Below are 55,916 nucleotides of genomic sequence, written 5' to 3' on the forward strand. Positions count from 1 at the left end.
CACGTCTTCCGGGGTGCCGTCCGTCGCGCACTGGGCCAGTATTTTCTCCGCGTCGTCGCGGGTGGTTCGGGGTAGTGCCGCGGGAACATCGTGCATCACGGCGGCGATCTTGCGGGCATGCTCCGGGCTGATGTCACCGCCCTGTTGGGCGGTGGAGGTGGCGGGCAGACCGACCGGAATCGGATGTCCGCCGACGTCGTGCCAGGTACCCAGCTTCTTCGCCGCGGTGACGCGACCGGTGGCATCGGAGCGGGACAGCCGCAACACGTCTTGGAGGTACGACGCGGTCGAGGTGCAGCCGGCATGTCGTGGCATCGACCGTTCGGTGGCGTGCACGATCAGTCGCGTGGAGACCGCCGCCAACTTGCGGTTCACGCGTTCGACGATCCGCATGGCTTCGGCGATGTCGTCGTCGCAGAGTGGTGTGAAGTCGTCGTCGAGCACCGCGGACGTCGCAGCAGCGAGTGCTGCGACAGGTCCTTCGGTGATCGAATGCATGTGCGAAGTCTAGCGGCACCCACCGACACGAAACTCCTGAAACTGTTGGGGCTCAATGGGTTAGCGCGAGCACTCGACCTCCGTGATCACGAGCAAATGGTGGCAATTTTCGCGATTTCCGCCACCCGATGCTCGTGATCAGCGGACCGGGCGCCCAGACGACAACACCCGCTGCCGGCGGCACCGCATACCCTTTCCTTGTGAAGAAGCATTTCCCCGCAATCGCCGCCGATGTGGTTCTCGTCCTGATCTTCTGCGCGATCGGGCGACGCAGCCATGACGAGGGCGGAGCGATCACCGGCCTGCTCCACACCGCATGGCCCTTCCTCGGCGGGCTTGCAGTCGGGTGGGCGTCGGCACTGGCGCTCTACAAGGACAAGTTCACTGCCGATTCGATCTTCCCGACGGGTGTGGTCGTCTGGTTGTCGACGCTGGTGATCGGCATGGTGCTACGCGTGATCTCGGGTCAGGGCACGGCGTTCAGCTTCATCATCGTTGCGGGTGTGGTTCTCGCGGCTTTCCTCGTCGGCTGGCGCGCGATCTACCGCCAAGTCGAGGAGCGACGCGCGCTGCGTTAGCCACTCGCGCTGGCATTGCGGGGCCCAAGAGAGCACAGTGCACTACATGAGCGATCTGTCGGAAACCACAAAATCGCCAGGCCACGAAGATCGTGGATTCTTCGGTCAGCCGTTCGCGCTGGCCAACCTGTTCGGCGTCGAGATGTGGGAGCGCTTCTCCTTCTACGGCATGCAGGGAATCCTGCTCTACTACCTGTACTACTCGGTGAGCGACGGCGGCCTCGACATCGCGCAGTCGTCGGCCACCAGCATCGTCGGCGCCTACGGCGGAACTGTCTACCTGTCGACCATCATCGGCGCGTGGATCGCGGACCGAGTGCTCGGTTCCGAACGCACGCTCTTCTACAGCGCCTTCCTCATCATGTTGGGCCATATAGCTCTTGCCGTCCTGCCCGGCGTCTGGGGTGTCGGCGTAGGCCTGGTCTGCGTCGCCGTCGGTAGCGGTGGTTTGAAGGCCAACGCGACGTCGTTGGTCGGTGAGTTGTACTCCGAACACGACGATCGACGCGATGCCGGCTTCTCCATCTTCTACATGGGGATCAATATCGGCGGCTTCGTCGGCCCACTGCTCACCGGCTTCGCACAGGATCACGCCGGCTTCCATGCCGGATTCGGTTTGGCCGCAATCGGTATGGCATTGGGGTTGATTCAGTACACCCTCGGCCGTCGGCATCTCCACGGCGTTGGCGCAACGCCACCCAATCCGCTGCCGACGGCGGAACGCGGGCGGTGGATCGGAATTGCGGTGACCGCCCTGATCGTGATCGGCGCCCTCGCTGCACTCAACATCATCACTGCGGACAACCTCTCCGACGTGGTCACCGGGATCGCCATCGCGGCGACCCTCATCTACTTCACGGTGATCCTGACGAGCAAGCACATCACGTCGGTCGAACGCAGCCGAGTCATCTCGTTCATCCCGATGTTCATTGCCAGCGCGGCCTTTTGGTCGTTGTTTCAGCAGCAGTTCACAACGATCGCCGTGATCGCCGACAAGCGGCTGGATCGCAGCCTTTTCGGCTGGAACTTCCCCGCGTCGTGGGTGCAGTCGATCAACCCGGTGTTCATCATCATCTTCGCGGGCGTGTTCGCCGCGGTCTGGACCAAGCTCGGATCCCGCCAGCCGACGTCGCCGATCAAGTTTGCCATCAGTACCGCGATCATGGGCCTCGCCTTCCTGGCATTCATCCCGTTCACCGGCGGCGGGCCCAACAGTGTTCCGCTGCTGGCGATCTGCGGCATCCTGCTGTTGTTCACCTTCGCCGAACTGTTCCTCTCACCCGTCGGACTCTCGCTGGCAACCAAGCTGGCTCCCAAGATGTTCCGGACGCAAATGGTGGCGCTGTTCTTCCTGTCCGTCGCACTCGGCACCTCGATGGCAGGCACGTTGGCGGGCTACTACGACGAGAACGACGAGGCGCCGTACTTCACCTTCATCGGGATTGCGTCGATTGCGGTCGCAGTGGTGATCGGTGCGCTCTCGCCGTGGATCAAGAAGAAGATGGCAGGCGTGCACTGACCAACTGCGTGGCGGCCCAACGCGGATCGCGACCGAGCAAACGAAGCAACGCTTCCATCGGCGCCTGCTCCTGTTCGTCCGGCAGCGGCGGGTTGTACACTCCCCCAGGCCCGTTCAGCGGGCTGCCCGGCAGCGTGATCACCCGCGCGATGGGCAACGCCACCTCGAGCAGTGACTCCGGCACGACGAGTGTTCGGCCTGTCGCCGCCGCAAGGTCCCATCGATGCACGATCATGTCGACCAGATGAATACCGACGACGCGCTCGAGCGACATGCGCTGTCCTGCTTTCGGAACCATGACGGAATCACCCGCGAGATCGAGCGCCGTGCGATCACGGACGCGCAACAGCTGGGAGAGCTACCGTCGAATCCGGACGCCGCTCGCCTCGCCTTCGAACTGGATGCGTTGGCGTGCGCCGCGAACGCCGAGGCACTGCTGTTCGACGACGACTCCGCCTACGACCGCGCCGCAGCAGCGATCCACGACCGCCTGCACGCGCTGGTGTAGCTACTCGCTGGGATGACTCATCGCACGGAAGAGCCGCGCGCTCATCTTGGCCGCCGCATCGGAGCCTTCCGCGCCTTGGATGTAGACCGAGAACGCCAGATCGCCCTTGCTACCGCTGAACCACTGATCGTCGCCTGCCGAACCGGGAAGACCGGTCACGTCCGGATATGCTCGCACACTTGCCATCTCCGGGCGACCGACACCGTCCTTCGCCAGCGCCCGTAGCTTGTCCGCGACGTCGCCGCGCAGCGGTCCCAACTGAGCTTCGGTAGTCGCGGGTTGTCCGAACGCGATCATCGGAATCGCTGCGCCACCGCGCGCGATCGACGCGGCAACGAGCGCCATGCCGAACGGACTGACCATCACCCCGTCGTTGGCCGGAGTCTCGTTGCGCACCGGCTCCATGCCCTTGCCCGGCTGCGGGAAGCGTCCGGTGGTCTCGGTGAGACCGGGCACCTTGTAGTCGACGCCGAGGCCGAGCTGACTCGCGACTTGCATGACGTCCTCGGGCTTCACATCCTGTGGCGCAACGCCCTTTTCGATGGCGGTTGCCGCCTTGATCGCGTCGAGGTTGGAACCCGCGGGATACAACCCGGTGAACGCGATGGGCCCCTTGTCGTTCGCTTGACTGTTCTGCGCAACCGCAAGAACCGCGCCGGTGGACGGCTGAATCGCGACGATGGTCGCAGGCTCCGCCACACTGACCACCGCATCCTCGGCGGCGAGTTGCAGCTTGGTGTCCAGCGTCGACGGCACGTCGGGTCCGGGCGGGCCTTGGTATCCGACCAGTTGGGTCGGCGGCGCATTGTCCGGCTGGAACATCTGCACGGCCCAACCCGCGGTCGCGTCCCGATTCGCCTGCCATACGTTGCGCAACGCACCGACGAGCGGCGAATCGATACGACGATCGGCCGTGATCAGCTGCGGCTGCTTCTCGACCACCACGCCTGGGATCGGGCGGATGTCAGGCTCCAGAATCGCGAAGTCGTCGTCACGTAGCGACACCGCAGTGATCGGCTTGCCCTGCGCGACAACCAAGTCCTGCATCAGCGACTGCGAGGTGATCAGCGGCGCGACGGGCGCGATCGCCTTCGACAGTTCGGTGGTCGACTTGACCGGATCCGGCATGGCGGACGGGTCGAGCTTGATCGCGTTGATCGTCTGTTCCGCCAGGGTGACGGCGCCCGTGTTGTCGAGCACGCGCGGCGGCGGCGCGTCGGTGCGCACCATATGAACGGAACGTCCGTGGTCCAACTCCGGCATCACGACCGTGGGGTCCCAGGAGATCCGCCAGCCCGTCGTCAGCTTCCGGACACTGCCCTGCGCGCTGTAGGACCAGGACCTGTTCTGCCCGAAGTCCCACGCGGCGTCGAGGGTGAAGAATCCCGACGAGTCGTCGAGGCCGATGAACTGGCTCACCTTGTAGTCGACAGATTTCGCCTTGAGTCCATCGAACATTTGCCCAATGGTTGCCGAAGCGGCATTCGGATACGACGTGAGGGACGAAGCACCGCCCACATCCTGCTTGTCGAGCGCTTCGGCGAAGTGGTCTACCAAGGCTTCTGCGGGATTGGTTTCGTCGCCGAGAGAGCAGGCGCCGAGGGCAAGGGTCATCGACGCAACGGCTGCAAGCGCAGTTGCGCACTTGATTCCGACTCGGCGGGATGTCCGTAGACCCATTACGACAATCTCCAGTCTTGTCACGGTCGCAACAAGCACGTTCAACCTACGATGCAAACACGACGACGGCAGGATTTCAGCGAACACGCCGACTGTCGACCGTAAGGTTACCTGGGAATCTGTGCCTGAATTGGCCGGAGGAACCGTCCGGCCGCGTCGACGGCGGGTGTGGAGCTGTCTCCACCTGCGACGAATACCGCGAACGCGACGTCGCCGTCGATCCCCACGAACCAACCGTGAGCTTGGCCACCCCCGGGCTGTACCGGTGCGCCCGGCGCGGTTGCGTCGAATTCGGCGGTGCCGGTCTTGCCGCGAAGGTCCGGTATGTCTTTCAGCGAAGTCGCTGTACCGGCGGTGACGGTCTCGCGCATCATCGCCGCGATCTCGTCAGGAATGTTTGCTGGCAGTGGTGCGGGCGTCTGATTGCCGACGCCGGGCTGACCGTTGACCATCATCGGCGCCGGCACCGACCCCCGTGCGATGGACGCCGCGACCAAAGCCATGCCGAAGGGTGACGCCGTCACCTGCCCCTGACCGATCCCGGATTCGACGCGCTGCGCGGGCGTGTCGGCGACCGGGACGCTGCCCGTCACGGTGGTGAGACCGGGCGTCACGTAGTCGATGCCGAGGCCCAATTGCTGGGCGGCCTTCTGCAGCCCGTTGGGCGGCAGTCCCACTGCCAGTCGTCCCATCGTCGTGTTGCAGGACCGCGCAAACGCCGTGTGCAGCGGGACCTGGCCCAGATCGAAGTTGTCGTCGTTCGGGATCTGCCTGCCCTCGATGTTTTCCGTCCCCGGGCAGGGCAGCACCGTGTCGGGCGTGACCTGGCCCGCTTGCAACGCCGCGGACACGGTCACGGTCTTGAACGTGGAACCGGGCGGGTACAGACCGGTGAGCGCAATCGGTCCCTGCGCATCGGCAGGCGCATTCTGCGCGACCGCGAGAACCGCACCGGTCGACGGCTGCAATGCGACGATCGCCGCTTGCTGCGGAATCGGGGCGAGTGCGGCCTCTGCGGCCTGCTGGATTCCGATGTCGAGCGTCGTCGAGATGTCTGCGGTGGTTCCGGGCGGCTGACCTGCCAATTGCTTAGCTGTGCCGTTCGCGTCGACGGCTTGCACTGCCCACCCCGCGGCCGCTGTCTGCGCCTGCTGCCACAGATCGGCGACGCCGGTCAGCGTCGGCGACGCGAGCGCCTTGTCGTCGGTGAGCAGGCGCGTCTGCGGCGCGAGGGTCACGCCCGGTGCCGCCTTCAGGGCGTCCGCGATCGGTGCGATGTCTTGGTCCCGCAGCGAGATCGCGGTGAACGGCTTGCCTTTGGCGCCGTCCCGTTCCGTCTGTAGCGAGGCAGCTGTGATGTCGGGCGAGATCGGTGTCAACAGTGCGGCCAGCGCGACGAGGTTCGCGGTCGGATCGACATTCACCAAGGTCACGGTTTGTTGGGACATCAAGACACGATTGGTCTTGTCGAGAATCTTCGCCGGCGTTCCGAAGGTCGGCGTGAACTGCAGTTTCTGGCCGTCGGTCAGACCGGGGGCCAGCACCGCAGGGTCCCAGTCGATCCGCCAGCCGTTGTCGGTATCCGTTGCTTTGGCTTTGGTGGAGTACTTCCACTCCTTCGGCGCTTGCCCTTTGGCTGCGTCCGAGTCCCCCAGCTTCCAGTCGGCGTCGAAGGTGACGTCGCCATCGCCTGCCGCCTGTACCTGGTACTTGCCGTTCTTGCCCAGGCCGTCGAACAGCTGCGATATCGCCGTTGCAGCCTTCGCGGGATCGCTGGTGAGCGCCGCAGCCGCATTCGCATCTTGCTTGTCGAGTGCGTCGACGAACTGTTGTGCAACCGTCTGCGGCTGGTCGGGACCGTTGGAGCAGCCTGCCGCGATCAACCCCACGACCGCGATGGGCGCCAGCAAGTACATGGACCGGGTGTGAGTGCGCACACCATCGATGATGCACGACTCGCGATTTCGCCTGCAGCGGAAGCACGTGACCTCTGGTCATTACGGAGTAACACTGTAATCATCATTACAACGAAGGGAAATGTCATGAGACACGGATCAAGGGGTAGAGGTTTCGCTCGACCGGGCGGCTGGCAGCAAGCCGACGTTCCGGACGCCACGGACGCACCCGACTGGTTTGCCGGGCGACTGCCCGACGGCTGGTTCGTCGGGTCGGCGACCGTCGAGGTCGATCGTGAGGAGATCATCGTCGTCGGCGAATTGCCCAAACCTGCCGAGGGCGATTCGGAGGCGACGGCCGATGGTCGCGTCGCGCGCTTCCGCGAGACCACCCGCGGCGAACGCATGCAGATCGCCGACGAGGCCGAAGCTCGATACGGCCGCAAGGTCGCCTGGGGCGTGACACTCGACGGCAACCGCACGCTGTTCACCCATCTGGCGGTTCCGGTGATGACGCGACTGCGTCAGCCCGAGCGCAAGGTGCTCGACACCCTCGTCGACGCCGGCGTCGCTCGCTCACGAGCCGACGCGCTGGCGTGGACGGTCAAACTCGCAGGTGAGCACGCGGACGAATGGCTCGCCGAGCTGCGCGATGCGATGCGCAAGGTCGACGATCTGCGCTCGGAGGGTCCGAACCTGTAGTCGGACCTCGCCGTTAATTCGTTGCGTCGGAATCGCCGAGCGGTTTACGGTGTTGGAAGTCCTGTCGTCGACGATCGGAGAAGGGCCCTTGCTCGTTCAGAGGTGATCACGCATCACATGCGTGGTCGACGCTGCAGCCTGCATTCACGCACGCTGCGTTTCGGCGAACTCTGGAGGACCACATGGCCCAGACGTATCTCTCCATTTCCGACCTGACTTTCACCTGGCCTGACGGCGATCCCGTGTTCGACGGGCTCGATGCCATGTTCGGAGCGGGCCGCACCGGGCTCGTCGGGCTCAACGGATCGGGAAAGTCGACGCTGCTGCGACTGACCGCGGGGCTGCTGCAACCCGATCGTGGTTCCATCACCGTGGCAGGCAGTCTCGGCTATCTTCCGCAGAGCATCACCGTCGACACCGAGCGGCGGGTCGATGAGCTGCTCGGTATCGACGAAGTGCGAAAGGCGCTGCACCGCATCGAATCCGGCACAGCCGATGCCGCCGACTTCGACGTTGTCAACGGCCGCTGGGACATCGAGGAACGCGCCGTTGCGCTGCTCGCGCGGTTGCGTCTCGACCACATCGTGGCGTCACCGGAGCAGTTGGACCGCGCCGTCGGAACGTTGTCCGGTGGCGAGACCGTGCTGCTGGGTCTCACTGCGCAACTGCTGTGCGAGCCGACGGTGCTGCTGCTCGACGAGCCGACCAACAACCTGGATCTCGATGCACGGCTGCGGTTGTACGCGGCGGTCGAACAGTTCCCGGGGACGCTGCTCGTCGTCAGTCACGACCGTGACCTGCTGGAGCGGATGGACACCACCGCCGAATTGCGCAACGGCGATCTGCGGATGTTCGGTGGCAACGTCGTCGAATACCAACGAATCATCGACGCGGAGCAAGACACAGCGCGGGCGGCCGTACGCGATGCGCGCAGCGATGTGCGAAAGCAGGGGCGCGAGCTGGTCGAGGCCCGCATCAAGCTGGATCGGCGAAAGCGTTACGGCAAGAAGATGTTCGAGCAGAAGCGCGAACCGAAGATCGTGATGGGATTGCGCAAGATGCAGGCCGAGGAATCGGCGGGCAAGCTGCGCAACAACCACATCGAGAAGCTCGACGACGCCAAATCCTCGCTTACGGAAGCCGAGGAGCAATTGCGCGACGATCGAGAGATTCGGGTGGATCTTCCTGATACACAGCTGTATTCGGGTCAACATGTGATCTCGCTGAAGGGTGTACAGCTGGCCTGCGGGCCGACGATTACGCTGACGGTATCCGGGCCGGAACGTATCGCCCTGATCGGTCGCAACGGCGTCGGGAAGACCACGCTGCTCGGGGCAGTGGCGGCTGCGGGACCTCAGGTGCCGTGGCGATTTCTGCCGCAGCGGCTCGACATCTTCCACGACGATCTGTCGGTGGCGGAGAACGTCGCAAGGGAGGCGCCGCATGCGACGGCGGAGCAGGTCCGAGCTCAGCTGGCGCGCTTCCTCTTTCGCGGATCGGACTCCGATGTTGCGGCATCCGGACTGTCGGGTGGCGAACAACTGCGTGCGGCGTTGGCGATGATCCTGCTGGCCGAACCCGCACCGAAGTTGCTGATGCTCGACGAGCCGACCAACAACCTCGACCTGCCCAGCCTCGCCCACCTCACTCAGGCGTTGGCGAGTTACCGAGGTGCGCTGTTGGTCGCCGGACACGATCTGCCGTTCCTGAGGCAGATCGGCATCACTCGGTGGCTCGAACTGACCGATGACGGTGTGGCGGAGGTGGATCCGCGTTAGTTCGCTCGCGCACTCGAGCTCAGGTCCACGCGCCCGGAATTCAGGGTGCGTGGGCGGGAACGGGAGTGTGTGACCTTGCGAGATCCGGCATGGTCAGCGAGCCAATGTCTCGTTACCTGCTCGCACACGCCCGAAGAACCGCTTACCCACGACCGCACCGTCATGGTTGTAGCTGTTCATGATCGCGGCCAACTCGTCGGCGAGCGCCTGCAATGCAGGACTCACCACACCGTCCGACCAGCCCCAATCCTCGGGAACGCCGTCGATCGCAACCACGATCTCGGCATCGAACGGCGTTTCGACTCGGTAGACGATCTGCGTAGGCGCATCGCCGATCGGATCGGTCACGGCAATCGCACCCGCAGCACCGGAAAACACTACTCGCGCAAGGGCGATGTCGTCGCGAATCATGTCGGCGATTCTGGACAGACTCGCATGCCTGCCGACACGAGAATGTCGCGACCCATAGTTGCGATCGTCGGATGGAACGGGCCGTGAACCGAGAATCCGATCGAGCATCCGTTGCGCCACCTGGCGCTCGCTGTCACCAGTGCGCGGATGATCGATCAGTGCACGCAGGCGAACGATCCGCAGACTGGCCACCACCCGAGCGTACCGGCAGACTGGCGCAATGCAGAGCGCAACAAACCCCATCGACGGCGTCCGCATCGCGTACGAAACCTACGGCGACGGACCGCCGCTGCTGTTGGTACACGGAAGCGCTCTCACACACAGCATTTGGCGCGCTTTCGGTTACGTCAAAGCGCTCCGCGACAGCTATCGCCTGATTCTGGTCGACATGCGCGGCCACGGGCGCAGCGACAAGCCGCACGATCAGGCGGCATATTCCCGCGACCTGATCGTCACAGATTTGATCGCGGTACTCGACGCCGAAGCCATCGACAGCGCTCACTACTTCGGCTACTCGTTCGGCGCTCGCACAGGATTGGCATTCGCTGTGCAGGCACCGGAACGGTTGCGCTCCATCATCATCGGGGCAGGCACCCACCGACGACAGGACGGGATCTTCGATCGGCTGTTCTTTCCCGGCTGCGTCGACACCCTCGAACGCGACGGCATGGACGCCTTCCTCGACCGGTGGGGGCAGACGCGCGACTTTCCGATCGACAGCGGTACCCGAGCAGTGTTCCGCGCCAACGATTCCGAAGCGTTGGTCGCATACTTTCGACAATCCGAACGCGAAGAAGGGCTGCCCGACAACGCATTACGCGCGATCGCGCTGCCGACGCTGGTGTTCGTCGGATCGCTCGACACCGACCGTATCGAGGACTCCCGCGCGGCCGCCGCATTGATTCCCGATGCGGAATTGCACGTGATCGACGGCTTCGATCACGGCACAGCGTTGGCGGCCACGCCGGAGGTCCTCGAGTTCGTCACTCCGTTTCTGGCGTCATCCACTGCACCAACTGAATGACGATCCCGTTCGGGTCCGCCACCTGGAAGTAGCGCTCACCCCACGGCTCGGTCTCGATCGGCGTCACGATGTCCACGCCCTCGTCCTGCAGCCGTCGGTACTCGTCGTCGATGGTGTCGACGACGAACACCACGAGGGTGCCGTTACCCGCGTCCCCGGCAATGCGCTCCGGCTTGAACGTGCCGAGACCGGTCCGCAGGTAGATCAGGTTGAAACCGGCGTCGGGCCGCGACAGCGACACGAACCCGTCGGCGGCCATGTCCTGTGTGAAACCGAGGTGCTCGATTATGAAGGCCGCGGAGGCGTTCGGATCGGCGACGTTGAGCGAAATTGCGGTCGATGTGATCTGCATGAACTCTACAACGTACGTCGTACGTAGTTAGTTCCCGCAGATGCGACCCACACCTTGATACCGTCTTGAACACCACCGATGGAGGGAACTACATTGCCGGCCGACGGACCGATCCTGGTGCTCAACGGGCCCAACCTGAACATGCTCGGGACCCGGCAGCCAGACGTGTACGGGAACGAGACCCTCGACGACATCGTCACCCTCTGCAAACGCACAGCAGCCCGGCTCAATCGCGGCATCGTGGCATTCCAGTCGAACTCCGAGGGCGAGCTGATCGATCGCATCCATCGGGCGCGCGGCGTCGAATCGGGAATCGTCATCAACCCCGGCGGATTGACCCACACCTCGGTCGCGCTCCGCGACGCGTTGCTGATCCCGGAGATCCCCATCGTCGAGGTGCACATCAGCAACGTGCACGCTCGCGAGGAGTTCCGGCACCACTCCTACGTGTCACCGATCGCGTCGGGTGTCATCGCGGGACTCGGCAGCTACGGCTACGTCGCCGCCATCGAGTACCTGGTCTCGATTACGTAGCGAGCAGGCCCTTCGCGATATGCGTCACCTGCACCTCGTTGCTGCCGGCATAGATCATCAACGACTTGGCATCGCGCGCCAGTTGCTCGACGCGATACTCGGCCATGTAGCCGTTGCCACCGAACAATTGCACTGCTTCCATCGCGACCTCGGTCGCTGCACGCGACGAGTACAGCTTCATCGCCGACGCCTCCGCCAACCCCACTGCAACGCCGGCTTGCTGACGTTCGAGCGCCGAGAAGATCATGTTCTGCACGTTGATTCGGGCGATCTCCATCTCGGCGAGCTTGAGCTGAATCAGCTGGAACCGCCCGATCTCCTGACCCCACAGCGTGCGACTCTTCGCGTACTCGATCGACAGCCGATGACATTCGTTGATGATGCCGAGCGACAGGTACGCGATGCCGATGCGTTCTGCGCTGAACGCTTCGCGCGCACTGGATTTGCCGTCACCCTTGGTCGGGTTCTCGGTCTCGCCCAGTAGCCGGTCGGGGGTGATGCGGACGTTGTCGAAGAACAGTTCGCCGGTCGGCGAGCTGTTCATGCCCATCTTCTTGAACGGCTTGCCTTGCGTAAATCCCGCCATGCCCGTGTCGAGGACGAACGGGAGCACCTTGCGGTCCCGCTTCGACACTGCACCGTCGCCCTCGTCCAACTTGGCGTAGACGACGATGGTGTCGGCGTACGGACCGTTGGTGATGAACGTCTTCTGCCCGTTGAGGATGTAGTCCGCACCGTCGCGCTTCACGTAGGTCTTCATGCCGCCGAAAGCATCGGAACCGGAATCGGGCTCGGTGATCGCCCATGCACCGACCTTCTCCAGCGTCACCAACTCAGGCAGCCAGCGCTGCTTCTGCGCGAGCGTGCCGCGACTACGAATGGTGCCGACGGTCAACCCGACGCTCACACCCAGCGACGCGATCATGCCCAGGCTCACACCGGCCAGCTCGGTGTTGAGGATGACGGCCATGCTGCCGCCCATGCCGCCCCCGCTGTCGTCACCGTCGTCGGCAACGGTGTCACCGGCTTCTTCGGCCAGCGCCTTCTCCAGGCCCTCGCGTGAAATCGCGTCGATCCCGAAGGTCTTGTACAGCTTGCGCAAAATGTCGTACGGCGCCAGCGCGGCGCTCTCGAGTTCGTCGACGTGCGGGCGGATCTCCTTCTCGATGAAACCTCGCAGCGCGTCGCGGAACATCTCGTCGGTATCCGACCATGTGTACATACAAGAAATATAGAACACGTTCTCGTTTTATGGCGCGACGGTATTGTCGACGCATGGAAACCAGGGTCGAGAACAACTCCGAATACAAGCGGTTCGAGCTCTACGCGAACAACAACCTGGCCGGCTTCGCAGCCTACGAAAACGCGGATGCCAACCGCGCGTTCGTCCACACCGAGATCTATCCCCAATACGAGGGCCAGGGCTTCGCCAAGGTGCTCATCAAAGAAGCGCTGGATCAGACGAAGGACGCCGGACTCGGCGTGCTGCCGTTCTGCCCGTTCGTGCACCGCTTCGTCTCGAAAGATCCGGAATACCTTGCGCTGGTACCGGAATGGGCGCGTGAACGCCTCGGGCTGGCCGCTCAGTAGTTCTCGACGGCCCGATCCAGCGCGTCCTGCATGCGGGCGCGCACCAGTCGCGTGATCTCACCCGGACGGTCGGGGATGTCGACGACGGGACTGTCGAAGAACATGCTGGCGCCGGTCGTCGTTTCGCCAGGTCCGTAACTCAGGCCGAGGAAGATCAGCGCGGGCCGCACCCCTAACTTCATCGAGCGACTTGTGACATGCCCGATTCCGCTGCCGACGGCCTGCACGCGCGTCGGATCCTCGAGGTTGCACGTGCCTTCCGGGAAGATCGCCAGGTTGTCGCCGCGACGCATACGCTCGGCGCACAGATCCATCATCGTCTGCCCGGCGGCGTTCACAGCGCGGATGCCGTGGTTCTTGCCGCGGAACACCGGGATACCGCCCATCATGTCGACCTTCTTGCGCTGTTTCTCTTCGAGGAACAGCTCGTCTTTGGCCAGCACGCGGGTTCGCCCGATCGTCGGCCGCAGCGGGCTACGCCACGCGGTCGCGGCGACCGTGTACGGGTCGTCCTGCGAAAGGTGATCGATCGAGATGATCAACCGCGTGTTCGACGCGATCAGATCGCGCAACTGCTCCTTGGCGCCGGGCGCGTAGGTGACGCGCGGAGCGTACTTGCGCGCAAGGTAGGCGTACGACGCCTTCGACTGCAGCCGGTTCTGCTGATGCGCAAGGTAGTACGCGTAAACCTCGTCGGCATTTTCGAGAATTACCTCCGGACGCTGCATGCAACTTACGGTACCGTAGGTTGGCCGTTCAGGACACGGCGGACAAGCTCGCGAACCACAGTCGCGGGTTCCAGCCCGGTGTCCATCGGCACGGTCAGCAGCTCGAACAGCAGTCCGTCCACGGCGTAGCGCAGCAACGCGATCTCCATCGGCCCACCGGCCAAGCCCGCCTGCCGATTGAATTCGACATCGAGTCGAAAGTTGCGCGCGAGAGTCTCGTGCAGGATCGACGCCAAACCCGGACGTCTGCTCGCCTCCAGGCGCAGCTCGAAGAGTGCGCGCATGACGTCGGGCTCACTTGTCGTCCGTTCGACGATGTACTCGATGTAGGCGATCGACAGATCGATGCCGGGCGGACGGTCCTCGAGCTGAGCAAGTCGGGCCACATCCGGAGCAAGCCGCTCGAATACTCGTTCACCCAACGCTCCGAGTAGCTCGTCGCGCGTCTTGAAGTAGTTGGCAGTCGTGCCCTGCGGCACGTCGGCAGCACCGTCGATCGCGCGATGAGTCAGACCGCGCGCACCCGCACTCGCAAGCACCTGCAATCCGGCGTCGGCCAACGACGCACGTCGTTCCGGGTTGGCCACCATGCGCCCAACGCTAGCACCAACCACAACAGTCGTGGTACTTTAACTACCACAGTTGTAGTAGTCGATCTGGAGGCCCACATGCGAGAGCTCACCTATTACGTCGCGTCCACGCTCGACGGATTCATCGCGGCGCCGGATGGATCGTTCGACGCCTTTGCACCCGATCCGCAGTTTCTGCAGTACATGGCGGCCGAGTTTCCCGAGACGCTGCCCGTGCACGCCCGCGGCCCACTCGGCATCGCCGAGGTACCGAACAAGCATTTCGACACCGTCGTGATGGGCCGCAAGACCTACGATCCCGCCGTCGAAGCCGGCTTGACCAGCGCATATCCGCACCTTCGCCAGTACGTCTTCTCGCGGACTCTCGGCCATGTCGACGATGCGTCGGTCACCGTCGTCGCAGGCAATCCCGTCGATACGGTCCGGGAACTCAAGAAGGAGAACGGCCTGGGCATCTGGCTGTGCGGCGGCGGCGAGTTGGCGGGGCAGCTCGCACCGGAGATCGATCGGCTGATCGTCAAGGTGAATCCAGTCGTGATCGGCTCGGGTACACCCCTGTTCACCCACGACTACCAGCCCCGATCATGGTCGCTCGTCGATGCCACCCCGCAGGCGGGCGGCGTCGCGGTGCTGCAGTACGAACGCTGATTCGCGCTCTAGAATCGAGGGTGACCTCGACCTCGGAATACCTGCCGACGGCTCGGGGTTGAGACAGGTACACTAGTTGAATCCTCAACTACTTCACCGAGGAGGAGCGACATGCCTGCCGTGACCGTAGAGAACATCTTGACCCTGCCGCGGATCGCCGAACCGGCACTGACTGCCCGGGCGCGTTCGGTCGCATCGGTCACGTCGGCACCGTCCGGTCACGAGGGCGAGGGATTCCCCGTCCGCCGTGCATTCGCAGGCGTGGATCTGCGCGCCCTGGATCCGTTCATCCACATGGATCAGATGGGCGAGGTGGAGTACGCACCCGGCGAGCCCAAGGGCACACCGTGGCATCCGCACCGCGGTTTCGAGACCGTGACCTACATGATCGACGGGATCATGGAGCACCAGGATTCCAACGGTGGCGGCGGCAGCATCGGCGGCGGCGACACTCAGTGGATGACTGCCGGTGCGGGCATTTTGCACATCGAGACCCCACCCGAACATCTGGTGCAGTCCGGCGGACTCTTTCACGGCGTGCAGCTGTGGGTGAACCTGCCCCGCGAAAACAAGCTCGCCGCTCCGCGCTACCAGGACATCACCGGCAGCAAGGTGGCACTGCTGTCCTCGCCCGACGGTGGCGCCTTGGTTCGGGTCATCGCGGGTGAGATAGCCGGACATTCCGGACCGGGTTCGACGCACACGCCGATCGCACTGTCCCACAGCACTATTGCACCCGGCGCTCGCGTGACTCTGCCGTGGAATCCGGACTTCAACGCGCTGGTCTACGTGTTGGCGGGCGCGGGCGCCGTCGGCGACGAGCGGCGACCGGTTCGCAAGGGTCAGCTTGCGGTGTTCGGCCACTCCGGCGACACCATCACCATCGCCGCGAACGACACACAGGACGCGAACACCGAGTCGCTCGAGGTGTTCGTTCTGGGCGGCAAGCCGATTCGTGAACCCGTTGCCATGGCTGGACCGTTCGTGATGAACACACGCGCCGAGGTGCTGCAGGCGTTCGAGGATTTCCAGGCCGGCAGGCTCGGTTCGATCCCGGCAGCACACGAGGCGATCAACTGACGTCGAATCCGTTTCCTTGCAACATGATTGGCTGACGACGCAACACCGCATCGTCAGCCCATCAGATATCGGCTTCGACACCGGCGCATCACAAAGTGGATCTTTGGCAGGAAATTTTGTGCTCGAAACGTCGAGACCTCGTAGTCTGTAAGTGGACGGGGATGGCGCGAAGGAGGACGGGAGTGGCTGCACCCGCTCGACCACACATCGACGTTCACCGTGGCGGCGATCGCCTGAAAACCCGCGTCTCCTGGTTGAATTCGAAACACTCGTTCTCGTTCGGCCAGCACTACGATCCGGACAACACGCACCACGGGATCCTGCTCGTGAACAACGACGACGTGGTGCTCCCCGGTGAAGGATTCGACACCCACCCGCATCGCGACATGGAGATCGTCACGTGGGTGTTGAGTGGCAGCCTGGTGCACCAGGACTCGATCGGTAATTCCGGCGTCATCTACCCGGGGCTTGCGCAACGGATGAGCGCGGGCTCCGGAATTCTGCATTCCGAGCGCAACGACTCGTGGCGGATCAGCAACGCCGATACCCATTCCGAACCCGTGCACTTCATCCAGATGTGGGTGCCCCCGGATGAGCCGGGTATAGCTCCCGGATACCAACAACTCGAAGTTGCAGACCAGCTGGACAACGGCGATCTGCTGCCGATCGCATCCGGAATGCAGCGACACAGCGGCGAGACCGCCATCGCGATCCACAACAAGCATGCGGCGCTGCACGTGACGCGATTGCACCCCGGCAGATCGGTCGTGTTGCCGGACGCACCGTTCCTGCATGTTTTCGTCGCACGCGGCGAGGCGAGCTTGGAGGGCACCGGCACGCTCTACGAAGGCGACGCGGTTCGGCTCAGCAATTCCGGTGGTCAGCGGCTGGAATCCGCGGTGGGCGCCGAGGTCCTCGTGTGGGAGATGCACGCACGAATCGGTGGAGCCGCATAGCAACCGAGCCCGAGCCCATGTGGGCGATTTCTCCGATACGATCAGCTTCCGACCGAGGAGATCCCCATGTCAGATCAGCCTCCGTATTCGCCGCAGGGGCCGTACGGACAGCAGCCCTACGGCCAACAACCCTATGGTCAGCAGCCCCACGGCCAGCAGCCATACGGGCAACAGCCGTACGGACAGCAACCGTACGGTCAGCCGCCGCAGGCACCGCCGTACTACTCGGGCGGTGGACCGCCGTACGGGCAACAACCGCAGCAGGGTGGCAGCGGGCTCGCGATCGGTGCGCTGATCTGCGCCATCATCGGCATCTTGACGTGCTGGACGGTGATCGGCGGCATCGTCCTCGGCATCGTCGCGCTGATCCTCGGGCTCATCGCGCGGTCCAAGGCGAAGAAGGGCGAGTCGGGCGGGGCAGGCATGTCGCTCGCGGCGGTCATCCTCGGCCTACTGGCGATCGTGCTGTCGATCGTGCTGATCGTGGTCGGTGTCGGTCTGTTCAAGAAGGCCGGCGGCGACGACCTGATCGACTGCATGAACAAGGCGGGCAACAACTCGTCCGAGCAGCAGAAGTGCGCCGACGAATTCAAGACCAACATCGAGAACAACTTCGACGTGACCATTCCCCAGGAGCCCAGTTTCGCGCCCGGACCCTGACATCGCTCGAATTCTCTTCGGCATACTGGAGCGCGTGACTTCCGACGCGAACACACAGGCGGAACATTCCGGCATCGATCTCGGCTACCTCGACGAGGCCACGCGCGTGCAGGACGACCTGTTCGTCCACGTGAACGGCCGCTGGCTCGAGGACTACCAGATCCCCGGTGACCGTGCGGTCGACGGCGCCTTCCGCTCGCTCTACGACCAGGCCGAGATCGACGTGCAGACGATCATCACAGAAGCAGCAGACGCGAAGGCTGCGCCCGGAACGGACGCGCAACGGATCGGCGATCTGTTCAGCAGCTTCATGGACGCGGACGCGGTGGAAGCCGCCGGTCTCGCTCCGATCGCCGACGAGTTGGCGGCCGTCGCAGGTGCTGCCGATGCCGACGCCCTCGCCGCCGTGGTCGGCACCCAGCAACGGACCGGAATCGGTGGCGGTGTCGGCGGATACGTCGACACCGATGCGAAGAACTCGGCGCGGTATCTGATGCATCTCACGCAGTCGGGCATCGGCTTGCCGGACGAGTCGTACTACCGCGAGGACACTCACGCCGAGATCCGCACCGCCTACGTCGCGCACATCGCGACCATGTTCGACCTTGCAGGCGTCGATCACGATGCGCAGCGGGTCTTCGATCTGGAAACCAAGATCGCCGCCGAGCACTGGGACGTGGTGAAACGCCGCGACGCCGAGCTGAGCTACAACCTCGTCACATTCGACGCGCTGGTCGCCGACAACCCCGGATTCGATTGGGCCGCATGGGCAGCCGCATCGACGCCCGAGGGCACCGCCGCCGATGCGCTGTTCGCCGAGCTCGTGGTGAGTCAGCCCAGTTTCGTCAAGGGGTTCGCCGCGTTGTGGTCGTCCGAGCCGCTCGACGACTGGAAGGCCTGGGCGACCTGGCGGGTGATCCATTCCCGCGCGCCGTTCTTGACGTCGGCGCTGGTGGACGAAAACTTCGCGTTCTACGGCAAGACGCTCACCGGCACCGAGGTCAATCGCGAACGATGGAAGCGCGGCGTCTCGCTGGTCCAGGACGTACTCGGCGAGGCCGTCGGCAAGCTGTACGTGGAGCGACACTTCCCGGCCGATGCCAAGGCTGCGATGATCGACCTGGTCGCAAACCTGCAGGAAGCGTACCGCCGCAACATCTCCGGGCTGGAGTGGATGAGTCCGCAGACGCGGGAGAAGGCGCTGGAGAAACTGGAGAAATTTACCCCGAAGATCGGTTACCCCGACAAGTGGCGTGACTACTCCGACGTGAGCATCACCGCCGACGATCTGGTCGGCAACTACCGGCGCGGCTACCTTGCCGATCACGATCGCGATCTGCACAAGCTCGGCGGACCGGTCGACCGCGACGAGTGGTTCATGACGCCGCAGACCGTGAACGCCTATTACAACCCGGGGATGAACGAAATCGTCTTCCCCGCAGCAATTCTGCAGCCCCCGTTCTTCGACGCTAACGCCGACGATGCCGCGAATTACGGTGGCATCGGTGCCGTGATCGGCCACGAGATCGGGCACGGGTTCGACGACCAGGGCGCGAAGTACGACGGCGACGGCAACATGGTCGACTGGTGGACGGACGACGATCGCACCGAGTTCGGCAAACGCACGAAGGCCCTGATCGACCAGTACGACACCTTCGAGCCGAAAGCCCTGCCCGGGCACAAGGTCAACGGCGAGTTCACCATCGGCGAGAACATCGGCGATCTCGGTGGCCTGTCGATCGCGGTGGAGGCGTACAAGATCGCACTGGACGGCAAGGAGGCTCCAGTACTGGACGGACTCACCGGCCTGCAGCGGGTGTTCTTCGGCTGGGCGCAGGTGTGGCGCACCAAGGCGCGCAACGAAGAAGCGTTGCGCCGCTTGGCAATCGACCCGCACTCACCGCCCGAGTTTCGCTGCAACGGCGTCGTTCGCAACCTCGACAGCTTCCACGACGCCTTCGACGTCACCGCCGACGATGCGTTGTACCTCGATCCTGATCAGCGCGTCCGCATCTGGTGACTGTGCGTGAAGTTGGGTGCCCTGGCACCCAACTTCACTCACAGGCGGGTAGCGCTCTCGGGCGAAAAGAAGTACACCTCGTCGGATTTGGGTCGTAGATGCAGGCGCTCCCCCAGCCGCACAGACAGCTTCCGATCGACTCTGGCGACCACGCGCCCGACCGGACTCGTCGCGTAGACGAACGACTCGGCGCCGAGCTCCTCCAGCAATTCGGCGTCGACCGCCAGCGTCTCACCTTCGCCGACCAGCTCCCAGGACTCGGGGCGGACGCCGACGATCACACGCTCACCCGCGTTGCGCGGCACCGGAATCCGGAGGTCGCCCAATTCTGCGACACCGTCGGCGACCGGCGCTTCGAGCAGGTTCATGCCCGGAGCGCCGATGAACGATGCGACGAAGGTGTTGACCGGGTTGTCGTAGAGCTCACGCGGCTTGTCGATCTGCTGCAGCTTTCCGTCCCGCAGCACAGCAACGCGATCGCCCATCGTCATCGCTTCCACCTGATCGTGGGTGACGTAGACGGTGGTGGTGCCGAGCCTGCGCTGCAATCCGGCGATCTGCGATCGGGTGCTCACCCGCAGCTTGGCATCGAGGTTGGACAGCGGCTCGTCCATGCAGAACACCTTGGGCTGCCGCACGATTGCGCGTCCCATCGCTACGCGCTGCCGCTGACCGCCGGACAGTTTGGCCGGCTTGCGGTCGAGCAAGTCGTCGAGTTCGAGGATCGACGCCGCCTGACGCACCCGAGTGAGCGTGTCCTCCTTGCTCATTCCCGCGTTGCGCAACGCGAAGCCCATGTTCCCGGCGACCGTCATGTTCGGATACAGCGCATAACTCTGAAAGACCATGGCCACGTCACGCGCGCGAGGCGGTAGCGACGTCACATCCAGTCCACCGATCTCGATGCGGCCGCTCTCGACGGACTCGAGGCCGGCCAGCATTCGCAGACTGGTCGACTTTCCGCAGCCGGACGGGCCGACCAGCACGATGAACTCGCCGTCGGCGATATCGAGTTCGAGCTGGTCGACGGCTGGACCGTCAGCACCCGGATAGCGATGCGTGACAGCGGAATAGTGGACGGTAGCCACGGTGCCTCCCTTCGGTCGGCAGGTGAGCGTTTAATTGGTCCCTATCCCAACTTTCCGCTCACCTGCGGCGTAGCCGCAGCTACTTCGGCAGCTTCGGCGTGATCTGACGGTCGATGATCTGCTGCAGCTGGCCGCTGACATTGGCGAATGTCGAGGTGACATCGGCATTCTGCAGCGCGATCTGCTCTAGACCGGTGCCGATGATCTGGTCGCCGCCGGGGACGAACACTCGGGCGTAGTCCTGCGAACGCGTTCGCGGCAGCTGATCGATCGCCACCTTGGAGCGCGGGTTCTTCGCCAGGTAGTCCTTTTCGCTCGGATCGTCCACCGCCGACTTGCGCACCGGCATGTAGCCGACGTTCTGCGAGAAGTACGCCGTGTTCTCGGTATTGGTGATGAAGTCGATGAACTTGAGCGCGTTGAGCTTCCGCTCGTCGGAGATCTTCGCCGGAATGGCCAGGCCTGCACCACCGGTGGGGCAGCCGGGCGTGCCGTCGGCCGCGGGCAGGAACGCGGTACCGAAATCGAACTTCGCGTTCTTGGTGATGCCGGACAGGTCCCCTGTCGAGGCGATGGTCGAGGCCAAGATGCCCGCACCGAAATCGGTTGCGATGCTGTTGGATACGGCGGCGTACTTCTTGGTGTGGATCATGTCGCGCAGGAAATTGCCTGCGGCGATGGTCTTCTCGTCGTTGAACTTCAGGTTCCACTTGTCCGAGTACGACCCGCCGAAGGTCCAGATCGGCCCCTCGAACGTCCACGCGAGGTAGTCCTTCGCGTTGCCCCAACCATGGGCGAGCTTGCCGTCGCCGACGACGCGCTGGAGTTCCGGACCCCACTGGTCGAATTCCTGCCACGACGACGGACCACGATCAGGCAGACCGGCCTGCGACCACACCTGCTTGTTGTAGTAGAACAACGGCGTCGACCTGGCGTAGGGCAGCGCGTAATGCTTGCCGTTGAAGACGTAGTCGGAAACCAGCGAGTCGACGTAGTCCGCCGTGTTGACACCGGCCGCGGCGAAGTGGTCGTCGAGCGGCTCGATCGCACCGATCAGCGCGTAATTGAACCACCAGACATCCGACAGCACAACGACATCCGGAACATCACCGCCGGAGAGTGCCGCATTGAACTTCTGCGACACCTCCTCGTAGTTCTTGCCACCGTCGATCAGGTTGACCTTCAGGTCGGGGAACTTGGCTTCGAAACGCTTGATCAGTTCCTTCTCCACATCCGTGGAGGTGCCGGGGTGATTGGACCAGAAGTTGATGGTCTTGGAGTCGCCGCTCGACGATCCCCCCGAACCCGAACCGGCGCAGGCCGTCAATGCGGCACCCGCTGCGACGGCTCCGGTGAGGCCGAGGAATCCGCGGCGATTGATGTAGGTCATCTGCGCTCCTGAATCGATGTAGTAGAGCTATCCCTTGACCGCACCGGAGGTGAGGCCCTTGATCATGTGGCGTTGCAGCAGAAGGAAAACGACGAGGATCGGCAGCATCGCCAGCACCGTTCCCGCCATGACGGGGCCCCAGTTCGTGACGCTCGGATTCTCGGTGTTCTGCAGTATCGACAAGCCGACCGGGAGCGGCGCCACCGAGGAGTCGTCGGTCATCAGGAACGGCCACAGGTACTCGTTCCACTCGTTGACCACGGTGATGATGCCGAATGCCACCATCGTCGGCCCGGACATCGGCAACACCACCCGCGTCAGTAGGCGCCACGAGCGCGCACCGTCCATACGCGCCGCCTCGATCACCTCGGCGGGGAGCGACAGGAAATGGTTGCGCATCAGGAAGGTGCCGAACGCAACGCCGCACAGCGGAACGATGATGCCCTGGAACGTGTTTCGCCAGCCCAACTGGGCGATCAACGCGTAGTTGGAAATCACCGTGATCTGATTCGGCACCATCAGGGCAGCAATGATGGCGAGGAACACGATGTTCTTGCCGGGGAAGCGCAAGAACACCAAACCGTAGGCGCTGAACACGCCGAGTGCGAACTTCACCGCCGAAATGATCGACGTGATGATCAGCGAGTTCCGCAGGAAGATCCAGAACGGCACAGTCGAGGTTGCGGTTGCGTAGTTCTCCGGATGGAACGAGTGCGGCCACCACACCGACGGCTGCACGTAGATGTCGGGCCGCTCCTTGAACGACGTGACGACGATCCAGTACAGCGGCAATCCGACCAGAATCAATACGCACACCATCGCGCCATAGCCCAGCGCGGTCATCCCGCGTCGGCGTCGTCGGTAGCTCGAAACCTCGCTCACAACTCCCCTCGATCCATGATGCGCACCTGAAAGACGGTGATGGCCAACAGAACCAGAAACATGATGGTCGCGACGGTTGCGCCGTAGCCTGCTCGGAAGTTTCGAAACGATTCGTTGTAGACCTGATAGACCATCGTGGTGGTGCCGGTGCCCACCGGACCGCCACGCGTCATGACGCTGATGATGTCGAAGACCTGCAGCGAGTTCAGCATCACCGTGATGGACAGGAAGTAGGTAGTCGGCCGCAGCTGCGGCAGCAGCACCCGCCGAAACGTCGCCCACCTACTGGCACCGTCGATCTCCGCGGCCTCGAGCAACTCCTGCCGAACCCCTTGCAGCGCAGCGAGGTAGATGACGAAGGTGTAGCCGAGGTTCTTCCACATGTAGGTGACGGTGATCATGAACAGAGCCCATTTGGGCTCCTGATAGAAATCGGGGACAGACAGCCCGACGCGATGCAGCAGGTCTTGCACCAGTCCGAAATTGGGGTCGAAGACGAACTGGAACGCCACGCCGATTGCAGCACCGGAGATGACGAACGGAGCGAAGATCGCCGACCGAACCAGATTGCGGCCCCGCAGTTTCCGATCCAGCAGCAGCGCGAGCGCCAACCCGATCAACATGCTGCCGACGACGGTGGCAACGGTGAAGACGACGGTGTTGCTCACAATCTGCCACGTGTCCGAGCGACCCCACCATTCGCGGTAGTTACTCAGCCCGATGAAGGTGGCGACAGGATCGGAGATGTTCCAGTCGAAGAACGAGAGCCGGATGTTGTCGATCAGCGGGCGATAGGTGAACACGCCGAGCAGCACCAGGTTCGGCCCGACCAGGACTGTAAACAGTGCGTAGTCCTGCCACGGTCTGCCACGCAACCCACGCCGATTCGGCAGTGGAAGCGTACGTTCCGGACTTGGTGACACCGCGGCAGCCTTGCCGCCCTGTGCCAACCATCGGTGAAATCGGGGCTCCGCAAAGTTGAACGGTGTGCATCCACACGGCGCACTCGCCAGGATTGACATCGACCGACCACCGGGATTTGCTACGTGGGTGACCGACAGCACCGCAGGCGAGTTCGTCACCGAGACATTCGATTACGACGGTGGCAGGCAAGTCACCGTCTACGTTCCGCCCCGGCCGCCGGACGCCGTCGTGTTCGCCGGTGACGGCGCATCGATCGCGCGCTGGGGTGCAGTGCTCGAACGATCCGATGTCACATCCACGATGATCGTCGGCGTTCACCGCGCTGGTGACGACACGCTTCGACTCCACGAGTACTCACCGGATTTCGCCCCGAGCCGGTTCGACGCTCACGCGAGGTTCTTCGTCGACGAGGTCTGTCCATGGACAGCGGCGCGGTTCGACCTTGTGCTACCCAGCGAGCGAACGGCCGTGTGTGGGGCGTCGGCGAGCGGCGAACTTGCACTCGCTCTGGGGCTTCGGCGTCCCGATGTGTTCGGTGCCATCTTCTGCGCGTCGCCCGGTGCAGGCTATCGACCGCCTGCAGACCTGCCGAGTCCGGCGCCGCGTACGTACCTGGTCGCAGGCACGTCGGAGCCGTTCTTCCTCGACAACGCAATGCGATGGGCCGCAGCGCTCGGGGCCGCGGGTGCCGACGTGGTAATGGTCGAGCGGCCAGGGGCCCACGGTGACCCGTTCTGGCAGGAAGAGTTGCCGCTCATGCTCGCGTGGGCGTTCGGAGACCAGGTACGGCGCAGTCAGGTGAACTAACTTCGGCCGCGGGACAGCATGCCGAACACCCCGATCGCGACTACGGCGAACCCGATTCCCCACCAGGGCATTCCGGCGGCGACGCAGATGACAGCGGTGGTCGCGAACAGCACCGTCTGCACCAGTAAGCGTGCCGGGTTGGCGAGCCGCCGCGTCGACGTCGGCGCCATCCAGATTCCCCACACGACACCGGCCGCGACGGGAAGAACGATCAGCGCAATCACTTTTGCCGGCGTCGCATCGAACAAGCGCCAGCCCGCGATCGCAAGGAGGACCAGCATCGCCATCTCGCACGCGAAGGCCACCACATCGAGCGGACCCGGCGTCGTTGTCCGAGATTCTGGCCGTGGGGTCATGTTCGGATAGTAGGCGCGCAGGGGGTGGGATGTGGAAAGTTCACGGGTGTGATCGCCGACCGCTTCCGCACCATCCTGGATTTCTACGAACGCGAACTTCCGATCCAGCGCGCGGAGTACTCCCCCGCCGCCGACACCGCCGAGCTGGAGCGGCTACCTCCGCAATTGGTACCGCTCTTCGAGCTGTGCAACGGCACCGGCAGCTCCGGCGGATTCTTCGGCAACGACCTCCTGTCCGTCGCCGGACTCGAAGCGAGCCGCTCGGAATGGGAGCTGATCATCGCATCGTCGGACGATCCCGACGGCGACTATCACGACGTCATCGAGAGTCGGTCGCCTGACGCGGTGTCTGCGCTGTACTGGAAGACCGGCTGGGTGCCGTTCTCCGTCGACGGCGGAGGAAACGGTTTCGCTCTGGACCTGGCACCCGAACCGGGCGGCACGATCGGTCAGATCATCAACTACGGTCCGGACGAGGACTACCGGGTCGTGGTGGCCGACTCACTGGAATCGTTCTTCGACAAGATCGTCGCACTGTTGGACGCAGGGGCGGCCGTCGTCGATCGAGATGCAGGCTGGGTGAACTTCGTCGTCGATGGGCGCGAGACCCATCTGCTGACCGCGCTGCGTGCCTAGAGCAAAGAAAACTCGCCCAGGGCTCTCGTGAGCCTGGGCGAGTTGTTCTTACGAGCGAAAGGGCGCTATCAGGCGCCCTGGATGGTGACGTTGTCGCCTGCGCGCACGTTGTCGAAGAACCACTTGGCGTTCTCGGTGCTCAGGTTGATGCAGCCGTGGCTCACGTTCTGGTGGCCCTGCTGATCGACCGACCACGGTGCGGCGTGGACGAACACACCGTCCCAGGTGATGCGGGTGGCCCAGTCGACGTCCAGCTTGTAGCCCTCCGGCGAATCGACCGGCACGCCGTAGGTGGACGAATCCATCACCATGTGCGGAAGCTTCTCCAGCACCGGGAACGTGCCGTTGGGCGACTCGTGGCCCGGCTTGCCGAACGCGGCCGGGAACGTCTTCACGGTGTCGCCACCGATCTTGACCATGAACTTGTGGGTGGACGCGTCGCCGAGGCCCTCGAAGACGTCACTGACCTGGAATGCGGTATGCGCACCCTGGGCGTCGACGTTGACGGTGGTGCCACGCGGCCAGTAGCTGTCCGGGCTCCACTTCAGCGAGCTGTCGTCGATCCAGTCGAAGTGACCGGGTGTGCCGCTGGAGGAGTTGATCTTGACCGCGGCTTCGGCAGCCGAACGGTCGGTGACCGGCGCGCTGTAGTGGATGTCGATGGCGCGAAGGCCGCCGACTACCTCACCGTTGGCCGGGCTGAGGCTCGGCGCCTGCGGTGCGGGCGGAAGGATTTCCTTCGGGACCGCAGGAAGCGGCGGCAGCTGCGCGCCCGGGGGAATCAACGAAGGAACACCGGGGATATCCGGGCCGCCGGGCCAGATCGGATCGGCCTGAGCGGGACCTGCCAGCGCCAAGCCGGTAGCGGCAACGCCGACGATCGCGAGGCCGATGCGGGCACTCCGACGGCTCACCCGCGGGGAGTCGCTCGTACGCACATGCTTCAGTCTCATACTTTTCCCTGCCATTCTTTGTCCCTCGTTCGCACGCACTCGCGAGCGGAGATTCAGCGGTAATTGGGTCCCGACCCATAGCCATTAACACATAACGATATGGCATAGGCCAATCGCAATGCGCCTCAGAGGGTCACTACTGGTGCTCATGTGACACGAGTAACTCAATGAGGCAAAAATTCGTTCGCTGTCTTCATGTCATCGACCTCGAAAATAATTGAACGCCTCGGGCTCGTCGCGATGTTGTGCGGAACCGAAATCGGCGCCGGACGACGGAGCGCTCGCGCGGGCAGCGCGAGGCGCGCACGCGAGAGAATCGTCGCGACGACGATCCGCATCTCGTACTCGGCAAGAGCGAAGCCGACACAACGACGGTGCCCCCCGCCGAAGGGTGCGTACTCGAACGGGGTGAACCGGGCGCCGACGAACCGGTCGGGGTCGAACGCCGTCGGATCCGTCCACACGTCGCGGTGCGAGTGCAGCAGCGGCAACACGATGCCGACTATGCCGCCCGCCGGTGCCGCGAATCCGTCGACCGTGAGCGGCTCGGTGAGTTTGCGCAGAATGATGGGCACGGCCGGATGCAGGCGCAGCGTCTCGTGGCATACGGCGTCCAGATAGGGCAGTTTCGCGATCAGCTCCGGCGCCGGATCCGGACCGAGGGACTCGATCTCGTCGAGCACGCGTTCCAGAACGTCGGGGGCGCGGAGGAGATGAAACAGCGCCCAGGTCACCGACGTCGCCGTCGTTTCGTGCCCGGCAACCAGCAGCGAACGCAGTTGTTCTCGCAGATCCGCGTCGTCGATCGCGGAGCCGTCCTCGTAGCGCGAAGCGAGAAGCATGCTGAGGATGTCGGTGCGGTCCGAGTCGACCTCGGAGCGCCGGTGTGCGACGTCCTCGGCGAGCAACGCGTCGAATTCGGCACGGAGCCGCACGAACCTGTCCCACGGGCCATGCCCAAGCAGGCTTCGCCGCAGGACGGGGGCCAGCATCAACGCGCCCGTGTAGGAGCCGAGGAAATCGGCGACGGTGCGGGTGTACTCGTCGCGTCGGGCATGGCTGTCCACACCGAAGACAGCTTCGAGAATGACGCGCAGCGTGATGGCCCGCGATGCTGCCCGCGCATCGATGCGGTCGCCGGCCTTCCACGTCGACATCTCCTGAACCGCGGAGTCGCGAATCAGGCGCCCGTACGCGCGCATCCGCTCACCGTGAAACGGTGGCATCATCAGCGCCCGGTCACGACGATGCCGCTCACCGGAGATCAGGATCATCGAGGCGTCGCCCACGAGCGGGCCGATCGGGTTGGGTCGTGGCGGTTCCAGAATGTCCACCGGTGCGCGAAACACGTCGCGTGCACCGTCGGGATTGCTGGTGAACAGCACAGGTGTGAATCCGGGAAAACGAACGAGGAACGTGTCACCGTCGCGTGCGCGTCGCCACCTGAAGTACCGGTCGGGGTTCAGGCTCGCGGCGATCGCATGCACGACGGAGAGCCGGGGCGCGCGCGGCGGCGTTCCGGCCGGTCGAATTGTCGTGACTGCCATAGAAACATCACGAGACAGCGACCCAGCGAGTTCAGATCTACTCGTTGGGGTCGAGGCGGAAGCCCACCTTCAGCGTCACCTGCGTGTGCGCCACCGCGCCGTCCTCGATATGCCCACGAGTGCCGATCACCTCGAACCATTCGAGATTGCGCATGGTGGTCCCGGCCCGCTTGATCGCGTTGGCGATGGCGTCGTCGACACCCGTCGACGACGATCCGACCACCTCGATGACCCGATATACGTGATCGCCCATCACTACCTCCATCGGTCGTACTGCTACTGGTCCTGCCTGGTCGTGATCGCCCGCGCGGTTGCGCCGAGACGTGCCAGCCGCAGATCGCCGAGCGCCGTGAGGCTCCCGCCGAGACGATTGGTGACGAACGCCAACGACATTCCGGTTTCCGGATCGGCGTACGCACCCGACCCACCCATACCGTAATGCCCGAATGCCTTGTGCGGCTGGGATTTCGCCATCAGCACCGGCCGGTGATAGCCGAGGGTGAAGCTGACCGGATAGCCGAGCACGTAGTCGTAGTGGCCGGCTACCTGTCGAGTACCGATCTGTTCGATCGTCTCCGGTTTCAGCAGCGTCCGGCCGTCGACTTCACCGTTGTTCGCCAAGGCTCCGTACATCTTCGCCAGCGCCCGTGCCGAGAACACACCGTTCCAGCCAGGCATCACGGACTCGTGCACCCTGGGGTCGCGAACCAATTTGTCGAAGCCCTCGGGCATCCCCGCCTCGGCCAGACCGCGCACCGGCCGCACCAGCGAAATGACGGATGATGCTATGCCCCATTTGATTCCGGGCGGGTTGATGTGCGGGAAGATCTTTGCGATCCGGTCGCGTCGGCCCTCCGGCACCACGTACCAGAACTCGTCCTCGCCGAGGACGTCGGCGATCTCGGTGCGCAGAACGTCGATGAACGGGGTGCCGGTGACCCGATGCACGATCTCGGCGACCAGCCAACCGAACGTGATCGCGTGATACCCCGACGTGCGGAGCCGCCGCGGATCGGCGGGACAGGCCTCGAGTGCGGCAATCACCCTGTCGTAGTCGAGAATGCCCGCGCTGCCGGGAACCAACCCTTTCGCGCGATGCAACCCCGCGCGGTGGGTCAGCACGTCGCGCACCGTGATGTCCGCCTTGCCTGCCTGGGCGAATTCCGGCCAGTAGGTGGCAACGGGCAGGTCGTAGTCGATCAGTCCGCGCTCGGCGATGCGGTGCAAGACGGTCGATGCGACGCCCTTACCGGTGGAGAACGCCATCGCGACCGAGTTGCGATTCCAGCGTTTGTCGCGATCGGCCCAACCAGCCCAGATGTCGACAACAGGTTCACCGTCCTGGTAGACGGCCAGTGCCGCGCCACCTTGGCCCGGCTCGCGGTACATGCTGAAGAACTGATCGGCCAGCGGAAGATAGTCGGACTCGACGAGCATCTCGGTGGGCGACGTTGCGGCACGCCCGCGGCTGTCGTGCATCGTCATCAGAGCGCTCCGATCTATACAGGAGTGAGCCTATAACTGGATGCAGCGTACTGCGGGACGGTGTTTCGGCACGTTTGCCAGACCGCGCGCCGAGAAACCGATCGCTAGCCGGTCCGCCAGGATCCGAATCCGGTAGCGACGCACGCGCGCCCGGTCATGACATTGATAGCAAACGCAGAGTTACCTTGGCACAGAACGCCCTCCGGGACATCTCCGACCAGGGCCTGCGAGCCGCCGAGCGCAACGGCGAGTGACAGCGATCCCGTACCGACCGAGGTGATCGCGACGCTCTTAGGTCCGACGCCCACCGCGGTCGGCATTCCGACTCCACCTTCGCTGGCGCCGACGCCGCCGTCCATACCGATGCCCAGTGCCCGCGCACCCTCGACTGCCTTGGCATATCCGATGCCGTTGATGCCGTAAGCGGTTGCGTTTCCCGCAGTACTCGAGTCTGCTCCGCAGGCAACCTGGCCGTCGATTCGAGTCACGTTCTTGCCGTCCGCCGAATGACATTCGAGGTTGGCCGCGCCTGCCGTTGCGGGCATGCCGACGACCGCCCCCAACGCCATGGCCGAGCATGCGATCACTCCAAGCATCTTCATGACGTCACCTTCCCCTCGTCATCCGCTGAGCTAGCTGCCAGCATACCCACACTTACCGACCTGATCGAATCTCGATCAGGTCGCATACCGGCTACGAATTCCTACGATTTCGACCACCCCTGGAGCCCTTCACGCGGAGTGAACGGAGCGTTCACTCGATCGAACGCAACGAACGTGCCGTTCACTCACTAGGTCATTCGTCCAGCACGATCGGACGGATGGGTACAACCGGCAACCTTCTTCGAGCGTTCACGCTGCGGCTTTACCGACTGGCTACTTCATAGCACTCGTCTCCGGCAAAACAGGCGGCACCATCTCCCGCAAACTTCCGGCAGCCGACTCACTTACCGCCGGCGAGAACGTCCGAAAAGTCGTAGCGAACCGGGACGTCGAGTTGGAAGTACGTGCACGATTCCGGATCACGATCCGGCCGCCACCGCAGGAATCTCGCAGCGTGGCGAAGTCGATCGCCTTCCATCTGGTCGTACGCCACCTCGACCACGCGCTCGTGGCGCAGCGGCACCCAACTGCGATCGTTGCCGGAGTTCCACCGATTCAGCTCGCCGTCTGAAACCACGTCGTCGCCGACGCGCAACGGCTGAAATTCCGCCAGCAGCTCCTTGCGACGAACCTCGGTGAATGCCGATGCGCCGCCGATCATTCGGATCTCGCCGTCCTGATACAGCCCAAGCAGCATCGACCCGATCCCGTCGATGCTCTTGTGCATCCGATAGCCGATGACCACGCAGTCGGCGGTGCGCGCGTGCTTGACCTTGATCATCTCGCGCTTGTCCGGGACGTACTTGCCGTCGAGCTTCTTGGCGATCACACCGTCGAGCCCCGCGCCTTCGAACGCCTCGAACCAGTCTTGCGCTGTCGCAGCATCTTCCGTCGCCGAGCTCGCATGGCACGTCGGACCGTCGCCGATGATCTCGAGCAACTTCTCGCGTCGCGTTCGCAGGGGCTCGCCGGTCAGGTCGTCGTCACCGAGTGCCAAGAGATCGAATGCGACGAACTGTGCAGGCGTCTCTTCCGCCAGTTTCCGAACGCGCGACTCCGCTGGATGGATGCGCTGCGACAGCGCCTCCCAATCGAGCCGGGTGCGACCGTCGATCTCCCGCGGCACCACCACCTCGCCGTCGACGACGACGCGTTCCGGCAGCTCCGCCTGCGCCGCCTCGACCAATTCCGGAAAGTATCGAGCCAGATCCTTACCGTTCCTCGACGCGATGTACACCTCGGCGCCGTCGCGGAAGATGATCGCCCGGAACCCGTCCCACTTCGGTTCGTAGAGCCAGGTCGGCTGCTCGTCGGCGGGCTGCTCGGGCACCACTTTCGCGGGCTTGGCGAGCATGGGTTTGATGGGCGCAGTGAGTGGCAGATTCACTCCCCAATCATGACAGCTCGTTCGGCTCGACAACTTTGCCAAGACATGGTGTATTCATATCGAACAGTTTCAGCTGTTGTGGAGTAAAGGATCGATCGTGCCCGCACGTAATGCGCGCCTTCGCGCTGTATTTCTCACATTTGTTGCCATCCTCGCCTTGATCGTCAGCGGCTGCGGGTCGGAGGTGACCGGCAGCGCGCAACCGGTGGCAGGCGGGCTGATCGACGCAACCGCACCGACCACCAAGGCGCCCAACAGCAAGCCTTCAGCGCCCACCCGCACCAAACCGTCTGCGCCGACCGGTCAGATCGGCCGCGACACCGGTGGCGACGTCGACTTCGAGGTCGCGATCGGCGAGTGCGTCAGGCTCGGTGGCACCGTGACCGATGCGACGATCGACCACGCCGCCTGCGGTAGCAACGATTCCAACTACAAGGTGATCGCCAAGGCACCCACCAACGCGCAATGCGTCAGCGATGCCGACTCCTACTACTACGAAACGCTCGGCGGCGAGGAGCAAGGTGCCCTCTGCCTCGACATCGACTGGGTGGTGGGTGGATGCATGGATCTCTCGGGTGACGATCCGCAGCGAATGGATTGCAGCGCAACCACATCAGACGGCGTCAAGGTGGCGGAGATCCAGCAGAACGTCGACGACGTCGACGGCTGCCCGACCTCCGGCGGATTCCTCTACGAGGCACGCCGTTTCGTCGTCTGCACCGACGATCTCTAGGTAGCCAGGAACCGCACCAACTCCGGAACCACCACCGCCGCGACGACGTCGTGGGTCTGATCGGGCAACACCTCGAGGCTGCCGTTCGGGAGGGCATCCGCCACTGCACGGGCCGACTCCTGCAGCGTCGACGGGCTTGCGCCGCCGGCTAGGACGCGAGCCGGGACTGTCACTGCCGCAGCGTATTCGACACCGGATTCGCTGGTGATGGTGGTGTCGTAGACCAACGTATGTGCCATCGCCTCCAGTCCCGGTCGGAACGGCGCATCGCGAAGCTGCACCACCAATTCCTCGGGGAGCCCGATGCTCACCTGGAACAGTTCGACGGCCGCACCGCGTCGCCCGTCGGCGATCAGCTCACGCAGCCGAGCCGCCAAAGCACCCGAATCGGCCGGCGGCGGCTCGTAGAGCACGAGCTGCGAGATCGGTAGTCCCTCGGCGGCGGCACGCAACGCCAACACTGCCCCCGACGAGTACCCGAACACGGCTGCTTCACCGCCCGCGGCGGCCAATACAGCAGCCAGATCCTGCACCTCCAGATCGACGGAATACTCTGCAGCATCGCCACTTTCGCCACGACCGCGTCGGTCGTAGTTGTACACGGTGAAGTGCTCTGCCGCCGCGGCAGCGAAGTCGGCATGCGTTGCCCGACTGTTGAAGGCGCCCAACACAATCACCAGCGGTGGACCGTCACCCGACTTCTCGACCGCCAACACGGTCCCGTCCTGCGAGCGCACGCCGGTAGGTTCAACTACTGCCTCCAGCACTGCCTCGCAAGCCCGGGCAGGCAGCTCGTGACCCACGCCGTCCAACGGCACCAACCGCGCACCCGGGATATCGTCGGCGAGCGCAATACCGTTGCCGTACGGGAAGAATCGATCCTCCGTACCGTGCAGCACCACCGTCGGCACCGTGATGTCGCGGAGCCGCTCACGCCACCGATCACCGGAATTCATCGACGCCACGTTGTACAGCGCCGACTTCATGTTGGTCGTCCTGTCGACCAGCCGCTCGGCCCTGGCCTGTTCCACGGGCTCGTCGAAACCGGCGGCGGCCGCGAAGAGTCGGGCATCGGCGTGCGCGTGCTCGACGAGAGAATCGCGATCCGACCAGTCCGGCTCCGGCGCCTGCATCATCTCGCGCATGAGCTCGGGGTCATGGTCGGGCAGATCGGGATCGACCGGGCCGGGAGCCACCGACCGCGCGGCGATCAGCGTCAACGACGTAACACGGTCGGGATGGTCCAGCGCGAGCAGTTGCGCGATCCAGCCGCCCACCGACAGGCCGACAACATGTGCTGTCTCGCAATCGAAAGCGTCGAGTACACCGGCAGCGTCGGCGACCAGATCGCGCAGCGTATAGCCGGGCTCGCCGGGCGGGTAGCTGACCGAACGGCCGGTGTCGCGGATGTCGTACCTGATCACGAACCGCGATCGCGCAGCGAGGCGTTCACAGAAAACGTCCTCGAAGCCGGGCGCCACACCTGCGATCAGCAGCACCGGCGGGTCGGACTTGCTGCCGAAGGTCTCCGCGTTCAGATCGACGCCGTTCACAACGATGTTCATGTCGGTCCTTTCCTTCTCCGTCGATCTACCGACGATCGGTATCAGGTCGGACGGACACTTCCGTCAATCGATCCGACAGGAAGCGCCGATCCACCTCGTTCGACGCCTGTGCCAGCGCCAACCGGTAGTTCGCGGCAGCCTCCTCGCGTCGATCGAGCCTGCGCAGCAGATCGGCCCGCGTCGCTGCGAGCAGGTGATAGTCGGCCAGCGGTTCCGTCAACGCGTCGAGCAATGCCAACCCGGCGGCAGGTCCTTCGGACATTCCCACCGCCACCGCCCGATTGAGCTCCACCACCGGCGACGGCACTACCTGCGCCAACCGCGCATACAAGCCCGCTATCTGCGCCCAGTCCGTCGCATCGGCCGTCGGCGCCTCCGCGTGGCAGGCGGCAATCGCAGCCTGGAGCAGATAGGAACCGACACGGCCCCGTCGCAACGCTTGTTCCAGCACTGCGACGCCCTCGTCGATCTTCGTTCTGTCCCAACTCGATCGGTCCTGCCGATCGAGCGTCACCAGCCTGCTGTCGGCTACGCGGGTGGACCTGCGCGCATCGTGCAGCAACATCAAGGCCAGCAGCCCCTGCGCTTCTGGCTCGTCCGGCATCAAGGAAACCAACACTCTCGCCAGTCGAATTGCTTCTTCGCACAACGATTCCCGAATCATCTCGGTACCGGCCGTCGATCCGTAGCCCTCGTTGAACACCAGATAGACCACACCGAGGACCGCCGAGAGCCGTTCCGGGAGCAGATGACTCGGCGGCACCCGATACGGGATTCCGGCGTTGCGAATCTTCGCCTTGGCACGTGTCACCCGCTTGGACATCGTGGCCTCCGGCACCAGGAACGCCCGCGCGATCTCGGCTGTGGTCAGACCAGCGAGCGTGCGCAGCGTCAACGCGATCTGCGCCTCGAACGCCAGCGCAGGGTGACAGCACGTGAAGATGAGCTGGAGCCGGTCGTCGTCGATGTCGTTGTGCGAAAGTGGGTCCACGTCGATCGGGGACATCGCTGCCACCTCCTTCAACTTGGCTGCGCCCACTGCGTCGCGGCGGAGCCGATCGATCGCCCGATTGCGCGCGACGGTCGTCAGCCACGCACCCGGACGATCCGGAATGCCTTCGGTCGGCCACCGGCGAAGCGCCGACGCGAACGCCTCCTGCGCCGACTCCTCGGCAAGATCCCAGTCGCCGGTGCGTCCGATCAGCGTCGCGACGATCTGTCCCCACTCGGCCCGAAAGGCCGCGGCGAGCGCGTCGTCGACGTCACTCACGGTTCGAGCAGCGGCCGCACTTCGACGCAGCCAAGGTACGCGGCAGGGTGCTTCGCCGCGACCTCGATCGCCTCGTCCAGATCAGCGCACTCGATGACACCGAAGCCGCCGATCTGATCCTTGGTTTCGGCGAACGGACCGTCGGTCAGCAACACCTCGTCGCCGCGAACGCGTACCGTCGTGGCATCGGACGACCGCTGCAGACCCGCGAGGTCGAGCAGCACTCCGTTTGCGCGCATATCGTCCACCCACGCCGTGCATCCGACCAGTTCGGTGGGGTCGGATTCATCAGTGGCAATCATCAGCAGGTACTTCATCGAGGTCCTCCTTGTCGACCGTCTCGCCATGACGACGAACGGGGATGGACGGTTCGGACACTACCCGCGCAGATAGTCGGTCCCGGGGATGGACAGCAGACGAGAAGGGGGCATGATCGACAATGGTGATTCACAACGGAATCGAGGCGCCGACATGGGTTTGATCACACCTATCGACTCAGTGTTTCTGCTCGGAGAAAGCCGTGAGCATCCGATGCACGTCGGCGGGCTGCAACTGTTCGTGCCCCCTGCCGACGCGGGTCCCGATTACGCCCGCCAGGTGTATCAGAACCTGATCGAACATCCCGAGTCCCGCGATCTGTTTCGGACCCGTCCCGCCCGGCCGCTCGGCACGATGGGCAACATCAGCACGACGGTCGACCAGGAGATCGACTTCGACTACCACGTGAGACTGTCCGCGCTGCCGCGCCCGGGCGAGATCAAGGATCTCCTGACGCTGGTGTCCCGGATGCACGGATCGTTGCTGGACCGGCACCGCCCGCTGTGGGAATTCCACGTGATCGAAGGCTTGGAAGACGGGCGCCTCGCCATCTACACGAAGGTGCACCACGCACTGCTGGACGGCGTTTCGGCGTTGAAGATGCTGATGCGTCAACTGTCTCCCGATGCCGACGATCGCGACGTGCAGGCTCCGTGGGCACCGCGCAAACGCGCGAAGTCGCCGATGATTCCGGCGGCACTCAATCCGCTCGACATAGCGAAAACCGGCGCGGGAATGCTCAGAGACCTTGCTGGGCTCGCACCGGCATCGGTGCGGCTGGCCAACCAGGCGCTGCGGGACGGCGACGTGGTTCGGCCGATGCAGGCACCCGCGACGATGTTCAACGTCGATATCGGCGGCGCTCGCAGGTTTGCCGCCCAGTCGTGGTCGACGGATCGATTGATGGCGGTGTCGAAGGCGACCGGCAGCAAGCTCAACGACGTGGTTCTCGCGATGTGTTCCGGCGCGCTGCGCCAGTATCTGATCGAGCACAACGGCCTGCCGGACGAGCCGCTGATCGCCGCCGTACCGGTATCGCTACGCGAAGCCGGAGACGAGCGCGAGGGCGGCAACGCGATCAGCATCATCTTGTGCAACCTCGGTACCAACCTCGACGACCCGGTCGATCGGCTCGTCGCCATCACCCGGTCCATGAACCAGGGCAAGGAAACGATGCACGGCTTGTCGCCGCTGCAGGCAATGGCCTTCGGGGCGTTCAACATGTCGTCGATCGCGCTCTCGCAGGTGCCCGGGTACACCATGGTCGCGAAGCCGTCGTTCAACATTCTCATCTCGAACGTGCCCGGTCCGCGAGAAGAGTTGTACTACAACGGCGCTCGGCTCGACGGCCTCTACCCGGTATCGATCGTGCTGGACGGGTTCGCGCTCAACATCACGCTGACCAGTCGGGCCGGGTTCCTGGACTTCGGCCTCATCGGGTGCCGCCACAGCGTGCCGCACCTGCAGCGTCTGCTGACCCACCTAGAGGATTCCCTTGTCGCGCTGGAGAAAGCGACCGCCTGACGCTGGGATCGGGCCACGATGAGCACCCAATTGCCACGGTTGCAGTCTCCGGCCGGCCGGTGGATCGTGCTCGCCACCGTGCTCGGTTCGTCGGTCGCGATGCTCGACGGCACCGTGGTCAACATCGCGTTGCCGAAGATCGGCGAGGCTCTCGACGCCGACGTCGCAGGATTGCAGTGGACGCTGAGCGGCTACACGCTGACATTGGCGTCGTTCATTCTGCTCGGCGGCGCACTGGGTGACCGGCTCGGCCGGCGCAAGGTATTCGTCTGGGGCACAATCGGGTTCGCCATCGCCTCGGTCCTGTGTGGACTCGCTGTGAACATCGAAATGCTGGTAGCCGCTCGCGTGCTGCAAGGAGTGGCCGGCGCACTGCTCACACCCGGCAGTCTCGCCTTGATCTCGGCATCGATCGATCCCGACGATCGCGGTGCGGCCATCGGGCTGTGGTCCGGCCTCGGTGGCGTCGCCGGTGCGATCGGGCCACTACTCGGCGGCTGGCTGGTAGAGGTCGCAGGCTGGCGTTCGGTGTTCCTGATCAACGTTCCGTTGGCCGTCACGGTGGTGTGGGTGTCGGTGCGGCACGTGCCCGAAAGCTACGGGGCAACAGGGGATTCAACGCACCCGCACACCCAGGGGAGACTCGATCTCCTCGGCGCGCTCGTGGTCGCTCTCGCACTCGGCGCGTTGACCTATGGGCTGATCGGTTCGACGTTGGTGTTGTCGATTGCCGGTGTAGTGCTGCTCGGGGTGTTCGTGGTGATCGAACTGCGCAGCGACCATCCGCTGGCGCCACCCTCGCTGTTCGCGTCTCGAATCTTCACGGCCGCAAACCTTGTGACCCTCGCCGTCTATGCGGCGCTCGGTGGCGTCTTCTTTCTGCTGGTGCTGCAGTTGCAGTTGGTCGCGGGTTATTCGCCGTTGAAGGCTGGCATGGCGACCATCCCGATCACCGTGCTGATGCTGCTGCTGTCCGCGCGCGCAGGCCGGTGGGCCCAGCACAGCGGTCCGCGTATGCCGATGACGTTGGGCCCGTTGCTGTCCGCGCTCGGGTTGGTGCTGATGCTGCGGATCGGGCGCAATGCATCGTATCTGGTCGATGTGCTGCCCGGCGTCGTCGTGTTCGGGCTCGGGCTCTGCGCCCTCGTCGCACCGCTGACCGGCGCCGTGCTCGGCTCGGTGCCCACCGACGAGGCCGGCATCGCCTCGGGCGTCAACAACGCGGTCGCGCGGACCAGCCAATTGCTCGCTGTCGCAGCCTTACCCGGCCTGGCGGGCATCAGCGGATCGGCATTCACCGATCCAGCCAGATTCGACGACGGCTTTCGCACCGCCATGCTGATCTGCATCGGATTGCTTGTCGCAGGTGCAGCGTTGGCTCTGGTCTTGATCGCCAAGCCTGCACCACGGCAACCGGATTCAGACGGTGTCGACTGCGCACCACACTGTGGAATCACGGGTCCTGCTGTTGCGCCACAACAGGTGTCGGCGCCGCGCTAGGCCTGCGTCTGTCGATCCATCCCTGCGCCGTCTCGGGCGGAATGAACGCCAGGTACAACACGAAGACCGCAAGGCTGAAGAACGCCACAACCAGGCTGACCATGATCAGCAGATGCAAGATCACTCCGGCGGCGAGCACCCAGGGACGCAGCTTTCGATTCCACACCAGCACGCCGAGCGCGAGTTCGATCAGCAGCGTTCCCCACGTCGCAACGTTGACGATCAACGGACTCATGGAAAGCCAAGTCGGCGTTGGGAAATTGTTCAGATCTATCAGACGCAACGCGTACGAGACGGCGGTGCCGCCCGTCCATGTGGTCCCGGCAAGTTTGTCGCGCACGGTGTCGAGATAGATGATCGAGACCTGTATCTGCAGCAGCCGAATCACCCACGGCGAGCGAACCTGCGCCGACCAGAAGGACCCTGCAGTGCGAAGCCGGTCAAGGGACAGCGCCGCGCCGGACGGCGCAAGCACCAGGAAGAACGCTTCGATCCGCAGCAAGAAGTCGCCAGAGTTGAAGACCCACACGTCACGGCGCTGAAACGACAGAATGCACACGAAGACCAGCAGTGCTGCCACTCTGCTGCGCCAACCGAGTGTCAACGCAATTCCGCCGACCAGCAGCAGCGCCCACACGATCCAGACTGCGGTGTCGTTGTTCCACACATGCAGCAACCCCCACCCGTATCGAATGGATTCCGGTGCAGGCGCTACACCGTCGGGACCGAACAGATCGAGCATGTTGGGAAGCAGCGAAAAGCTCCACGCGACAACAAGAATGCCGAACGCGATTCGCACGATCCCGAGCACGTACATCGGTTCCGGTTCGAACCAGAACTTGCGCCACCCTTCGACGACCGACGTAAAGAAGACCACTACCGCGCCAACTTCTCGTCGTAGAGAACGAATTGTCCACGCTTGGGCACGGCATTCGATCCTGGCGGCAACAAGGCCACCGTGTTCAAAATCATCTCCACCCGGGCAGGTTGTTCGGGCGGCTCGACGACGTTGCGAATCACCCAGTGGCAGAGGCCGGCCCGAATGCCCGGCACCCGAATGACCTTCTCCTTCAATTTCTGCCAGTGATACCAAGAGAATTGGCCGACGAAGCCCGCGGGCGGGGGGATCTTCCACGTCAGTATCGTGTCGTCGACCGTGGTGATCCGAACCTCCACTTCCTCGAGGCGGCGGATCGGATCCGGCGCGAACACGCCCCAGTTCTGGTCGAGGCCGGTGCTGTTCGCGATCGGGCGGGCAACCGGAAGCAGGTCTTGCCTGATCGCCGAGTCAGGCAGGCAGCAGACAACCGCGGTCAGGATGATCGATCCGACCAGCACACTGATCAGCAACTGGCCGACGGCTGTTCGTTCGAACCGTTCTTGAAAACTCGCCCAGCTTTCGCGGATTCTTCGCACGCGCTCCATCACGGCCACCTGTTTACCGAAAGGTGAAGGGCCACCACGAGATCGTAGTGGCCCTTCATCGATGACACTCTCTTATGGGGTCGTCGCGGTCCCACCTGTTGCGGCTCCGCCCGTCGCGTTACCACCTGTTGCGGCACCGCCCGTGGCAGCCCCACCGGTCGCGGCTCCGCCCGTAGCAGCACCACCTGTAGCAGCCCCACCGGTCGCTGCACCGCCCGTCGCTGCACCATCAGTCGCAGCACCATCCGTGGCTGCACCATCGGTCGTCTTACCGTCCGTCGCAGCACCACCCGTCGCCGCACCATCGGTCGTCTTGCCATCGGTCGCAGCACCATCCGTCGCCGCACCATCGGTCGCCTTGCCATCGGTCGCAGCACCACCCGTCGCCGCACCATCGGTCGTCTTACCGTCGGTCGCGGCACCCGCCGGGCCACCACCCGCAGCACCGTCACCATCGGTTGCGGCACCCGCCGGGCCACCACCGGTCGCGGCTCCACCACCCGTCGCAGCACCGCCGGTTCCGCCGCTGTTGCCGGTGCCGCCGCCAGTTCCACCCGAGTCTCCGGTACCGCCGCCGGTTCCTGAACCGTCGCCGCCCGATTGGCCGGGAGCTGCCGGAACGCCTGCCGGTGCCGATGTGGTGGTCTTCGACGTGGTCGTCGCCTTCGTCGTGGTTGTCGTCGTGTTGCTTGCATCGTCACTGCCGCAACCTGCGAGAAGCAGCACCCCACAACTCGCTGCAGCAATCAAAATCTTCTTCACAAGGACCCCTCATTCCTGTTTTGTCCGAACGCCAACCTTCAACACCTATCAGCTTCGCATTGCTAACGGTGGGAGAATGGCCCGAATAGTCGCATTAGTTCGCTCGCAATTGGGACCTTCGCAAACGCGATTCGCGGCCATCGACTACAACCGACATAGGACGTTCGACGAGACGCTGGGAGCACCATGAGCACCACAGAAGAGTCGGCAACAACCACCACCAACGGCGTCGACATCAAGCCGCGCAGCCGCGAAGTGACGGACGGTTTGGAGAAGACGGCGTCGCGCGGCATGCTCCGCGCCGTCGGAATGGGCGACGACGATTGGGTGAAGTCGCAGATCGGCGTCGCATCGTCGTGGAACGAAATCACCCCGTGCAACCTGTCCCTCGATCGGCTCGCCAAGGCATGCAAGGACGGCGTTCACGCGGCAGGGGGTTACCCATTGGAATTCGGCACCATCTCCGTCTCCGACGGCATTTCGATGGGCCACGAAGGCATGCATTTTTCGCTGGTGTCGCGTGAGGTGATCGCCGACAGTGTCGAAACCGTCATGCAGGCCGAGCGCCTCGACGGATCGGTACTGCTGGCAGGCTGCGACAAATCGTTGCCCGGAATGCTCATGGCCGCAGCGCGATTGGATCTAGCCAGCGTATTCCTGTACGCAGGAACCATTCTGCCGGGCATCGCGAAGATGGAGGACGGTACCGAGCGCGAGGTGACGATCATCGACGCATTCGAGGCCGTCGGAGCGTGCTCGCGAGGCTTGATGAGTCGCAAGGACGTCGACTCGATCGAACGCGCAATCTGCCCCGGCGAAGGCGCGTGCGGTGGCATGTACACGGCCAACACGATGGCAAGTGCAGCCGAGGCACTCGGCATGTCGTTGCCGGGCAGCGCTGCACCGCCCGCCACCGATCGCCGGCGCGACGGATTCGCGCGTCGCAGCGGGGAGGCTGTCGTCGAGCTGCTGAAACAGGGCATCACCGCTCGGGACATCCTGACCAAGGACGCATTCGACAACGCCATCGCCGTTGTCATGGCATTCGGCGGCTCCACCAATGCGGTACTGCACCTCTTGGCGATCGCACACGAAGCGGATGTCGATCTCACCCTCGACGACTTCTCCCGCATCGGCGCCAAGGTTCCCCATCTGGCCGATGTGAAGCCGTTCGGCAAACACGTGATGCCCGACGTCGACCACATCGGCGGTGTTCCGGTCGTGATGAAGGCGCTGCTCGACGCCGGACTCATGCACGGCGACTGCCTGACGGTCACCGGAAAGACGTTGGCAGAGAACCTGGAACAGATCAGTCCACCCGACGTCGACGGGAAGGTGCTCCGCGCGATGAGTGCGCCGATCCATCCGACCGGAGGTATCACGATCCTCAAGGGGTCGCTCGCGCCGGGCGGTGCCGTCGTGAAGTCAGCGGGTTTCGACTCCGACATCTTCGAAGGCACGGCACGAGTTTTCGATCGCGAACGGGCAGCGATGGACGCGCTTGCGGACGGCACGATCGTCGCGGGCGATGTGGTGGTGATCCGCTACGAGGGACCGAAGGGTGGACCGGGGATGCGCGAGATGCTGGCGATCACCGCCGCCATCAAGGGCGCTGGTCTCGGCAAGGATGTCTTGTTGCTGACCGATGGCCGCTTCTCGGGTGGCACCACCGGACTGTGCGTGGGCCACGTCGCGCCGGAAGCAGTGGACGGCGGCCCGATCGCGTTCGTGCGCGACGGCGACAAGATCGCACTCGACGTCGGCAACGGAACCTTGGAATTGAAGATCGACGACGACGAGCTGGCACGACGTAAAGAAGGCTGGGCACCACTGCCGCCGCGCTACACGAGAGGTGTGCTGGCGAAGTACTCGAAGCTGGTCGGCTCGGCGTCGTATGGAGCTGTCTGCGGCTGACGCCTACTCAAACGACTCACGGCCCCGTCCATTGGACAGGGCCGTGAGTCGAAGTACCTTGCGAACTAGATAGGGCGGTAACCCGCTCCCGCTCCGCCTACCGCGTTGACGTCACCGAGGATGGCGTTGAAGTTGGTGCCCACCTCCGGGCCGATGCACGCTGCGAGCAAGTACGCGTTGACCATGCCCACCAGCGTCGATCCGATGACCACCGGAGCGCCCGAGTCACCTTCGATGACGCACATCTGCGACCAGGTCTCCGCGTTGGTGCCGAAGATGTCGCCGTAGGCCAGGCCACAGGTGTTGCCGGAGGTCCGGCCTTCCTTACACACGATGTTCGGGAACATCGCCGGGTTGCCGACACCGGTGATCGTGGTGTTGCCGACTCGGTTGATCGGAACGACCTTGCCCGCGTCGAACTCGATGACGGCGTAATCCAAGTTGTGGTTCGAGCGCACGAAGTGGCCGACGACGCCCGCGTTCATCGCGGCCTCGGACTTCACTGCCGCGCCCGCGTCGCCGCAGTGCCCTGCAGTGATGCCGACCAAGCGACCTGCGTTGTCGTGACCGATCGTCGTCAGCGTGCATTCGACCTGGTCATCGATGACGATTCCAGAGCCTCCCCCGAGCGGAACGCCTGGTGCTGCCAGTGCGGTTCCCGCCCCGAACATGGTCCCCACTGCGGCAGCAGCGGTGACAATAATCGCAATACGTTTGAACATGTCCCTCCAGACGTCGACCCGCACCATATCAATACGTAGCCAATTCTGGAGACCCGCAAACTCAGGACTCCGGTGCACCCAGCGCTGCCAGCGCGTTTCGAGCCGCATCCAGTTGTTTGCTGAGTTCGGCAACTCGCTTCGCGGCTGTTTGACGCGCAGCAAGCAGCACAGCGTCCACCGCCTGCTGCGCCGTCGGATCTCCCAATTCGGCAACCGCCCTGCCCACCGCATCTGCCGACACCGATGCAGGCTTGCCGCGGGGTTTACCGCCGTAGGCGACGGCGACTGTCCAGTCGTCGTCGACACCTGCCTGAATCGTCACGCTTATCCCGTCTTGCACTCGCTTCGGCGCCCGAGTCGGGGCCTTCGGTGGCGCGGGCTCCGAAATCGCAGCGGCGACTGCGACCGGAATCGCCGCGACGGGAGGTGCAGCCTTGGCGACCCGCGGCGCCCGTTTCTGAGCGACCGCCGGCTTCGCCTCTGCCCGTGTGATCCGCAATTCCTCTGCCTCGAAAGGCAACTCGTCGTCCACCCCACGCGGACGCAGCGTGACCGTGTTGCCCTCGACTCGCACGACGCGCGCGGACGCACCGGGCGGCAGGTTGAGACTCGGCGTTGCCTCACGCAGATAGACGGTGGCGCGCTTACCTTCGGCGATCGCTTGCGAGAGCGTCACAAGATGCTCCGATGAGAGCCCCGAATCGGTTGCAGTTCCAGCCCGCGGCGGCATCACAGGTCCTCTCGTCGTAGACGGTGTTCGCGGACACTGTGGCACAGCCCGCCGACAACTTCTCGCGCGGGTAAACGTCCGATCCGGTCGTGCTGTACTGGTAGAAGCAGCGCTGCTCGAGATTGCGACATGGGAGGACCGTGGACACCACTCGATCCGACTCCGACGATTCGCCAGAACGGCCGGATTCGCCGACCACGCCGCCACCGCAATGGTGGTCGATCGCGGCGCAAGAGGTAGAGCCGTACCTACTCGGCCAGATCCAGTACGACCGCGACGAAGTGGTCGAGATCGTCGGCCTGCCGCTCGAACAGGTTCGACGGCTGTGGATATCACTGGGGTTCCCGGTGAACCCGGACCCGACTGCGAAGATGTTCTCCGACGCCGATATCCGCGCGCTGAACCTCGTCAAGGGGTTGGTCGAAGACGGACTGATCGATTCCGAGTCCCAGGTCGCTGTCGCCCGGACCGTCGGCCAGACCATGGCCCGCCTCGCGGAGTGGCAGGTGGACGTCATCAGCAAGAGCATCATCGACGGCATCGTGTCGGCGAAACGTCCGGTGTCCACAGCGGAAGACATACGCGAATTGACCGAATCGGTCTCGCGGCGCACTGTTCCCGTCCTCGAGGAACTGCAGAACTACGTGTGGCGCCGTCACCTCGCGGCATCGGCAAGTCGAACGTTCGCAGGTAAAGAACCGAATCCGGACCGGCGAACCTTGATTGTCGGGTTTGCGGACATGGTGGGCTACACCAGCTTGACGCGCAGCCTGGACGCGACCGAGCTGACCGACCTACTGGAAGCCTTCGAGTCCAACGCAACCGACATCATTTCCCGACACGGCGGATGGGTCGTCAAGAACGTCGGCGACGAGGTCATGTTCGCCGTCGAAGACCCCGGCGCAGCGGCGGAGATCGCCTTGGAGCTGCAGGAGTCGACAGCGGCGGCGGAGCTGACGCCCCAGCTGCGGATCGGTATGGCCACCGGACCGGTGTTGCAACGCTTCGGCGATCTGTACGGATCCGTGGTCAACATTGCGGCCCGATTGACCGGCATCGCTGCCCCAGGAACGATCCTGCTCGATTCTCGACTTGCCGAGATTCTCGAACCGAGTTCGGCGTATCGCTTCAAACACCTACGAGCCGTCAGAGTTCGCGGGTTCAACAAGATCCGGGCGCATGTTTTGCGGCGGGCAAAGCAACCAAAGGTCGGTAGCTCGGACGAATCCGCCTGATCCCTCGAATAATTGCGAACAAGTCCAGCACCGCCATCCCTTATGTCTATGATCCAACTCACATTGGACGGTCGCGAGTGACTTACTTCACGGTAAGGTCCCGCTGAGCCTTTCGCCTGGGCATCGACAGGCGACGTTCGTCGAGGAGGGCGGGATCCACGTGCAGTCGACGGCGAGCGCATCCGCGAAGAAATCGCAGTTCAGCGCCGCAATGCAGTGGGCCGCAGGGTACTGGCGGGATCACCCTCGGCGGTCACTGGAGACCTTCGGTCGACAGATCACCATGGGCATTCAGGCGATCGCCGAGCTGTTCGTCGACATTTTCAAGGGTAAGTTCCCCTTCAACGAGTTCATCAAACAGTGCGGCTTCATGGCATCGACCGCCGTCGCGCCCACCTTGTTGGTGTCCGTTCCCATCGGCGTGATCGTCTCGATTCAAGTCGGTTCCATCGCCGGCCAAGTGGGTGCGTCGTCGTTCGCGGGAGCGGCCAACGGCCTCGGAATCATCAGGCAGGGCGCACCGCTTGTGACGTCGTTGCTGATCGCAGGCGCGGTCGGTTCGGCGATCTGCGCAGACCTGGGATCGCGGACGATTCGTGAAGAGATCGACGCCATGAAGGTGATGGGCGTCGATCCCATGCGCAGGCTCGTCGCTCCCCGACTCGCGGCCGCGATGTTGGTCAGCGTGTTGCTGTGCGGCTTCGTCTGCTTCGTGGGGTTCCTCACCGGCTACATGTTCAACGTTTTCGCGCAGGCCGGCACGCCGGGTTCGTACACCAGCACGTTCGCTTCGTTCGCCGTATCGGGCGATCTGGTACTCGCACTGATCAAGTCCGTCATCTTCGGTCTGCTCGTCGCGATCATCGCCTGCGACACCGGATTGAACACCCGCGGCGGCCCTGGCGGTGTCGCCAACTCGGTGAACTCGGCGGTGGTGAACTCGGTGATCCTGTTGTTCGCGGTCAATGTGATCATGACGCAGCTCTACAACACACTTTTCCCGGCGAAGGTGGTCTGATGGCTGTCACGACGACCTATGTGCCACCGCTGCTGCGACCGCTCTATGCGATGCGTGGCCTCGCGAATGGGCCCGTCGCCCTGCTCGCCCGGATGGGCCACCAGCTGTACTTCTTCATCCGAGCCGTCGCCGCAATCCCGTTGGCGCTCAAGCACTATCGCAAGGAAGTCTGGCGTCTGCTTTCGGATGTCACCTGGGGTAACGGCGCGCTGGTGGTCGGCGGCGGCACCATCGGCGTGATCTTGTTGCTCAGCGCATTCGGCGGTATGACCGTCGGCATGGAGGGCTACACCTCGCTCAACCTGCTCGGCATGGGCCCGCTCACCGGCGCGCTGTCCGCCTTCGCGACCACCCGCGAGATCGGACCGTTGCTCGCCGCTCTCGCCTTCGCCGCGCAGGCGGGTTGCCGCTTCACGGCACAACTCGGTTCGATGCGCATCGCGGAGGAGATCGATGCACTCGAGTCGGTGGCGATCCGGCCGTTGCCCTATCTGGTGAGCACGCGAATCTTAGCCGCAGTCGTCGCGATCGTCCCGCTCTACGTACTCGGATTGGGGATGGCCTACCTGTCCTGCAAGGTCACGGTCGGTTTCATCGGCGGCCAATCGAGCGGCACCTACATGCACTACTTCTACCAATTCATCGTCAGCAAGGACGTGCTCTATTCGATCCTCAAGGCGGTGATCTTCGTGATGCTGACGACGTTCATCCAGTGCTACTACGGGTTCTTCGCCGCGGGCGGTCCGGAGGGCGTCGGCGTCGCGGCGGGCCGCGCGATCAAGATGTGCATCATCATCGTCGTCTTCGCGAACCTGTTCATGACCCTCGCGATCTGGGGCGTCGACCCCGGTATCCGGATTTCGGGCTGAGGGCGCACATGATCATCGACCCCAGCGGACGCGGTCCGACGATGCGCCAACTCGTGGTGGCCGGCATCGTTCTGCTGCTCATCGCGATCCTGACCATCACCCTGTTGATGCTGCGCTACCAGGGTGTCTTCAAGGACAAGGTGAAGGTCGCCGCCAACCTCACCACCACCGGCGACGGCCTTCCTGCCAACGCCGACGTGAAGTACCGCGGCGTCCTCGTCGGCACTGTTCACGACGTCTCGGTCGCCGCCAAAGGTGAAAGCCAGCGCGTCGACATCGAATTGAAGCCGGAATACGTCGACTCCATTCCGTCGACCGTCACCGCGCGCGTCGTACCGTCCAACATTTTCGCCGTCACCTCGGTGGAGTTCATCGACAACGGTCCTGCCGCACCGCTGCACGAAGGTGACGAGGTCGAAGAGGACAAGAGCAAAGAAACGATCGCGCTGCAGACCACCCTCACGAGCCTGCGCGACATCCTCGGCAAGGTCGAGCCGGTGAAGCTGGGGCAGGTGCTCGGCACCATGGCCGACGCTCTCAACGGCAACGGTCGCGACATCGGACTTTCGATCGAACGACTGGACCGCTGGGTCACCCAAGTCGACCAGTCGATCCCCGATCTGCGGCAGGACCTGCAGAACTGGAACGACGCCGTCGCGGGCATCAACCAGTCGATGCCGCAGCTCATCACCGTGCTCGACTCTTCGCTGACCACCGCACGCACCATCGCCGAGAAACGCAGCCAGCTGGTCAGCCTGCTTTCGTCGGGCAGTGGCACCGTCGACACCGTCGACAACCTGTTCGCCCACAACCCCGATCAGGGCAAGGCATTGGTTGCGGGACTGAACAATACGTTCGGCTCATTGACGTCCGAACCCAGCGCGATACCGGGAACCTTTGCTGCACTGAGCGATTCGCTCAACAAGTTGACCACCGTGTTCCACTACGGACCATCGAACCAGATGGTGTGGAACGTGACGGTAGGGTTCACTCCGTTCGATCCGTACACGGTCGCGGACTGCCCGCGCTACGGGTCGATGGCAGGCCCGAGTTGCGCAACAGCACCCTCGGTCGCCGACCCCGGGACGCTACCGCCGTCGCTGGCCCCCGGCCGCCTCGCCAGTGCCGGACCGGCACCCATCCTGCCCACTTTGCCGTTGCCTACTTTGCCGACTCTGCCCGGGCTGCCCGCCATTCCGGGTCTGACCGGACCGAAGCCCGCGTCCGCACCGACACCCGCCGATCCGGGCCTCGTCCGACCGGCGAGCTACCGCGGACCCGCGGCGGTCAGCGCGTACACGGGCCGCCAGCCGACGGCAATGGAAATGCTGTTGCTCGGCAACGCCTTCCAGGGCACCACGCTGACGGCAACGCCGGTAGGCGGTGACGGCCAGTGAGCATTCGCAAGCCACTGATCGGTTTCAGCCTGTTCGCCATCCTGGCCATCCTGGTCACCTGGGTCATCTGGTCGACCCTGCAACGCTCGGTCGACGGCGACACCAGCAATTACGGCGCTACGTTCTCGGATGTGTCCGGCTTGAAGGTGGGCGACGACGTTCGCATGGCGGGAGTGCGCGTCGGGCGCATCAACGACATCGAACTCGACGGCAAGAACAACGCCAAGGTCGACTTCATCGTTCAATCCAACCAGCACCTCTATGCGAACACCAAAGCCCTTGTGCGCTACCAGAACCTGATCGGTCAACGCTATGTCGCGCTGGCGCCCGGGGCGGGTGACGCAGCGCCGCTGCCTGCCGGTGGCAGCATTCCGATCGAACAGACCGAACCGTCGTTCGACATCTCCGTGTTGCTCGGCGGCTTCGAGCCGTTGTTCAGCGTGCTCCGACCCGAGCAGATCAACGACCTGTCCGAAACGCTGGTGCAGGCGTTGCAGGGCGATGGGGTTTCGCTCGGTTCTTTCATCACCCAGGCCGCTGCGCTCGCCGCAACGTTCTCCCAGCGTGACGCGATCATCGGCGACGTGATCACCAACCTCAGCGGCGTGCTGACCGGCCTGGCCAATCGCAGCGATCAACTGGATTCGCTTATCGCGCAGACCAAGACGTTGGTCGGCGGGTTGTACGACCAGGGCAAGTCGCTGCTGGCGTCCACCGAGCAGGTTGCGTCCGCGACCACATCGCTGGTCGACATGGTCGCGCCGATCAAACCTGCGATCCAGAATGCGTCGATGACCAGCAGCGACGCATTGACCATGCTGATCAATCACGGTGCGCAGCTCGATCGGACAGCGAACGAGGTCACCCCACTCCTGACCGATCTCGCGCGATTCACCGGTGAGGGTGCTTACGCGAATGCGTACATCTGTGCACTCGACGTCTCGCTGTGGGGCGTGCTGCTGCCTCGTGGCGTCTTCCCTGCGATCGGCAATGCCGTTCTCGGCAACGCACATTCGGAGGTGTGCCGCTGATGGTGAAGACTACGAAGAAGGCCAGGATCCGCAGGCCCAACTTCGCAGGCCAACGGTTCTTCTGGCTCGGGGTGCTCGGCGTCGTGCTCATCGGAGCGCTACTGGTGGGCTCCACGCTGTACAAGGCGATCGGGTTCGGGGAGAACAACGTCGATGTCGAGTTCGTGCAGGCGGCAGGAATGCGGCCCGGCGACGAGGTTCGCGTTGCGGGCATTCCGGTCGGCAGCATCAAGTCGACCAAGCTCGAGGGCGACCATGTGCTTGCGACACTCGGCGTTAAGAAGAACGTCCACCTCGGACCGGACGCGCACGCGACCATCAAGATGTCCACCATCCTGGGTGCCCACTACATCGAGCTCAAACCCGGTGACGGCAGTGGTCTCCCCGGCAATCGGATTCCGATTTCGAACTCGACGGTCCCCTACGACTTGGCCAAGACGGTCGAAACCGGAACGCCGCTGCTGGAGGCGATCGATACCAAGAAGCTGGCGAAATCGCTGGACCTGCTCAACGACCAGCTGGGTGATTCGCCGAAGCTGACCGGGCAGGCACTCGACAGCGTCGGTTCGTTGGCCAAGATCATCAACGATCGGCGTACCCAGGTGGATTCGCTGCTGAAGAACCTCGATCACACCACGCAATTGCTGTCGGACAACCGCAACAACCTGCTGCTGATCATCGCGAACGGCCAGGCCATCGGCAACCGCATCTTCGAACGCCAGCAGATGCTGCGCCAACTCCTCGACAATGTCGGAACGCTGTCCAAGCAGCTGCAAGACATCGGTGCGAACAACAACGGTCAGCTGGGGCCGCTGATCCAGCAGCTCGACACCATGTCGCAGGGCTTGCAGAAGAACACCACGCAACTGGACAACCTGCTCCAGATCATGCCGGTGACACTGCGTCAATTGTCGAACGTGTTCGGCAACGGAAACTATGGCGACGTCAACGTGCCGTGGCTGTTCCCGGACAACTGGCTGTGCAAGGCGAACGTGATCGAGGGGTGCGCAGGATGAGGCTCGCGCGGGCAGGGAGGCTGGCGCTGATCGGCGTCATCGCGACAATCGCGGCGAGCTGCTCGGTCGCGTCGAACCCACTTGCAGACAAGCTCCATGTGACAGCAGACTTCGAGAACATCGCCGGAATGTACGTGGGCAACGATGTTTCGGTGCTCGGGATGCCGATCGGCAAGGTCGACAAGATCACGCCGAAGGGCACCGTCGTCGAGGTCGAGATGTCGATATCCGCGGATACCAAGGTGCCTGCGGATGCGATAGCCGCGTCCGTGTCGCCGTCGGTGGTGACCGACCGACACCTCGAGCTCACTCCGGTGTACCGCGGCAACGGTCCGACGCTGGCCGACGGCGACCATATTCCGTTGGACCGCACCAGAACACCCGTCGAGCTGGACCGCGTCATCTCTGCGCTCGACTCCGCGTCGGATGCGCTCAAGGGCAACGGCAAGGCCGGCGGCCCGTTGTCGGGGCAGATCAACGCGTTCGACAGCGCACTGAGCGGCAACGGCGACAAGATCAGGAACACTCTCGACGCGCTGTCGAGCGCCTTGAAATTGGGCGTCGACAACAAGGACGCCATCTCCAACGCGATCGTCAAGGCCAACGAGCTGACCCAGATGATCGCCGACAACGACCAGACTGTGCGCCAATTCAGTTCCGGCATAACCAATCTCACCCAGATCCTGGCCGATCAGGCGCCGGGCCTGCAGGCCGTGATGACCCAGCTCAACGATTTCCTCGGCAATACGAGCGCAGTACTCGAGCAGAATCGCGGGCAGTTGGGCGGCGCGATGACGCGACTGACCGACACCACCAACATGCTGCGGAAGAATGCCCGAAATCTCACAGAATCGGTCGACCTGCTGCCGCTGACATTTCAAAACATCGACAACGCCATGAGTCCGGAGACAGGCAACATTCGCCTGCACATTCTTACCGACAAAGCGGTATTCGATGGCGAGTTACTGAACCTGTTCTGCGAGCGAATCCAGATGCGCGTCAATGGCTGCCGAACTGGAAAACTCGAAGACTTCGGCCCGGACTTCGGGCTCACCGCTGCGTTGCTGGGGATGTCGAAATGACGACGAACAAGGCGAAGGTCGGGATCGCGCTCGTCGCGGCGGCAGTGGTCGCCACGGCATCCGGCTGCAGCGTCACCGTGGACAAGCTGCCGCTACCCAAACCGAGCGTGCAGGGCGAAAGCTACAAACTGCATGCGGTTTTCGAGAACGCCCTGAACTTGCCCGCGCAAGCCAAGGTGAAGATCGGTGGCTCCGACGTGGGCATGGTCACCGACATCACCACCGAGAACTTCCAGGCCGATGTCTCGATGGATATTCGCAAGGACGTCGAGTTACCCGAGGGCACAACAGCCGAACTACGCCAGGCAACTCCGCTCGGTGACGTCTTCGTCGCGATGTCGATGCCACCGAAGACGCCGGGTGTCGCGCTGCTGAAAGACGGTGCAACGCTTGGACTCGACAAGACATCGGCTGGTGCAACGGTCGAGGACATCCTGGTGTCGGTCTCGATGTTGGTCAACGGCGGCGGCCTCAATCAGCTCTCGCGCATCGTGACCGAACTCGACTCCGCGGTAGCGGGGCGCGGACCACAGCTCGGCCATCTGGTGGTCGAGCTGACCAACACCATCGGCAGTCTCAATCAGCGCACCGCCGAGATCGACGGCGTGCTCAAACAATTCGACACCGTCACGGCTACGCTCAACCAACGGCATGCGGAGCTGGGGCAGGTCGCAGATTCGTTGCCGCCGATGATCGGCACCCTCGCCGAGAACAACCGTGCCATCGGCGATGTGCTCGGCAAGATCTCGACGGCCAGCGCGGCGCTCGGCGACTTCGCCGACACGTCGTCGGGCGAACTCCAGGGGATGCTGGACAACGTCTCCACACTAATGGGCAGCCTCACCCAGGCCGGGGACAACCTGGGCGGCACGTTGGACGCGCTCCACAACCTGTCGCCTGGGGTGCTCGCAACGCTTCGAGGCAACTCGCTTGCCGTCAGCGCCACTCTCTCCTATCTCGCGATCGGCGACCCGTCCGGCAGCCACCTACCCAATGGGTCCGACGTCAATGCCTTCGTCGGCAGCCTCGCCGAAGTGTTGCAACGCCTCCAGGCGCGAGTCACCGGAGGTACCCGATGAGGGGGTTGCTGAAGCGCAAGGTGCTGCTGTCCAACACCGGCCTCGTGCTGATTCTGCTGCTCGGCGCAACGTACTTGATGGTCGACATCATGCGGATCAACCCGTTGCACGACCACTACGACGTGACGGTGAACATGGACCGCTCCGGCGGTCTGCTGCAGAACAACGATGTGACTTATCGCGGCCTGCGCGTCGGCAAGGTGACGGCTATCAAGATCACCGAGATGGGCGTCGCGGCTACAGCGCAGATCGACTCGCGGTCCAAGATTCCGATGGGCGTTCAGGTTGCGGTGCAGGCTCTTTCGGCTGCCGGCGAGCAGTACATCGACTTTCGCCCGACTACCGATCAGGGCCCGTTCCTGGAGAACGGCTCGGTGATCGACGCAAAGGACGTCAAGACGCCGACCCCGATCTCGAACCTGGTCGACGACATGAGCGCCCTGCTCGATCAGATCGATCCGAACAAGGTCAACAACATCCTCACCGAGTTGTACAAAGCGCTCGGTGGTGGTCCGGACAGTTTGCGCAGCATCGTCGACAGCGGCACCGTGCTGCTGGCGAGCATGGACCAGGTGTTGCCGCAGACGACGGCGCTGATCGACAACCTGCGTACCGTCGTCGGCACCACCACACAGATTCAGCCGGATCTCGGCACGCTCACCAACAATGCGGGCATTCTGTTCGACCAGACGACCGCAGCCGACAAAGAGCTGCGCACGCTGCTCGACGTCGGTCCGGGTCAGTTGGCATCGATCGGTGGCGTCATAGCGGACACCACCGATCCCATCACCAACGTGATCACGAACTTCGTCGCGATCACCAAGGCGGCCAAGCTCCGCAGCTCGGCGTTGAGCGTGTTGTTCCCATCTTTGCGTGATGGCGGTGCCGCACTGGGGATTCCGGCCCACGACGGCGAGTTCCACACCATGCTCGACATCTTCCCCCGACCAACCTGTCAGTACGACACCATCCCGGTGTCGCCGGCGAAGATCGGCTCAGATCAGGTACGCAAATACAACTACTGCGTGACCAAGAATCCGGCGCTGCAGATTCGTGGTGCGGCCAACGCGCCGCGGCCGCCGGGTCCGGACAACACCAGCGGCCCACCGCCCGGTGTGACCGGCAACGAGATGACCAACATCGTCCCGCCCCGCTAGGGTCGGCTGCTGGGCGTAAAGCTCGCAGAAATAGAGACATGTTCGCTATGCGGCGTTTCGCGCCGAGGAAGTCTGAGACGTAACCGATGGCACAAGACAAAGACCTGCCCGGCAGCGATGCAGGGAAGGAGAGCGAGTCTGCCGAAGTGACTGCTCCGACAAGCGGATACATCGAGGTGAGCCCGGATCCGGACAAGCCACGAGACGACGAGAGCAGGCCGGTCGACGAGGCCGCGCCGGCAGAGGGGAACAAGCCCAAACGCCAGCTGCCGCCGGTCTCGTTGCTGATCGGTGCCGGACTGGGTGCCCTGCTCTTGATCGCCGCGATCGCGTCGGCCGTCTTCTTCTATCTGCGCTACGACGAGAAGAACCAGATTCTCGATGCCAACGAGTCGGCGCGCCAGGCGGCCTGCGCGTACGGAACGGTGCTCGGCAACTACGACTACCAAAATCTCGACAAGTATTTCGCAGGCGTGCTCGACGGCGCGGCAGGCGACTTCAAGAAAGACTTCAACGACACAAGTAAGGACTTCAAGGATGTCTTGACACAGGGTCAGGTCAAGACGTCCACCAACGACGTGCAGTGCGCCATCAAGTCGGGCGACAAGGACCATGCCGAGGCGATTGTGGTTGTCGGACAGACCATCACCAGCCTCGGCACGCAGAATCAGCCGCAGCCGACACAGATTTCGATGGTCATGTCCATGGACAACGTCGACGGCCGCTGGCTGACCGACAAGCTGAGTTCGCCGCTCCTGAAGCCGCAGTAATGGTCCGCCCATGAGCGTGGTGGTCGATGTCATGGCGGACATCGGCATCACCAGGGTGTCTCGGTGGATCTTCAATTGCTATGTGGTGCACAACGGCGGCAACGGTCCCATCATCGTCGACGCCGGGTTGCTCTCGGCGTGCGACGACATCGCGCCCGTGCTTGCCGGGCTCTCCGGTTCGGTGCAGTCGATCCTCGCCACGCACGGCCATTCCGACCATCTCGCGGGTGCCCCCGAGGTGTCGAGAGGGCACGACGCTCCGATCTATCTGCCCGAGAACACGTTTCGCTATCTCGACGGACGCGCGCCGCGTAGCCCTGGTCCGCGTGACGTAGCGCGGATCTGGCGGACGTTCTTCGATCAGCCGATGGACTTGGGCAGCGTCGCGGGCCTCGCCCTGCATCCCAAAGCGGCGGGGTACGCGACAAGCGGACCGATGCATTGGCACGGACCCCTTCCGGCGGGCGCACTGACCGATGGTGGCTCGGTACCCGGCGCACCTTCTTGGACCGTTATCGCCACCCCTGGCCACACCGAAGACAGTATTGCGCTGTGGCACAACGACTCCGGGACGCTACTTGCGGGCGACGCGGTCGTCACCGCGCGTGGTCGCGCATCGTGCACGGCCGAGGTCAGCGATCCGGTAGCCGCTGCACGCACGGAGGATCGACTGCGGCAGTTGCCGATTCAGCATCTACTTCCGGGACATGGTCGGCCTGTTCACGGTGAGCGAGTCGTGTTGCGATAGAGGGAGAATGTGGGATGACCGCAACACCGGGCAGACTGATGTTCGAACACGTCGGGTTGGCGTTCACCTCGCCGGACCGCGTCCGCGCACTGCTGTTCGAAAGCCCTGCAAGGAACTTCGGCAGTTCGGTGCCGATCGCCGGCCTGGCGTACGAAGTCGATCGTGCCAACGGCTGGGTTCAGGCAAGCGGTCAATGGTGGTGGAGCGGCCGGTACACAGTGTCTGCGGATGCCGTCGGCACAA

59 protein-coding genes (1 of these 59 running past the window's edge) are annotated in these 55,916 nt (G+C 63.9%); 31 read left to right on the forward strand and 28 right to left on the reverse strand.

The genetic code is table 11. The annotated features are described in order from the left end of the window. On the reverse strand, positions 1-498 hold a 498-nt coding region (locus FOY51_RS22355), incomplete at its 3' end, for a DUF222 domain-containing protein (protein WP_149432487.1). Positions 499-698: 200 nt separating this feature from the next. On the opposite strand from FOY51_RS22355, the gene FOY51_RS22360 reads away from it, so the two are divergent. Together FOY51_RS22360 and FOY51_RS22365 are read left to right on the forward strand one after the other, a co-directional pair. Continuing rightward, entirely contained in the window at positions 699-1,076 is a 378-nt protein-coding gene (locus tag FOY51_RS22360) for a DUF3054 domain-containing protein (protein ID WP_149432488.1), read from the forward strand. Between the two features lie 46 nt (positions 1,077-1,122). Then, complete coding sequence (locus tag FOY51_RS22365; protein ID WP_149432489.1) at positions 1,123-2,595, forward strand: peptide MFS transporter; 1,473 nt, start codon at positions 1,123-1,125, stop codon at positions 2,593-2,595. On the opposite strand, the gene FOY51_RS22370 is transcribed toward FOY51_RS22365, so the two are convergent. Beyond that, on the reverse strand, positions 2,567-2,869 hold the full coding sequence (locus tag FOY51_RS22370; RefSeq protein WP_149432490.1) for a DinB family protein: 303 nt from the start codon (positions 2,867-2,869) through the stop codon (positions 2,567-2,569). The genes FOY51_RS22365 and FOY51_RS22370 overlap by 29 nt on opposite strands. On the opposite strand from FOY51_RS22370, the gene FOY51_RS22375 reads away from it, so the two are divergent. Continuing rightward, the gene (locus FOY51_RS22375) at positions 2,840-3,103 is read left to right on the forward strand and encodes a TetR family transcriptional regulator C-terminal domain-containing protein (protein ID WP_149432491.1); all 264 of its coding nucleotides are present in this window, start codon (positions 2,840-2,842) and stop codon (positions 3,101-3,103) included. The genes FOY51_RS22370 and FOY51_RS22375 overlap by 30 nt on opposite strands. On the opposite strand, the gene FOY51_RS22380 is transcribed toward FOY51_RS22375, so the two are convergent. Beyond that, positions 3,104-4,783, reverse strand: a complete 1,680-nt coding sequence (locus FOY51_RS22380) for an NTF2-like N-terminal transpeptidase domain-containing protein (protein WP_149432492.1) — start codon at positions 4,781-4,783, stop codon at positions 3,104-3,106. It lies immediately after the preceding gene. Between the two features lie 107 nt (positions 4,784-4,890). Further along, the gene (locus FOY51_RS22385; protein ID WP_149432599.1) at positions 4,891-6,699 is read right to left on the reverse strand and encodes a penicillin-binding transpeptidase domain-containing protein; all 1,809 of its coding nucleotides are present in this window, start codon (positions 6,697-6,699) and stop codon (positions 4,891-4,893) included. A 126-nt stretch (positions 6,700-6,825) separates the two neighbouring features. Here FOY51_RS22385 and abmR point away from each other — a divergent pair, with 126 nt between their 5' ends. Both abmR and FOY51_RS22395 read left to right on the forward strand, forming a co-directional pair. Further along, positions 6,826-7,380 (forward strand): ATP-binding transcription factor AbmR, encoded by a 555-nt coding sequence (gene abmR / locus FOY51_RS22390; RefSeq protein WP_149432493.1) that lies wholly within the window; start codon positions 6,826-6,828, stop codon positions 7,378-7,380. Positions 7,381-7,562: 182 nt separating this feature from the next. After that, a complete protein-coding gene (locus FOY51_RS22395) occupies positions 7,563-9,158 on the forward strand; it encodes an ABC-F family ATP-binding cassette domain-containing protein (protein ID WP_149432494.1) in 1,596 nt (531 codons plus the stop codon). A gap of 93 nt (positions 9,159-9,251) precedes the next feature. Here the strand turns inward: FOY51_RS22395 and FOY51_RS22400 are convergent, their stop codons facing one another. Next, entirely contained in the window at positions 9,252-9,761 is a 510-nt protein-coding gene (locus FOY51_RS22400; protein ID WP_235916646.1) for a hypothetical protein, read from the reverse strand. Positions 9,762-9,789: 28 nt separating this feature from the next. On the opposite strand from FOY51_RS22400, the gene FOY51_RS22405 reads away from it, so the two are divergent. Continuing rightward, entirely contained in the window at positions 9,790-10,593 is an 804-nt protein-coding gene (locus FOY51_RS22405) for an alpha/beta fold hydrolase (protein ID WP_149432496.1), read from the forward strand. On the opposite strand, the gene FOY51_RS22410 is transcribed toward FOY51_RS22405, so the two are convergent. Then, positions 10,553-10,945: a VOC family protein gene (locus FOY51_RS22410; RefSeq protein ID WP_149432497.1), complete on the reverse strand. Its 393-nt coding sequence runs from the start codon at positions 10,943-10,945 to the stop codon at positions 10,553-10,555. The genes FOY51_RS22405 and FOY51_RS22410 overlap by 41 nt on opposite strands. 78 nt (positions 10,946-11,023) lie before the next feature. Here FOY51_RS22410 and aroQ point away from each other — a divergent pair, with 78 nt between their 5' ends. Next, positions 11,024-11,479, forward strand: coding sequence for a type II 3-dehydroquinate dehydratase (gene aroQ / locus FOY51_RS22415; RefSeq protein WP_149432498.1), 456 nt, complete (start codon positions 11,024-11,026; stop codon positions 11,477-11,479). On the opposite strand, the gene FOY51_RS22420 is transcribed toward aroQ, so the two are convergent. Further along, complete coding sequence (locus tag FOY51_RS22420; RefSeq protein WP_149432499.1) at positions 11,472-12,701, reverse strand: acyl-CoA dehydrogenase family protein; 1,230 nt, start codon at positions 12,699-12,701, stop codon at positions 11,472-11,474. The two genes, aroQ and FOY51_RS22420, sit on opposite strands and share 8 nt — an antisense overlap. A 53-nt stretch (positions 12,702-12,754) precedes the next feature. On the opposite strand from FOY51_RS22420, the gene FOY51_RS22425 reads away from it, so the two are divergent. Further along, positions 12,755-13,069 (forward strand): GNAT family N-acetyltransferase, encoded by a 315-nt coding sequence (locus FOY51_RS22425; protein WP_235916648.1) that lies wholly within the window; start codon positions 12,755-12,757, stop codon positions 13,067-13,069. Here FOY51_RS22425 and FOY51_RS22430 read toward each other — a convergent pair. Together FOY51_RS22430 and FOY51_RS22435 are read right to left on the reverse strand one after the other, a co-directional pair. Then, complete coding sequence (locus FOY51_RS22430; RefSeq protein ID WP_149432501.1) at positions 13,063-13,797, reverse strand: lysophospholipid acyltransferase family protein; 735 nt, start codon at positions 13,795-13,797, stop codon at positions 13,063-13,065. The two genes, FOY51_RS22425 and FOY51_RS22430, sit on opposite strands and share 7 nt — an antisense overlap. A 5-nt stretch (positions 13,798-13,802) precedes the next feature. Continuing rightward, entirely contained in the window at positions 13,803-14,387 is a 585-nt protein-coding gene (locus tag FOY51_RS22435) for a TetR/AcrR family transcriptional regulator (protein WP_149432502.1), read from the reverse strand. A 78-nt stretch (positions 14,388-14,465) separates the two neighbouring features. On the opposite strand from FOY51_RS22435, the gene FOY51_RS22440 reads away from it, so the two are divergent. From FOY51_RS22440 to FOY51_RS22460, 5 genes are all read left to right on the forward strand, one after another. Continuing rightward, the gene (locus FOY51_RS22440) at positions 14,466-15,035 is read left to right on the forward strand and encodes a dihydrofolate reductase family protein (protein WP_149432503.1); all 570 of its coding nucleotides are present in this window, start codon (positions 14,466-14,468) and stop codon (positions 15,033-15,035) included. A gap of 111 nt (positions 15,036-15,146) precedes the next feature. Next, entirely contained in the window at positions 15,147-16,115 is a 969-nt protein-coding gene (locus tag FOY51_RS22445; RefSeq protein ID WP_149432504.1) for a pirin family protein, read from the forward strand. A 182-nt stretch (positions 16,116-16,297) separates the two neighbouring features. After that, positions 16,298-17,071, forward strand: coding sequence for a pirin family protein (locus FOY51_RS22450; RefSeq protein ID WP_235916650.1), 774 nt, complete (start codon positions 16,298-16,300; stop codon positions 17,069-17,071). A gap of 66 nt (positions 17,072-17,137) precedes the next feature. After that, positions 17,138-17,731 carry a DUF4190 domain-containing protein gene (locus FOY51_RS22455; RefSeq protein WP_149432506.1) on the forward strand — a complete coding sequence of 198 codons (594 nt, stop codon included), beginning with the start codon at positions 17,138-17,140 and terminating at the stop codon, positions 17,729-17,731. A gap of 34 nt (positions 17,732-17,765) precedes the next feature. Further along, a complete protein-coding gene (locus FOY51_RS22460) occupies positions 17,766-19,751 on the forward strand; it encodes a M13 family metallopeptidase (protein ID WP_149432507.1) in 1,986 nt (661 codons plus the stop codon). A 38-nt stretch (positions 19,752-19,789) separates the two neighbouring features. Here the strand turns inward: FOY51_RS22460 and FOY51_RS22465 are convergent, their stop codons facing one another. From FOY51_RS22465 to FOY51_RS22480, 4 genes are all read right to left on the reverse strand, one after another. After that, positions 19,790-20,839, reverse strand: coding sequence for an ABC transporter ATP-binding protein (locus FOY51_RS22465; protein WP_149432508.1), 1,050 nt, complete (start codon positions 20,837-20,839; stop codon positions 19,790-19,792). Between the two features lie 79 nt (positions 20,840-20,918). Continuing rightward, a complete protein-coding gene (locus FOY51_RS22470) occupies positions 20,919-22,229 on the reverse strand; it encodes an ABC transporter substrate-binding protein (protein ID WP_149432509.1) in 1,311 nt (436 codons plus the stop codon). Between the two features lie 27 nt (positions 22,230-22,256). Next, positions 22,257-23,072: a carbohydrate ABC transporter permease gene (locus tag FOY51_RS22475; RefSeq protein ID WP_149432600.1), complete on the reverse strand. Its 816-nt coding sequence runs from the start codon at positions 23,070-23,072 to the stop codon at positions 22,257-22,259. Between the two features lie 35 nt (positions 23,073-23,107). Then, on the reverse strand, positions 23,108-24,034 hold the full coding sequence (locus FOY51_RS22480; RefSeq protein WP_187776431.1) for a carbohydrate ABC transporter permease: 927 nt from the start codon (positions 24,032-24,034) through the stop codon (positions 23,108-23,110). A gap of 127 nt (positions 24,035-24,161) precedes the next feature. On the opposite strand from FOY51_RS22480, the gene FOY51_RS22485 reads away from it, so the two are divergent. Then, entirely contained in the window at positions 24,162-24,842 is a 681-nt protein-coding gene (locus tag FOY51_RS22485; protein WP_149432511.1) for an alpha/beta hydrolase, read from the forward strand. Here FOY51_RS22485 and FOY51_RS22490 read toward each other — a convergent pair. Further along, entirely contained in the window at positions 24,839-25,198 is a 360-nt protein-coding gene (locus tag FOY51_RS22490; protein ID WP_149432512.1) for a YrdB family protein, read from the reverse strand. The genes FOY51_RS22485 and FOY51_RS22490 overlap by 4 nt on opposite strands. 48 nt (positions 25,199-25,246) lie before the next feature. Between FOY51_RS22490 and FOY51_RS22495 the strand changes: the two genes are divergently transcribed. After that, entirely contained in the window at positions 25,247-25,834 is a 588-nt protein-coding gene (locus tag FOY51_RS22495; RefSeq protein ID WP_187776432.1) for an SMI1/KNR4 family protein, read from the forward strand. Between the two features lie 68 nt (positions 25,835-25,902). Here FOY51_RS22495 and FOY51_RS22500 read toward each other — a convergent pair whose 3' ends face one another. From FOY51_RS22500 to FOY51_RS22525, 6 genes are all read right to left on the reverse strand, one after another. Further along, positions 25,903-26,787 (reverse strand): L,D-transpeptidase, encoded by an 885-nt coding sequence (locus tag FOY51_RS22500; RefSeq protein ID WP_149432514.1) that lies wholly within the window; start codon positions 26,785-26,787, stop codon positions 25,903-25,905. A 164-nt stretch (positions 26,788-26,951) separates the two neighbouring features. Beyond that, positions 26,952-28,334: a cytochrome P450 gene (locus FOY51_RS22505; RefSeq protein WP_149432515.1), complete on the reverse strand. Its 1,383-nt coding sequence runs from the start codon at positions 28,332-28,334 to the stop codon at positions 26,952-26,954. A gap of 37 nt (positions 28,335-28,371) precedes the next feature. Beyond that, a complete protein-coding gene (locus FOY51_RS22510; protein ID WP_149432516.1) occupies positions 28,372-28,587 on the reverse strand; it encodes a dodecin in 216 nt (71 codons plus the stop codon). A gap of 23 nt (positions 28,588-28,610) precedes the next feature. Continuing rightward, positions 28,611-29,819 carry a serine hydrolase domain-containing protein gene (locus FOY51_RS22515; RefSeq protein WP_235916652.1) on the reverse strand — a complete coding sequence of 403 codons (1,209 nt, stop codon included), beginning with the start codon at positions 29,817-29,819 and terminating at the stop codon, positions 28,611-28,613. 104 nt (positions 29,820-29,923) lie between these two features. Continuing rightward, positions 29,924-30,421, reverse strand: a complete 498-nt coding sequence (locus FOY51_RS22520; RefSeq protein ID WP_149432517.1) for a DUF6764 family protein — start codon at positions 30,419-30,421, stop codon at positions 29,924-29,926. A 340-nt stretch (positions 30,422-30,761) separates the two neighbouring features. Beyond that, positions 30,762-31,808, reverse strand: coding sequence for an ATP-dependent DNA ligase (locus tag FOY51_RS22525; protein WP_149432518.1), 1,047 nt, complete (start codon positions 31,806-31,808; stop codon positions 30,762-30,764). A 97-nt stretch (positions 31,809-31,905) separates the two neighbouring features. Here FOY51_RS22525 and lppU point away from each other — a divergent pair, with 97 nt between their 5' ends. Continuing rightward, entirely contained in the window at positions 31,906-32,541 is a 636-nt protein-coding gene (gene lppU, locus FOY51_RS22530) for an LppU family putative lipoprotein (RefSeq protein ID WP_149432519.1), read from the forward strand. Here the strand turns inward: lppU and FOY51_RS27410 are convergent. Genes FOY51_RS27410 through FOY51_RS22550 form a run of 3 tightly spaced genes read right to left on the reverse strand, consistent with a single transcriptional unit; the run spans position 32,538 to position 35,693 of the window. Then, a complete protein-coding gene (locus FOY51_RS27410; protein ID WP_214633136.1) occupies positions 32,538-34,106 on the reverse strand; it encodes an alpha/beta fold hydrolase in 1,569 nt (522 codons plus the stop codon). The genes lppU and FOY51_RS27410 overlap by 4 nt on opposite strands. Positions 34,107-34,131: 25 nt before the next feature. After that, positions 34,132-35,376 carry an RNA polymerase sigma factor gene (locus FOY51_RS22545; protein WP_149432520.1) on the reverse strand — a complete coding sequence of 415 codons (1,245 nt, stop codon included), beginning with the start codon at positions 35,374-35,376 and terminating at the stop codon, positions 34,132-34,134. Next, complete coding sequence (locus tag FOY51_RS22550) at positions 35,373-35,693, reverse strand: YciI family protein (protein WP_149432521.1); 321 nt, start codon at positions 35,691-35,693, stop codon at positions 35,373-35,375. Before FOY51_RS22550 ends, FOY51_RS22545 begins: the two co-directional genes overlap by 4 nt. Before the next feature lie 154 nt (positions 35,694-35,847). On the opposite strand from FOY51_RS22550, the gene FOY51_RS22555 reads away from it, so the two are divergent. After that, positions 35,848-37,218, forward strand: a complete 1,371-nt coding sequence (locus tag FOY51_RS22555; RefSeq protein WP_149432522.1) for a WS/DGAT/MGAT family O-acyltransferase — start codon at positions 35,848-35,850, stop codon at positions 37,216-37,218. An 18-nt stretch (positions 37,219-37,236) separates the two neighbouring features. Beyond that, the gene (locus FOY51_RS22560) at positions 37,237-38,718 is read left to right on the forward strand and encodes an MFS transporter (protein ID WP_149432523.1); all 1,482 of its coding nucleotides are present in this window, start codon (positions 37,237-37,239) and stop codon (positions 38,716-38,718) included. On the opposite strand, the gene FOY51_RS22565 is transcribed toward FOY51_RS22560, so the two are convergent. From FOY51_RS22565 to FOY51_RS22575, 3 genes are all read right to left on the reverse strand, one after another. Continuing rightward, positions 38,672-39,595, reverse strand: coding sequence for an HTTM domain-containing protein (locus FOY51_RS22565; protein ID WP_235916654.1), 924 nt, complete (start codon positions 39,593-39,595; stop codon positions 38,672-38,674). The genes FOY51_RS22560 and FOY51_RS22565 overlap by 47 nt on opposite strands. Further along, a complete protein-coding gene (locus FOY51_RS22570) occupies positions 39,595-40,143 on the reverse strand; it encodes a hypothetical protein (protein WP_149432524.1) in 549 nt (182 codons plus the stop codon). Before FOY51_RS22570 ends, FOY51_RS22565 begins: the two co-directional genes overlap by 1 nt. Positions 40,144-40,215: 72 nt before the next feature. After that, positions 40,216-40,905 (reverse strand): hypothetical protein, encoded by a 690-nt coding sequence (locus FOY51_RS22575; protein ID WP_149432525.1) that lies wholly within the window; start codon positions 40,903-40,905, stop codon positions 40,216-40,218. Positions 40,906-41,091: 186 nt separating this feature from the next. Between FOY51_RS22575 and ilvD the strand changes: the two genes are divergently transcribed. Continuing rightward, on the forward strand, positions 41,092-42,819 hold the full coding sequence (gene ilvD / locus FOY51_RS22580) for a dihydroxy-acid dehydratase (protein ID WP_149432526.1): 1,728 nt from the start codon (positions 41,092-41,094) through the stop codon (positions 42,817-42,819). 65 nt (positions 42,820-42,884) lie between these two features. On the opposite strand, the gene FOY51_RS22585 is transcribed toward ilvD, so the two are convergent. Next, positions 42,885-43,541: a chymotrypsin family serine protease gene (locus tag FOY51_RS22585; protein ID WP_149432527.1), complete on the reverse strand. Its 657-nt coding sequence runs from the start codon at positions 43,539-43,541 to the stop codon at positions 42,885-42,887. Positions 43,542-43,602: 61 nt separating this feature from the next. Beyond that, positions 43,603-44,271, reverse strand: a complete 669-nt coding sequence (locus FOY51_RS22590) for a DUF6319 family protein (RefSeq protein ID WP_149432528.1) — start codon at positions 44,269-44,271, stop codon at positions 43,603-43,605. A gap of 140 nt (positions 44,272-44,411) precedes the next feature. On the opposite strand from FOY51_RS22590, the gene FOY51_RS22595 reads away from it, so the two are divergent. From FOY51_RS22595 to FOY51_RS22650, 12 genes are all read left to right on the forward strand, one after another. Next, positions 44,412-45,506: an adenylate/guanylate cyclase domain-containing protein gene (locus FOY51_RS22595; protein ID WP_149432529.1), complete on the forward strand. Its 1,095-nt coding sequence runs from the start codon at positions 44,412-44,414 to the stop codon at positions 45,504-45,506. Between the two features lie 211 nt (positions 45,507-45,717). Further along, positions 45,718-46,524, forward strand: a complete 807-nt coding sequence (locus tag FOY51_RS22600) for an MlaE family ABC transporter permease (protein ID WP_149432604.1) — start codon at positions 45,718-45,720, stop codon at positions 46,522-46,524. Continuing rightward, positions 46,524-47,393, forward strand: a complete 870-nt coding sequence (locus FOY51_RS22605; RefSeq protein WP_149432530.1) for an ABC transporter permease — start codon at positions 46,524-46,526, stop codon at positions 47,391-47,393. Before FOY51_RS22600 ends, FOY51_RS22605 begins: the two co-directional genes overlap by 1 nt. A gap of 8 nt (positions 47,394-47,401) precedes the next feature. Next, positions 47,402-48,790 (forward strand): MlaD family protein, encoded by a 1,389-nt coding sequence (locus tag FOY51_RS22610; RefSeq protein ID WP_149432531.1) that lies wholly within the window; start codon positions 47,402-47,404, stop codon positions 48,788-48,790. Further along, positions 48,787-49,821, forward strand: coding sequence for an MCE family protein (locus tag FOY51_RS22615; protein ID WP_149432532.1), 1,035 nt, complete (start codon positions 48,787-48,789; stop codon positions 49,819-49,821). The genes FOY51_RS22610 and FOY51_RS22615 overlap by 4 nt, the downstream gene beginning before the upstream one ends. Then, the gene (locus FOY51_RS22620; protein ID WP_149432533.1) at positions 49,821-50,837 is read left to right on the forward strand and encodes an MCE family protein; all 1,017 of its coding nucleotides are present in this window, start codon (positions 49,821-49,823) and stop codon (positions 50,835-50,837) included. The genes FOY51_RS22615 and FOY51_RS22620 overlap by 1 nt, the downstream gene beginning before the upstream one ends. Continuing rightward, positions 50,834-51,919: an MCE family protein gene (locus tag FOY51_RS22625; RefSeq protein ID WP_149432534.1), complete on the forward strand. Its 1,086-nt coding sequence runs from the start codon at positions 50,834-50,836 to the stop codon at positions 51,917-51,919. The genes FOY51_RS22620 and FOY51_RS22625 overlap by 4 nt, the downstream gene beginning before the upstream one ends. Further along, positions 51,916-52,998: an MCE family protein gene (locus FOY51_RS22630; RefSeq protein WP_149432535.1), complete on the forward strand. Its 1,083-nt coding sequence runs from the start codon at positions 51,916-51,918 to the stop codon at positions 52,996-52,998. The genes FOY51_RS22625 and FOY51_RS22630 overlap by 4 nt, the downstream gene beginning before the upstream one ends. Continuing rightward, on the forward strand, positions 52,995-54,155 hold the full coding sequence (locus tag FOY51_RS22635) for an MlaD family protein (protein WP_149432536.1): 1,161 nt from the start codon (positions 52,995-52,997) through the stop codon (positions 54,153-54,155). The genes FOY51_RS22630 and FOY51_RS22635 overlap by 4 nt, the downstream gene beginning before the upstream one ends. A 146-nt stretch (positions 54,156-54,301) precedes the next feature. Then, positions 54,302-54,925, forward strand: coding sequence for an Rv1363c family protein (locus tag FOY51_RS22640; RefSeq protein ID WP_149432537.1), 624 nt, complete (start codon positions 54,302-54,304; stop codon positions 54,923-54,925). Between the two features lie 10 nt (positions 54,926-54,935). Then, positions 54,936-55,673: an MBL fold metallo-hydrolase gene (locus tag FOY51_RS22645; protein WP_149432538.1), complete on the forward strand. Its 738-nt coding sequence runs from the start codon at positions 54,936-54,938 to the stop codon at positions 55,671-55,673. Between the two features lie 14 nt (positions 55,674-55,687). Next, positions 55,688-55,916 carry the 5' portion of a hypothetical protein gene (locus FOY51_RS22650; protein ID WP_149432539.1) on the forward strand. Its footprint extends 161 nt past the window's final position, so only the first 229 of its 390 coding nucleotides appear in the window; the start codon lies at positions 55,688-55,690; its stop codon lies beyond the right edge, outside the window.

The organism is Antrihabitans cavernicola, assembly GCF_008297975.1.
Classification (GTDB): Bacteria; Actinomycetota; Actinomycetes; order Mycobacteriales; family Mycobacteriaceae; genus Antrihabitans; species Antrihabitans cavernicola.

What these genes read in the sequence shown, in the direction of transcription:
- FOY51_RS22365 (WP_149432489.1), top strand. Translation starts at nt 1,123, where the DNA reads ATGAGCGATCTGTCGGAAACCACAAAATCGCCAGGCCACGAAGATCGT.
- FOY51_RS22375 (WP_149432491.1), top strand. Translation starts at nt 2,840, where the DNA reads ATGAATACCGACGACGCGCTCGAGCGACATGCGCTGTCCTGCTTTCGG.
- FOY51_RS22370 (WP_149432490.1), bottom strand. Translation starts at nt 2,869, where the DNA reads ATGTCGCTCGAGCGCGTCGTCGGTATTCATCTGGTCGACATGATCGTG.
- FOY51_RS22380 (WP_149432492.1), bottom strand. Translation starts at nt 4,783, where the DNA reads ATGGGTCTACGGACATCCCGCCGAGTCGGAATCAAGTGCGCAACTGCG.
- FOY51_RS22385 (WP_149432599.1), bottom strand. Translation starts at nt 6,699, where the DNA reads ATGTACTTGCTGGCGCCCATCGCGGTCGTGGGGTTGATCGCGGCAGGC.
- abmR (WP_149432493.1), top strand. Translation starts at nt 6,826, where the DNA reads ATGAGACACGGATCAAGGGGTAGAGGTTTCGCTCGACCGGGCGGCTGG.
- FOY51_RS22395 (WP_149432494.1), top strand. Translation starts at nt 7,563, where the DNA reads ATGGCCCAGACGTATCTCTCCATTTCCGACCTGACTTTCACCTGGCCT.
- FOY51_RS22405 (WP_149432496.1), top strand. Translation starts at nt 9,790, where the DNA reads ATGCAGAGCGCAACAAACCCCATCGACGGCGTCCGCATCGCGTACGAA.
- FOY51_RS22410 (WP_149432497.1), bottom strand. Translation starts at nt 10,945, where the DNA reads ATGCAGATCACATCGACCGCAATTTCGCTCAACGTCGCCGATCCGAAC.
- aroQ (WP_149432498.1), top strand. Translation starts at nt 11,024, where the DNA reads ATGGAGGGAACTACATTGCCGGCCGACGGACCGATCCTGGTGCTCAAC.
- FOY51_RS22420 (WP_149432499.1), bottom strand. Translation starts at nt 12,701, where the DNA reads ATGTACACATGGTCGGATACCGACGAGATGTTCCGCGACGCGCTGCGA.
- FOY51_RS22425 (WP_235916648.1), top strand. Translation starts at nt 12,755, where the DNA reads ATGGAAACCAGGGTCGAGAACAACTCCGAATACAAGCGGTTCGAGCTC.
- FOY51_RS22430 (WP_149432501.1), bottom strand. Translation starts at nt 13,797, where the DNA reads ATGCAGCGTCCGGAGGTAATTCTCGAAAATGCCGACGAGGTTTACGCG.
- FOY51_RS22435 (WP_149432502.1), bottom strand. Translation starts at nt 14,387, where the DNA reads ATGGTGGCCAACCCGGAACGACGTGCGTCGTTGGCCGACGCCGGATTG.
- FOY51_RS22440 (WP_149432503.1), top strand. Translation starts at nt 14,466, where the DNA reads ATGCGAGAGCTCACCTATTACGTCGCGTCCACGCTCGACGGATTCATC.
- FOY51_RS22445 (WP_149432504.1), top strand. Translation starts at nt 15,147, where the DNA reads ATGCCTGCCGTGACCGTAGAGAACATCTTGACCCTGCCGCGGATCGCC.
- FOY51_RS22455 (WP_149432506.1), top strand. Translation starts at nt 17,138, where the DNA reads ATGTCAGATCAGCCTCCGTATTCGCCGCAGGGGCCGTACGGACAGCAG.
- FOY51_RS22470 (WP_149432509.1), bottom strand. Translation starts at nt 22,229, where the DNA reads ATGACCTACATCAATCGCCGCGGATTCCTCGGCCTCACCGGAGCCGTC.
- FOY51_RS22475 (WP_149432600.1), bottom strand. Translation starts at nt 23,072, where the DNA reads ATGACCGCGCTGGGCTATGGCGCGATGGTGTGCGTATTGATTCTGGTC.
- FOY51_RS22490 (WP_149432512.1), bottom strand. Translation starts at nt 25,198, where the DNA reads ATGACCCCACGGCCAGAATCTCGGACAACGACGCCGGGTCCGCTCGAT.
- FOY51_RS22500 (WP_149432514.1), bottom strand. Translation starts at nt 26,787, where the DNA reads ATGAGACTGAAGCATGTGCGTACGAGCGACTCCCCGCGGGTGAGCCGT.
- FOY51_RS22505 (WP_149432515.1), bottom strand. Translation starts at nt 28,334, where the DNA reads ATGGCAGTCACGACAATTCGACCGGCCGGAACGCCGCCGCGCGCGCCC.
- FOY51_RS22510 (WP_149432516.1), bottom strand. Translation starts at nt 28,587, where the DNA reads ATGGGCGATCACGTATATCGGGTCATCGAGGTGGTCGGATCGTCGTCG.
- FOY51_RS22515 (WP_235916652.1), bottom strand. Translation starts at nt 29,819, where the DNA reads ATGACGATGCACGACAGCCGCGGGCGTGCCGCAACGTCGCCCACCGAG.
- FOY51_RS22520 (WP_149432517.1), bottom strand. Translation starts at nt 30,421, where the DNA reads ATGAAGATGCTTGGAGTGATCGCATGCTCGGCCATGGCGTTGGGGGCG.
- FOY51_RS27410 (WP_214633136.1), bottom strand. Translation starts at nt 34,106, where the DNA reads ATGAACATCGTTGTGAACGGCGTCGATCTGAACGCGGAGACCTTCGGC.
- FOY51_RS22550 (WP_149432521.1), bottom strand. Translation starts at nt 35,693, where the DNA reads ATGAAGTACCTGCTGATGATTGCCACTGATGAATCCGACCCCACCGAA.
- FOY51_RS22555 (WP_149432522.1), top strand. Translation starts at nt 35,848, where the DNA reads ATGGGTTTGATCACACCTATCGACTCAGTGTTTCTGCTCGGAGAAAGC.
- FOY51_RS22560 (WP_149432523.1), top strand. Translation starts at nt 37,237, where the DNA reads ATGAGCACCCAATTGCCACGGTTGCAGTCTCCGGCCGGCCGGTGGATC.
- FOY51_RS22570 (WP_149432524.1), bottom strand. Translation starts at nt 40,143, where the DNA reads ATGGAGCGCGTGCGAAGAATCCGCGAAAGCTGGGCGAGTTTTCAAGAA.
- ilvD (WP_149432526.1), top strand. Translation starts at nt 41,092, where the DNA reads ATGAGCACCACAGAAGAGTCGGCAACAACCACCACCAACGGCGTCGAC.
- FOY51_RS22585 (WP_149432527.1), bottom strand. Translation starts at nt 43,541, where the DNA reads ATGTTCAAACGTATTGCGATTATTGTCACCGCTGCTGCCGCAGTGGGG.
- FOY51_RS22590 (WP_149432528.1), bottom strand. Translation starts at nt 44,271, where the DNA reads ATGCCGCCGCGGGCTGGAACTGCAACCGATTCGGGGCTCTCATCGGAG.
- FOY51_RS22600 (WP_149432604.1), top strand. Translation starts at nt 45,718, where the DNA reads ATGCAGTGGGCCGCAGGGTACTGGCGGGATCACCCTCGGCGGTCACTG.
- FOY51_RS22605 (WP_149432530.1), top strand. Translation starts at nt 46,524, where the DNA reads ATGGCTGTCACGACGACCTATGTGCCACCGCTGCTGCGACCGCTCTAT.
- FOY51_RS22610 (WP_149432531.1), top strand. Translation starts at nt 47,402, where the DNA reads ATGATCATCGACCCCAGCGGACGCGGTCCGACGATGCGCCAACTCGTG.
- FOY51_RS22620 (WP_149432533.1), top strand. Translation starts at nt 49,821, where the DNA reads ATGGTGAAGACTACGAAGAAGGCCAGGATCCGCAGGCCCAACTTCGCA.
- FOY51_RS22625 (WP_149432534.1), top strand. Translation starts at nt 50,834, where the DNA reads ATGAGGCTCGCGCGGGCAGGGAGGCTGGCGCTGATCGGCGTCATCGCG.
- FOY51_RS22630 (WP_149432535.1), top strand. Translation starts at nt 51,916, where the DNA reads ATGACGACGAACAAGGCGAAGGTCGGGATCGCGCTCGTCGCGGCGGCA.
- FOY51_RS22635 (WP_149432536.1), top strand. Translation starts at nt 52,995, where the DNA reads ATGAGGGGGTTGCTGAAGCGCAAGGTGCTGCTGTCCAACACCGGCCTC.
- FOY51_RS22645 (WP_149432538.1), top strand. Translation starts at nt 54,936, where the DNA reads ATGAGCGTGGTGGTCGATGTCATGGCGGACATCGGCATCACCAGGGTG.